This is a genomic window from Paenibacillus jepli, assembly GCF_047238105.1.
GTDB lineage: Bacteria > Bacillota > Bacilli > Paenibacillales > Paenibacillaceae > Paenibacillus_D.
Genome location: NZ_JBDFMD010000001.1, coordinates 2161374 through 2219044, shown reverse-complemented (window position 1 = coordinate 2219044; position 57671 = coordinate 2161374). Strand labels below are relative to the sequence as shown.

General features: G+C 58.2%; 49 protein-coding genes (2 of these 49 cut by a window edge). 39 read left to right on the top strand and 10 right to left on the bottom strand.

Annotated features, from left to right (window positions below; genetic code table 11):
* The 29 genes from ABC336_RS09875 to asd form a co-directional block, all read left to right on the top strand.
* Positions 1-367: the final stretch of an ABC transporter permease gene (locus ABC336_RS09875; RefSeq protein WP_413238508.1), read on the top strand. The gene continues 593 nt to the left of window position 1, outside the view; 367 of the gene's 960 nt are visible here — the last part of the coding sequence; the start codon falls outside the window, past its left edge; it ends in the stop codon at positions 365-367.
* Positions 368-411: 44 nt separating this feature from the next.
* Positions 412-1320, top strand: coding sequence for a carbohydrate ABC transporter permease (locus ABC336_RS09870; RefSeq protein WP_413238507.1), 909 nt, complete (start codon positions 412-414; stop codon positions 1318-1320).
* Between the two features lie 99 nt (positions 1321-1419).
* Positions 1420-3231 (top strand): family 43 glycosylhydrolase, encoded by a 1812-nt coding sequence (locus ABC336_RS09865; protein WP_413238506.1) that lies wholly within the window; start codon positions 1420-1422, stop codon positions 3229-3231.
* A 28-nt stretch (positions 3232-3259) separates the two neighbouring features.
* Positions 3260-4768 (top strand): glycoside hydrolase family 43 protein, encoded by a 1509-nt coding sequence (locus tag ABC336_RS09860; RefSeq protein ID WP_413242478.1) that lies wholly within the window; start codon positions 3260-3262, stop codon positions 4766-4768.
* Between the two features lie 364 nt (positions 4769-5132).
* Positions 5133-5597: a MarR family winged helix-turn-helix transcriptional regulator gene (locus ABC336_RS09855; RefSeq protein ID WP_413238505.1), complete on the top strand. Its 465-nt coding sequence runs from the start codon at positions 5133-5135 to the stop codon at positions 5595-5597.
* A complete protein-coding gene (locus ABC336_RS09850; protein ID WP_413238504.1) occupies positions 5594-7339 on the top strand; it encodes an ABC transporter ATP-binding protein in 1746 nt (581 codons plus the stop codon). Before ABC336_RS09855 ends, ABC336_RS09850 begins: the two co-directional genes overlap by 4 nt.
* Positions 7332-9179 (top strand): ABC transporter ATP-binding protein, encoded by a 1848-nt coding sequence (locus tag ABC336_RS09845; protein WP_413238503.1) that lies wholly within the window; start codon positions 7332-7334, stop codon positions 9177-9179. Before ABC336_RS09850 ends, ABC336_RS09845 begins: the two co-directional genes overlap by 8 nt.
* Before the next feature lie 53 nt (positions 9180-9232).
* Positions 9233-10210, top strand: a complete 978-nt coding sequence (locus ABC336_RS09840) for a VanZ family protein (RefSeq protein WP_413238502.1) — start codon at positions 9233-9235, stop codon at positions 10208-10210.
* Positions 10211-10715: 505 nt separating this feature from the next.
* Complete coding sequence (locus ABC336_RS09835; protein WP_413238501.1) at positions 10716-11774, top strand: SPFH domain-containing protein; 1059 nt, start codon at positions 10716-10718, stop codon at positions 11772-11774.
* Entirely contained in the window at positions 11771-12742 is a 972-nt protein-coding gene (locus ABC336_RS09830; protein ID WP_413238500.1) for a diacylglycerol kinase catalytic domain-containing protein, read from the top strand. The genes ABC336_RS09835 and ABC336_RS09830 overlap by 4 nt, the downstream gene beginning before the upstream one ends.
* Before the next feature lie 63 nt (positions 12743-12805).
* A complete protein-coding gene (locus ABC336_RS09825) occupies positions 12806-13174 on the top strand; it encodes a hypothetical protein (RefSeq protein WP_413238499.1) in 369 nt (122 codons plus the stop codon).
* Positions 13175-13219: 45 nt separating this feature from the next.
* Positions 13220-13510, top strand: a complete 291-nt coding sequence (locus ABC336_RS09820; RefSeq protein ID WP_413238498.1) for an RNA polymerase alpha subunit C-terminal domain-containing protein — start codon at positions 13220-13222, stop codon at positions 13508-13510.
* Between the two features lie 682 nt (positions 13511-14192).
* On the top strand, positions 14193-15662 hold the full coding sequence (abc-f, locus tag ABC336_RS09815; RefSeq protein ID WP_413238497.1) for a ribosomal protection-like ABC-F family protein: 1470 nt from the start codon (positions 14193-14195) through the stop codon (positions 15660-15662).
* Between the two features lie 60 nt (positions 15663-15722).
* Positions 15723-16682 carry an NAD(P)-dependent alcohol dehydrogenase gene (locus ABC336_RS09810; RefSeq protein WP_413238496.1) on the top strand — a complete coding sequence of 320 codons (960 nt, stop codon included), beginning with the start codon at positions 15723-15725 and terminating at the stop codon, positions 16680-16682.
* A gap of 656 nt (positions 16683-17338) precedes the next feature.
* The gene (locus ABC336_RS09805) at positions 17339-18658 is read left to right on the top strand and encodes an LLM class flavin-dependent oxidoreductase (RefSeq protein WP_413238495.1); all 1320 of its coding nucleotides are present in this window, start codon (positions 17339-17341) and stop codon (positions 18656-18658) included.
* Between the two features lie 330 nt (positions 18659-18988).
* Positions 18989-20056, top strand: coding sequence for a tripartite tricarboxylate transporter substrate binding protein (locus ABC336_RS09800; protein WP_413238494.1), 1068 nt, complete (start codon positions 18989-18991; stop codon positions 20054-20056).
* Entirely contained in the window at positions 20056-20526 is a 471-nt protein-coding gene (locus ABC336_RS09795) for a tripartite tricarboxylate transporter TctB family protein (RefSeq protein WP_413238493.1), read from the top strand. Before ABC336_RS09800 ends, ABC336_RS09795 begins: the two co-directional genes overlap by 1 nt.
* A gap of 37 nt (positions 20527-20563) precedes the next feature.
* Positions 20564-22063 (top strand): tripartite tricarboxylate transporter permease, encoded by a 1500-nt coding sequence (locus ABC336_RS09790; RefSeq protein WP_413238492.1) that lies wholly within the window; start codon positions 20564-20566, stop codon positions 22061-22063.
* A gap of 1052 nt (positions 22064-23115) precedes the next feature.
* Positions 23116-24801 (top strand): FAD-dependent oxidoreductase, encoded by a 1686-nt coding sequence (locus ABC336_RS09785; protein WP_413238491.1) that lies wholly within the window; start codon positions 23116-23118, stop codon positions 24799-24801.
* A 6-nt stretch (positions 24802-24807) separates the two neighbouring features.
* Positions 24808-25128 carry a 2Fe-2S iron-sulfur cluster-binding protein gene (locus ABC336_RS09780; RefSeq protein WP_413238490.1) on the top strand — a complete coding sequence of 107 codons (321 nt, stop codon included), beginning with the start codon at positions 24808-24810 and terminating at the stop codon, positions 25126-25128.
* Positions 25129-25199: 71 nt separating this feature from the next.
* The gene (locus ABC336_RS09775) at positions 25200-26369 is read left to right on the top strand and encodes an amidohydrolase (protein WP_413238489.1); all 1170 of its coding nucleotides are present in this window, start codon (positions 25200-25202) and stop codon (positions 26367-26369) included.
* A 29-nt stretch (positions 26370-26398) separates the two neighbouring features.
* Positions 26399-27784: an adenylosuccinate lyase gene (gene purB, locus ABC336_RS09770; RefSeq protein WP_413238488.1), complete on the top strand. Its 1386-nt coding sequence runs from the start codon at positions 26399-26401 to the stop codon at positions 27782-27784.
* Positions 27781-28809, top strand: a complete 1029-nt coding sequence (locus ABC336_RS09765; protein WP_413238487.1) for a M14 family metallopeptidase — start codon at positions 27781-27783, stop codon at positions 28807-28809. The genes purB and ABC336_RS09765 overlap by 4 nt, the downstream gene beginning before the upstream one ends.
* Positions 28809-29309, top strand: coding sequence for a GNAT family N-acetyltransferase (locus ABC336_RS09760; RefSeq protein WP_413238486.1), 501 nt, complete (start codon positions 28809-28811; stop codon positions 29307-29309). Before ABC336_RS09765 ends, ABC336_RS09760 begins: the two co-directional genes overlap by 1 nt.
* An 11-nt stretch (positions 29310-29320) precedes the next feature.
* A complete protein-coding gene (locus ABC336_RS09755; RefSeq protein WP_413238485.1) occupies positions 29321-30154 on the top strand; it encodes an NADPH-dependent oxidoreductase in 834 nt (277 codons plus the stop codon).
* A 30-nt stretch (positions 30155-30184) separates the two neighbouring features.
* A complete protein-coding gene (locus ABC336_RS09750; protein WP_413238484.1) occupies positions 30185-32071 on the top strand; it encodes a thiamine pyrophosphate-binding protein in 1887 nt (628 codons plus the stop codon).
* Between the two features lie 515 nt (positions 32072-32586).
* Entirely contained in the window at positions 32587-34005 is a 1419-nt protein-coding gene (locus tag ABC336_RS09745) for an NAD-dependent succinate-semialdehyde dehydrogenase (RefSeq protein WP_413238483.1), read from the top strand.
* Positions 33954-35261 (top strand): alpha/beta fold hydrolase, encoded by a 1308-nt coding sequence (locus ABC336_RS09740; protein ID WP_413238482.1) that lies wholly within the window; start codon positions 33954-33956, stop codon positions 35259-35261. Before ABC336_RS09745 ends, ABC336_RS09740 begins: the two co-directional genes overlap by 52 nt.
* 728 nt (positions 35262-35989) lie before the next feature.
* The gene (gene asd / locus ABC336_RS09735) at positions 35990-37078 is read left to right on the top strand and encodes an aspartate-semialdehyde dehydrogenase (protein WP_413238481.1); all 1089 of its coding nucleotides are present in this window, start codon (positions 35990-35992) and stop codon (positions 37076-37078) included.
* 595 nt (positions 37079-37673) lie between these two features.
* Here the strand turns inward: asd and ABC336_RS09730 are convergent.
* Positions 37674-37982, bottom strand: a complete 309-nt coding sequence (locus ABC336_RS09730) for a hypothetical protein (protein WP_413238480.1) — start codon at positions 37980-37982, stop codon at positions 37674-37676.
* 106 nt (positions 37983-38088) lie between these two features.
* On the opposite strand from ABC336_RS09730, the gene ABC336_RS09725 reads away from it, so the two are divergent.
* Entirely contained in the window at positions 38089-39321 is a 1233-nt protein-coding gene (locus ABC336_RS09725) for a hypothetical protein (protein ID WP_413238479.1), read from the top strand.
* A gap of 421 nt (positions 39322-39742) precedes the next feature.
* Here the strand turns inward: ABC336_RS09725 and ABC336_RS09720 are convergent, their stop codons facing one another.
* Positions 39743-40540, bottom strand: a complete 798-nt coding sequence (locus ABC336_RS09720) for a hypothetical protein (protein WP_413238478.1) — start codon at positions 40538-40540, stop codon at positions 39743-39745.
* A gap of 418 nt (positions 40541-40958) precedes the next feature.
* On the opposite strand from ABC336_RS09720, the gene ABC336_RS09715 reads away from it, so the two are divergent.
* Positions 40959-42221: a transposase gene (locus tag ABC336_RS09715; protein WP_413238477.1), complete on the top strand. Its 1263-nt coding sequence runs from the start codon at positions 40959-40961 to the stop codon at positions 42219-42221.
* 427 nt (positions 42222-42648) lie between these two features.
* Here ABC336_RS09715 and ABC336_RS09710 read toward each other — a convergent pair whose 3' ends face one another.
* From ABC336_RS09710 to ABC336_RS09675, 8 genes are all read right to left on the bottom strand, one after another.
* On the bottom strand, positions 42649-42900 hold the full coding sequence (locus tag ABC336_RS09710) for a hypothetical protein (protein WP_413242661.1): 252 nt from the start codon (positions 42898-42900) through the stop codon (positions 42649-42651).
* The gene (locus ABC336_RS09705; protein ID WP_413238476.1) at positions 42828-43103 is read right to left on the bottom strand and encodes an ABC-2 transporter permease; all 276 of its coding nucleotides are present in this window, start codon (positions 43101-43103) and stop codon (positions 42828-42830) included. The genes ABC336_RS09710 and ABC336_RS09705 overlap by 73 nt, the downstream gene beginning before the upstream one ends.
* Before the next feature lie 181 nt (positions 43104-43284).
* The gene (locus tag ABC336_RS09700; RefSeq protein WP_413238475.1) at positions 43285-44142 is read right to left on the bottom strand and encodes an ATP-binding cassette domain-containing protein; all 858 of its coding nucleotides are present in this window, start codon (positions 44140-44142) and stop codon (positions 43285-43287) included.
* A 22-nt stretch (positions 44143-44164) separates the two neighbouring features.
* Positions 44165-44476, bottom strand: a complete 312-nt coding sequence (locus ABC336_RS09695) for a YfzA family protein (RefSeq protein WP_413238474.1) — start codon at positions 44474-44476, stop codon at positions 44165-44167.
* Positions 44477-44756: 280 nt separating this feature from the next.
* Entirely contained in the window at positions 44757-45110 is a 354-nt protein-coding gene (locus ABC336_RS09690; protein ID WP_413238473.1) for a hypothetical protein, read from the bottom strand.
* 56 nt (positions 45111-45166) lie between these two features.
* Positions 45167-45451 carry a hypothetical protein gene (locus tag ABC336_RS09685; RefSeq protein WP_413238472.1) on the bottom strand — a complete coding sequence of 95 codons (285 nt, stop codon included), beginning with the start codon at positions 45449-45451 and terminating at the stop codon, positions 45167-45169.
* Between the two features lie 9 nt (positions 45452-45460).
* Positions 45461-46063: a LytTR family transcriptional regulator DNA-binding domain-containing protein gene (locus ABC336_RS09680; RefSeq protein ID WP_413238471.1), complete on the bottom strand. Its 603-nt coding sequence runs from the start codon at positions 46061-46063 to the stop codon at positions 45461-45463.
* Positions 46014-46436 carry a hypothetical protein gene (locus tag ABC336_RS09675; RefSeq protein ID WP_413238470.1) on the bottom strand — a complete coding sequence of 141 codons (423 nt, stop codon included), beginning with the start codon at positions 46434-46436 and terminating at the stop codon, positions 46014-46016. Before ABC336_RS09675 ends, ABC336_RS09680 begins: the two co-directional genes overlap by 50 nt.
* A gap of 170 nt (positions 46437-46606) precedes the next feature.
* Here ABC336_RS09675 and ABC336_RS09670 point away from each other — a divergent pair, with 170 nt between their 5' ends.
* The 8 genes from ABC336_RS09670 to ABC336_RS09635 all read left to right on the top strand — a co-directional run.
* Positions 46607-48802 (top strand): ATP-dependent helicase, encoded by a 2196-nt coding sequence (locus ABC336_RS09670; protein ID WP_413238469.1) that lies wholly within the window; start codon positions 46607-46609, stop codon positions 48800-48802.
* Between the two features lie 63 nt (positions 48803-48865).
* Positions 48866-49786, top strand: a complete 921-nt coding sequence (locus ABC336_RS09665) for a phosphotriesterase family protein (protein ID WP_413238468.1) — start codon at positions 48866-48868, stop codon at positions 49784-49786.
* A 35-nt stretch (positions 49787-49821) separates the two neighbouring features.
* Complete coding sequence (locus tag ABC336_RS09660; RefSeq protein ID WP_413238467.1) at positions 49822-50787, top strand: hypothetical protein; 966 nt, start codon at positions 49822-49824, stop codon at positions 50785-50787.
* An 898-nt stretch (positions 50788-51685) separates the two neighbouring features.
* On the top strand, positions 51686-52129 hold the full coding sequence (locus tag ABC336_RS09655) for a MarR family winged helix-turn-helix transcriptional regulator (protein WP_413238466.1): 444 nt from the start codon (positions 51686-51688) through the stop codon (positions 52127-52129).
* Between the two features lie 5 nt (positions 52130-52134).
* Positions 52135-53862: an ABC transporter ATP-binding protein gene (locus tag ABC336_RS09650; RefSeq protein ID WP_413238465.1), complete on the top strand. Its 1728-nt coding sequence runs from the start codon at positions 52135-52137 to the stop codon at positions 53860-53862.
* Positions 53859-55673 (top strand): ABC transporter ATP-binding protein, encoded by a 1815-nt coding sequence (locus ABC336_RS09645; RefSeq protein ID WP_413238464.1) that lies wholly within the window; start codon positions 53859-53861, stop codon positions 55671-55673. Before ABC336_RS09650 ends, ABC336_RS09645 begins: the two co-directional genes overlap by 4 nt.
* Before the next feature lie 280 nt (positions 55674-55953).
* Positions 55954-57045: a pentapeptide repeat-containing protein gene (locus tag ABC336_RS09640; protein WP_413238463.1), complete on the top strand. Its 1092-nt coding sequence runs from the start codon at positions 55954-55956 to the stop codon at positions 57043-57045.
* Positions 57046-57492: 447 nt separating this feature from the next.
* A protein-coding gene (locus tag ABC336_RS09635; protein WP_413238462.1) for an N-acetyltransferase crosses the window boundary here: on the top strand, positions 57493-57671 show its 5' portion. It continues 253 nt past the right edge of the window; 179 of the gene's 432 nt are visible here — the first part of the coding sequence; the start codon lies at positions 57493-57495; its stop codon lies beyond the right edge, outside the window.

Genomic DNA, 57671 nt, shown 5'->3' with positions numbered 1-57671 from the left:
TTATCTCGCTGCCATCACCTCCATCGACCCCGCGCAGTACGAAGCGGCTGAGATGGACGGCGCCTCAAGGCTCCAGCGGATGTGGCACATCACCTTGCCGGGCATGAAGCCGGTTATCGTATTGCTCTTGATTATGAACCTGGGTCACATTCTCGAGTCCGGTTTCGAAGCGCAGTACCTGCTCGGTAACGGCATGAACGTTGAATATTCGGAAAACCTTGACATATTTGTCCTCAAATACGGGATGCAGATGAACAATTTTGGTCTGGCAACCGCTGCGGGCATGTTCAAAACGGTGGTCAGCTTTATGTTCCTGATCGCTGCCAACAATCTCGCCAAACGACTGGGCGAAAGCAGACTATATTAGAGGTTGTTCAAAAAGAAGTACACTAGCAAAGGAGGCCAGGTGCTATGGCGAGAGCCAATACCTTTCGTACGTCCTCGATCGGCGACAAAATATTTGATATATGCAACGTCATTTTTATGATTTTGCTCGTATGCGTCACGTTGTATCCATTCCTGAATATGTTTGCCTTGTCCTTCAACGACGCCAACGACTCCATCCGCGGCGATATCTATATCTGGCCGCGCGAATGGACGCTTCGGAACTTCGAGTATGTATTCAGCGAATCGAACATTTTTCATGCCACCTTCATATCAGCTGCCCGTACCATCATCGGCACGGCTATCTCCGTGTTCTGCACAGCGATGCTGGCCTACACGATCAGCCGTCCCGAATATGCGCTGAAGAAGTTCGTCTCCATCACTTTTATCTTCACCATGTACTTCAGCGGCGGTCTGATTCCTAACTACCTGCTGATCAAAGAGCTGGGCATGCTGAACAGCTTCTGGGTGTACATTATCCCTGGAATTATCGGCGTCTTTAATATGATTGTCATCCGCTCGTTCATAGAAGGCCTGCCCGAGGGCATCATGGAATCCGCCAAGATGGACGGCGCCGGCGATTTCATCACATTTACGCGGATTGTCCTGCCGCTGACGGTACCGGCTCTGGCTACCGTATCGTTGTTCGTAGCGGTCTTCCAGTGGAACTCCTGGTTTGATGTCTTTCTGTACAATTCATCTCGGCAAAATCTCAGTACCTTGCAGTACGAGCTGATGAAGGTATTGTCGACATCGAATACGACTACCAGTTCAGCTGACGCTTTCGCCGATGCCCAATCGAGTGCCCAGATGGTGACGCCGACTTCGGTCCGCGCCACGATGACGATTGTTGCCAGTGTGCCGATCATCATGGTCTATCCATTCCTGCAGAAGTACTTCGTCAAAGGGATGGTCGTCGGTGGCGTGAAGGGCTAGCACTCGCCCCGCACACGAACATCTATCCATCAGCGGGTTGATTGGGTGACTGGCAATTGCTACACTCGAATTATGCTGGCCAAAGAAAGGGTGCGAGCCGTGTCTGATCGAAGTCATAATCCTACTTATGATGTGATGTGTTATACCCGGGAAGCTTTGGACGAGCAGGTCTATGCGCCGAAGCTGGCTTACAGTATGCATCTCGCATATAGCGAAGATGGCGCGGATTATCGTCCGCTCAATCACAATTCCGGCGTCCTGTTCGCTAAAGCGACGGAAAACGAGCATGGGCAGCTGCTAGCCAAAAGTCTGAAGAACCCCTATCTATTCGCCCGGCCCGACGGCACCTTTGGTGTCGTCGCCGTGCGTACGGAACCGGGAGGCGAACCGGACGCGTCGAGCTGCGGGTCCGTGCTGCTGTTCGTTACGGCGGATCTGCTGCAATATGAGGAGATCGGCCTGCTTGATCTGCAAGGCGGCACCGACGTCGACGACGTGATGTGCGTTTACGATGAGGCCCGCGAGGGCTATGTCATCCGCTGGCGCGATGCGTCCGGCGACTATTACGCAAGCTGCGTGGCGGAGCTCGGCGATCAGCGCGGGGCTTCGGCGCCGGAGCGTGCCGAGCCGTTCCGGGTCGAGTCCCCGGCGGCAGCGATCGAAGGCATCGTTGCCCGCAATACGCTGTCGCTGCCCTGCGAGGTGGCGGAGCGGCTGGTGCGCAAGCTGACGGTGCCTGTCAACATCCGCAACGAAGTGCCGTCCAGTGTTGCGGCTGGAGGCCAGGAAGAGCTGGATGCTGTCATGGCAACGGCTGTCTACAGCGATGGCACAACGGCCAAGAAGCCGGTGGACTGGCATACCGAGGCTGTCGACTGGTCGCGTCCGGGAACATACCGCATCACCGGAAGTGTCCGCCAGGAGCATTATGCTTTTCCGATGGCTTCCCACCGGGCAGATCCGAACATCTTCCAGTGGCAGGGGCGGTATTACTTCATCGCCACCAACGACAAGAACGGCAACAAGTCACTGGGGATCCGGGTGGCGGACCGCATCTCCGAGCTGGAGCATGCGGAAGAGGCGACGATCCTGGATACGGAGATGTACGACCATTTGAAAGCGTTCCTATGGGCGCCCGAGCTTCATGGGATCGGCGGGGACCTGTACATCTTCCATGCCGGTAGCACAGGAGAATTCGCGGCGATCCAGTCCCACGTGATGAAGCTCAGACGAGGCGGCGATCCGATGGCAGCCGCAGATTGGGAACGGCCAGTCAGGGTTGTCCGGCAGGACGGCGCCCCGCTGTGCGACAAGGGGATAACGCTGGACATGACGGTCCTCGCATGGAGAGACCGGCTGTATGTGCTGTGGGCTGAACGTATCTTGTCCCCGCACGATCTAGGTTCCTGGATCTACATCGCCGAAGCCGATAAAGGGGAGCCGTGGCGGCTAATTAGCGATCCGGTCATGTTGAGCAGACCGGATTACGGCTGGGCCAATAACAAGACATTTGTCGATGAAGGGCCGTTCGCGCTCCTTACGGACCACCGGATCTTCGTGACATTCGCCAGCGCGCTGGTCGATGCGACGTATTGCGTAGGTCTGTTGAGTGCGGATCCCGATGCGGATCTGCTGGACCCGCGCAGCTGGACCAAAGGCAACTATCCGATCCTGACCTCCCGCAGCGTACCGGGCGAATACGGACCCGGTCACAATTCATATGTGCAGGATGATCAAGGGCTGATCTGGAACGTCTATCACGCCAGAGCTGGCATCGATGCGCCCCGCAGTTCCGGTATTCGGCGGGTGCATTTTGATATCGATGACTATCCGGTGCTGGGTCTGACCGAAGAGAAGGATCTGGACCCGGCGCTGGCAGAAGTGTCGCTAGATGTGACTGTGAAGGGATAACCCAGATGATACGGGAGGTGCGCATATGATGAGTACAACGTTCGTGAACAATCCGGTATTGTGGTCGGATGTGCCGGATGTCGATGTAATCCGTTCAGGCAACGCCTACTACATGGTTAGCACGAGCATGCACTCGATGCCCGGCTGTCCGATTATGAAGTCCGTAGATCTGGCGCATTGGGAAATTGTCAGTTATGTATTCGAGCAGTTGGAGGATAATGACGGGCATAACTTAACTGGCGGTCGGCACATCTACGGCCAAGGCTCTTGGGCAGCCAGTCTGCGGGAGCATAACGGTATCTACTATGTCTGCTTCTCTTGCAACGATACGCGCCGGTTCTATGTCTTCAAGACCGATGATATCGAGCGCAGCAACTGGGAGCGGCATGTCATCGACGGCTTGCGCCACGATCCGGGTCTGTTGTTTGACGACGACCGTGTATTTGTGATGTACGGCAATGGAGCCATCCGCATCACTGAGCTGACGGCGGACGCGACGGCGCTTCAGCCTGGCGGGGTGGACCAGCTGCTGTTCGAGACGGAGCGCGAGGGCATCGGCTTGCGGTGCGAAGGCTGTCATGCCTACAAGATCGACGGCTATTATTATCTGTTCTTCATCGATTGGCCGCGTGTCGGTCATGGACGGCGGCGTCAGCTCTGCTATCGTGCAAAGGAGCTTCTGGGCCCGTATGAGCACCAGGTCGTGCTGGATGATGACATGGGCTACCATAACAAAGGCGTCGCCCAGGGCGGCATCTTCGATACACCGGATGGCGAATGGTACGCAATGCTGTTCCAGGATCATGATGCGGTGGGCCGGATTCCCTGCCTTGTCCCGGTGATCTGGGTTGACGGCTGGCCGGTCTTCGGCGAGGAAGGCAAGGTGCCTGCACAATTTGAGGTGCTGCTGCCGACCTCTGCTGTGAAGCCGCTGGTCATCAGCGACGAATTCGAATATGGCGAGAACCGGCTGGCCTTGAACTGGCAATGGAACCATAACCCGGATCCGGAGCGGTGGTCGGTGACAGAGCGGCCGGGGTATCTGCGGCTTGAGACAGGGGCGCTGGCGGAGAGCGTCCTTCAGGCCCGCAATACACTGACACAGCGTACGGAAGGTCCGGCCTGTACGGCCGAGACGCTGCTGGAGCTGTCCGGCATGCAGCCGGGAGATCACGCCGGACTGGTCGCGATGCAGAACCGGTTCGGCACGGTCGGCGTGAAGATCGCGGAGGATGGTGCGAGACAGGTCCAGATGGGCGTGAACCGCGGCGGCGGGGAAGAGGCAGTGGTGGAGCAGGTGCGTTACGAGGGGGAGCGGATTCATCTGAAGATCCACTTCAATTTCGAGGACAGCATCGATCAGGCCAGCTTTTATTACTCTTCCGACGGCGACATCTGGCACGAGATCGGCCGGCCCCTTGAGATGAAGTATACACTGGACCATTTTATGGGCTACCGCCTCGGTCTGTTCAACTACGCCACGTTACAGTCCGGCGGCATCGCTGATTTTGACTACCTCCGGTATGCCCGCTCATAGTTGCTGTAACCTGCGAGCCCGGTCTTTCGAGACCGGGTTTTTGGTAGGTTGAGGGAAGATTGGCCGGGTAGGGGCACAACGAACACGAAAATTTCGAGCTTAATTCGCGCGCCAGGCGGATTTGTGCCAAACGAGTATGAAATTTCGTGTTCGATTGGGCTGGGGGGCGGGAATTGGTGAAATGAACACGATATTTCGAGTTCGATGCGGCTGTAAGAGCGAATAGTGGCTGAACGAACATGAATTTTCGAGCTCATTAGGCTGTCGGCGTTAGGTTTGCATGGGGCTTCCCTCATTGACAGCCTCAGCAAGATCGATTAATGTAAATTTAGTTAGTCGACTAAACAAAAGGAGCGTCCTCCGATTGAACTCATACGAAGAAGAACCGTTAACGAGTCTCATGGCGCGGACGCAGAAGCTGTTCCGCCACCATGTGGATAGCCTGATCCGCGCCTATGACGTCTATCCCGGCCAGCCCCCGCTGCTGATGCGCCTGGCAGGGCAGGATGGTCAGAGCCAGAAAGAGCTGGCCCGCCATATGCAGGTGCAGCCGGCGACGCTCACCGTTATGATCAACCGCATGACCAGCAACGGCTTGCTGGAGCGCAGACCGGATGCCCGGGATCAGCGGGTATCGCGAGTCTACCTGACGGAGAAGGGCCGAACAGCAGCAGTGGCCGTCCAAGAAGCGCTCGGCACCCTGGAGGAGTGGAGCTTTGCGCGATTCAGCAGCACGGAGAAGCGGCTCTTCCGCGAACTGCTGGAGCGGATGCACAGCGACCTGCAGGGCTTCCGGGAGGCGCGCGGCGGAGAGGGGGGCGAGCCATGAAGGCGATCTGGAGACTGCGCAGCTTCCTGAAGCCCTATCGTCTGGCTGTCATCCTGGCGCCGCTGCTGATGGTGATGGAGGTGTGCATGGATCTGCTGCAGCCCCGGCTCATGGCCAGCATCATCGATCAAGGCGTCATGACGGGCGACCTTGGCCATATCTGGCGGACCGGCCTGTGGATGTCGCTGGTGGCGCTCGTCGGTCTGGTGGGCGGGATCGGCTGTACCGTCTATTCGACGCGGGCGGCGCAGGGCTTTGCGGCGGATCTGCGAGTCCGGCTGTTTGACAAAGTGCAGACGTTTTCCTTTGACAACCTCGATCGGTTCAGCTCCGGCTCGCTCGTCACCAGGCTGACCGGCGATGTCGTGCAGATGCAGAATATGGTGCAGATGGTGCTGCGAATGCTGGTACGCTCTCCTGGTCTGGCAATCGGCAGTATCATCATGGCGATCCTGATCAGCCCGCGTCTGGCTTTGATTTTTGCCGTCATTATCCCGATTGTGATCGTGATTCTGATCGTTATCAGCCGACGTGTCATCCCGATCTTCGGCGTTGTTCAGCAGAAGCTGGACGCTATAAATACGGTCCTTCAGGAGAACCTGTCGGGCATCCGGGTCGTCAAGGCGTTTGTCAGAGCCGCCTTCGAGAAGCTGCGCTTCGGCAAGGCCAATGACGATCATCTGGAGGTCGCCTTGAAGGCGGCACGGACGATCGCGATCAATATGCCGCTGATGATGCTTGTGCTGAATTTTAGCGTCGTCGCCGCGCTTTGGTATGGCGGTGCACAGACGAGAGAAGGCTCACTGCCGGTGGGCGATCTGATCGCTTTCGTCAATTATCTGACTCATCTGCTGTTCTCGCTCCTGTCCGTAGGGATGATGCTGGTGGCGATCTCGCGGGCTGCCGCCTCGGCGGTGCGCATCGAGGAAGTGATCGATACGCAGCCGGCCATTACCGGCCCTGCGGAGACCGGCAGACCCGCCATCGGAGAAGGCGGCATCATCTTCGAGGGCGTCTCGTTTGCCTATGGCGCCGCCTCTGATGAGTATGCGTTGCGTGACATCAGCTTCGCCGTCAAGCCGGGCCAGACCGTCGGGATCCTGGGCGCCACAGGCGCTGGCAAGTCATCGCTGGTCAGCCTGATCCCGCGTCTGTATGATCCGACAAGCGGCCGTGTCCTGCTGGACGGCACCGATGTCCGGGACATCACAACCAAGGAGCTGCGGACGCAGGTTGGCGTGGTGCTGCAGCAGGCGATCCTCTTCACGGGGTCGATCCGCGACAATATCCGGTACGGGATGCCAGCTGCCTCCGATGAAGAGGTGGAGGCTGCCGCGCGGGCGGCGCAGGCGCATGACTTCATCGCGGCGCTCCCCGAAGGTTACGATACCCAGCTCGGTCAGCGCGGCGTCAATCTCTCGGGCGGACAGAAGCAGCGGATCTCGATCGCGCGGGCGCTTCTGCTGCGGCCGGCGATCCTGATCATGGACGACAGCACGAGTGCGGTTGACCTCCAGACGGAGGCGCGTATCCAGCGCTCGCTGCGGGAGCTGATGGCGAAGAGTACCACTCTGGTCATTGCCCAGCGCATCGCCTCCGTCATCGATGCCGATCAGATCATCGTGCTCGAGCACGGCGCCGTCCATGCGATCGGTACGCATGACGAGCTGATGGCCAGTAGTAGCGTCTACCGGGAGATCTGCCAGTCCCAGCTGAGAAAGGAGGAGACCCTGCATGTCTAGGCCGGACCAAGGGGCGGCAAGCAAGAAGACGGAAGTGAGCCAGGCTGCGCTCGGCCTCGGCGGCGGCCGCGGAGCGAAGGTGGAGAAGGTCCGGGCCAAGCATACCGGGGCGACGCTGAAGCGCACCTGGCTCTATCTCGCCAGACAGCGGAGATCATTGATGACGGTATGCCTCCTGGTCCTGTGCAGTGCGGCGCTCGCGCTGGCCGGTCCCTATCTGCTGGGGCAAGCCATCGACGTGTTCATCGTGGAGCGGCGGCTGGACGGACTGGCGCAGCTCTGTCTGCTCCTGCTCGGCGTCTATGCTGCGGGCAGTCTTGTCTCTTGGCTGCAGACCTATGTGATGGCAGGCGTGGCCGGCCGCACGGTCTGGGAGATGCGGCACGATCTGTTTGCCCATCTTCAGCAGCTGCCGCTGCGTTTTTTCGACCGGACGACGCATGGCGAGCTGATGAGCCGCACGACCAATGATATGGACAACGTGTCCGCCACTTTGAACCAAAGCCTCGTACAGATGATGAACAGCGTCGTGATGCTGGTCGGCTCGCTGACACTGATGCTTATCCTCAATGTATGGCTGACGCTGGTGGCGGTCATTACGATCCCGGCAGTCATGCTGCTGACCAAACAGATCGCGAAGCGGACCAAACGGCACTTTCGCGAGCAACAGCAGCATCTCGGCCAACTAAACGGCTTCATCGAGGAGACGGTGTCCGGCCAGAAGGTCGTCAAGATCATGGGCCGCGAGCAGCGGGCCTCCGGCGAGTTCCGGTCGATCAGCACGCGGCTGATGCACGCAGGCACACGCGCCCAGATCCTCTCGGGGCTGGTCGGCCCAGTCATGAACATGATGAACCATTTCAACTTCATCCTGATCGCCGTCGCGGGCGGCTGGATGGTGCTGCAGGAATGGACGACGATCGGCGTCATCGTCAGCTTCCTGAACTACTCGCGCCTGTTCAGCGGTCCGGTCAACGAGCTCGCCAATCAGTACAATATGATTCAGGCCGGCGTCGCAGGGGCGGAGCGGGTGTTCGAGATTCTGGATACGGAGGCGGAATACGAAGAAGGGAATCATGACGCAGTTGAAGCGGATGTTCCCGTGCAGGGACAAGTGGAGTTCCGCGACGTCTCCTTCGGCTACGGCGAGCATCCCATCTTGCGGGACATTTCCTTTACGGCGCAGCCGGGCGACATGATCGCGCTGGTAGGACCGACGGGAGCGGGCAAGACGACGATCATCAATCTGCTGACCCGGTTCTATGATATCCGCGAAGGGGAGATCCTCATCGACGGCAGGGAGATCCGGACGCTCGACAAGCTCGGTCTGCGCCGCCGGCTCGGCATCGTGCTGCAGGACGGCTACCTGTTCACGGGCACGATCCGGGACAATATCCGCTATGGCCGGCTGGAGGCCAGTGATGCGGAAGTTCAGCGGGCGGCCGAGCTGGCGGGAGCGGATCCGTTCATCCGCAAGCTTCCGGGCGGCTACGACACGATGCTGTCCGCCGAGGGCGGCAATCTGAGCCAGGGCCAGCGGCAGCTGGTGACGATCGCCCGGGCGATCCTGGCCGATCCGGCGATCCTCATCCTCGACGAAGCGACGAGCAGCGTCGATACGCGGACCGAGATGCAGATCCAGGATGCGATGCGCGTCCTGATGAAGGGCCGGACCAGCTTCGTCATCGCCCATCGGCTGAGCACGATCCGGGAGGCGGCGCAGATCCTCGTCATCCAGGGCGGGGAAGTGACCGAGCGCGGCACCCACGAGGAGCTGCTGGCGCAAGGCGGCTTCTACGCCCGGCTGCAGGCGGGGCAGTTCCAGTACGAGGCCGGATAACGGAATAGAAGGGAGCACTTATGTTTCAAGACAGGCAGAGAAGGTTGATGTGGGTGGTTTTGGCTTTATATACGGGCTTGACGCTCTATTTCATGTTTGCGGGATTTGGGAGGCAGCGGGACTTCCCCGATTTCGGCTGGCGGTACAACTTTATTCCGCAGGGCATTCCGCTGCATTTTCCGTCCGGCAGAACGTTTGGACTATGGTTTTTTAACGTGGGCAATTTTGTTGCCTTTATCCCGTTCGGGATTCTCATCCCATTGTTGTTCCGCTTCCGGTTGATCCGTTTCCTCGGCTTGTTCGTTCTGGCCATTACACTGCTTGAGATGTTGCAGATGGTGACGGGTCGGGGCTCGTTTGATATCGACGACATCATGATCAATACGCTGGGCGCGGCGGTGGGGTATGCGGCTCAGCGAGTGATCCGGCAGGACCGGACATCGTTCCATGGACTCGTCAGGATCGGCTTGGCTGCAGTGGTGTTCTCCCTTCTTACGTTTACGGCTGTCGCCGGGGTTAATCATTATCTGGACCAGCCGGGCAGCCGCACGATGGCTCTGCATAACGTGCCTGTGACGGCAGGAGAAGTGACGTGGGATGAACAGCTGACCGCTTTTACAGTCGCAGGTGAACGTGTAGAGCCCAAGCTTAATTTGTATAGCAAGGATAATACGAGCAGCAGCACCTTCACGATCGCTCTGGACGGCCAATACTTGACGCTGGAGGGGTACGTCGCATTCCCTGACGATGCGCTCAGCGGAGAGGGACAAGCGGGAAGTGAAATGCTGTTGGTTGCGGACGGGACAGAGATCTACTCACTGGGGTTATCGCCTAATAAATACAAGGAGGAAAACCCCGTCTTGTCCTTTGAAGCTCCGGTTGGCGGGGTTCAGGAGCTCAGGATTTCGGTCATGAATGAGCACTCCGATCCCGACGTGAAAGCCGTGATGTGGGATATCCAGCTCAGGGAGGCCAATACCGGACAGAAGATCGTGCATCGGATCCAACGGTGGTTCCGTTCGCTGCTCTGACAGCAACGGTATCGCCACTGATAAGAGGTGAACGTAATGAAGGGGAGCCAGTTGGGCTTCCCTTCTTGTGTTGGCGCGACGGCGGTGATCGGGGGGACCCCCGCCAACCCCGATAACATTAATGCGACCGCTACTGCTACCGAGACAGAGCTAACTGTATGGACACAATAGCGCCTATTTCCTGCAGATCCGTAGATTGGGAGGTGCTCGTGGACACACGATCCTTTATTTGCAGCATTCGTGGTCATGTTGAGGCTATCTCGGGGAAATAACGGATCGTCTGTCCAGAAAGATCCCGAAAAGGTGTCATTTGATCGGAATAACGTCTGCTGTGTCCGTAACTGTAGGTAGAGACAGTCAACCTAGTTGTCGCACAGTCACATCTGCTTAGACAACAGGTGGTATACACGTTTTTGATAATGTCATATTGACAATTATAATTCTCTGTTTTATTATGTTGATAATATCAAATATACAATATCAAAAAGAAAGCGAGGCGTTGTCCATGTTTGGCATCCGTTATGCAAAGTTTCAACCGACGCAATATGTGATGAAGGTCAGGAACGGCAAGGTGGTCAGGGAAGGTGTCGGGCTCTCATTCTACTATTATGCCCCGGTGACTTCTGTGGTGGTCGTACCGGTCTCTTCGATCGATGTGCCGTTCATGTTCGAGGAGATGACGCAGGATTACCAGATGGTCACCGTGCAGGGGCAGCTGACATACCGGATCGCCGACTACCGGCGGATCACGGGCATCCTCAACTACACGTACGACCTGAAGAAACATGTCTACCTCTCCGACGATCCGGCCAAGCTGAACCAGCGCATCATCAATCTGGCGAAGGTGCACGCCAAGCACGATCTGTCCCGGCGTCCGCTGCGCGAGGCGGTGCAGTCCAGCGAACGGCTGGCGCAGCAGATCAAGACGGATGTCCGGGCCAGCGAGGAGCTGGATGCGCTCGGCGTCGAGCTGATGGGTGTGGCAGTGCTGGCGATCCTGCCTAACAAAGAGACGATGCGGGCGCTGGAGGCGCAGGCGAGGGAGGAGATCCTGGAGCATGCGGACGAGGCGCTCTACCGCCGCCGCAATGCGTCGATCGAGCAGGAGCGGCGGCTCAAGGAGAACGAGCTGAGCACGGAGATGGCCGTCGAGGCCAAGAAGCGCCAGATCCGGGAAGCCCAGCTCGACGCCGACCGTGCCGTCCGGCACAAGGAGCATACGATGCAGGAGGAGCAGCTGCAGTTCGAGACGCAGATGGAGGAGCATCGTCATCAACTGATCGACCTGGCCGCCGCCAACAAACGGGCAGAGGCCGATGCCAAGGCGTATGAGCTGGGTACGGTGATGAAGTCGCTGCACGGCGTCGAGCCGGGCGTCCTGCAGGCGTTGTCCAATCTGGGCATGAATCCCGACAAGCTGATCGCGATTGCCTTCCAGGACCTCGCAGACAAAGCCGAGCGGATCGGCCAGCTGAACATCTCGCCGGATCTGCTGCAAGGCCTGATGTCGGGCCGCCAGACAGCCGGAGGAGGGGCGCAGGCACGCGGCGCCGGCGGCCGATGAGCGGCCCCGCGACTGAACGCAAGCTCATCCTCGTCACCCGGCCGACCCGGCTGCAAGAGCTTGTGATGCGCTACAACACCGTACAGCAGGCCCGCTTCTACATCGAGCGGCTTGGCGCTGACTTCGGCGATTATGAAGCGGAGGACCGTCAGTACCAGGAGGTGCTGGCCCAGGTAACCGGCGAGCTGGAGGCGATCGGCCGGCTCCAGGTGATCGACCGGGCGTTCCTGCCGAGCTTCATATTCGGGCCGCAGGATACGGTGGTCGTGCTGGGGCAGGATGGCCTCGTCGCCAATACGCTCAAATACCTGGACGGCCAGCCGCTGGTCGGCGTCAACCCGGACCCGCTGCGCTGGGACGGCGTGCTGCTGCCGTTCCAGGCGGGAGATCTGCGGCTGATCATGCGGGATGTGCTGCGCGGACAGCGGCCGTATAAGGCTGTGACCCTGGCGCAGGCCGAGCTGAGTGACGGGCAGACGCTGCATGCCGTTAACGATCTGTTCATCGGCCGCAAGAGCCACGTCTCCGCCCGGTATGAGCTGGCCTTGGACGGCCGTACCGAACGGCAGTCCTCCAGCGGTATCATCGTCTCCACGGGCCTGGGCTCCACTGGCTGGTTCAAAAGCGTCCTGGCAGGCGCAGCCGGGATCGTCCGCGGCACCACGGGGCAGCCGCTCGCAATCGAACCGGGCATGCTCTATGCTGCCGGCGAGGACGGCGATCCGCGTGCGGCCTGGGACGCGCCGGAGCTTTATTTTGCCGTGCGCGAGCCGTTCCCCAGCCGGACAACGACGGCCGAGCTCGTCTTCGGCCGGATCGGAGCCGGGCGCCCGCTCCGGATCGTCTCCCAGATGCCGGAGGACGGGGTCATCTTCAGCGACGGCGTGGAGAGCGACTTTCTCGTGTTCCAGGCAGGCGTCGAGGCGACGATCAGTATCGCGGATCAGATGGGGTGTCTGGTTATCTAAAAAACGAAATGCATGTTCGTACGAAGTTATTATATGGTAGAATGGAGCAGGGAGGGGGTCAGTATGAGTGACAGGGAATGGCAGAGAGATAAAAGCCTATTTTGGGGACTGATTGACAGTGCTTGCAGGGACGGAGCAGATGCGTATGAAGTGCTGCACAAGCACCCGTCGCCGCACAATTACCGGTTGTCGCTGGGCTATCTGACGATGTCCCATGCGTCTTATACGGAGGCCTGGAAGTTCTATATCCTGCATGAGGATATCCAGCATTACGAGATTGATCCCGTGTTCAAGGCGTACGAGGATTTCAAGCAGCAGCTTAAGCGTGTCATCACGGGCAATGACAGGCCGACAGTTGCCCTCGTGGAAGCTTATGAAGCTTTGCTGGTTGCCTGTCAGAACGCCAGCGATTTCATCGAGAGCAGTGGGTAGCCATGGATCACGATGGTACATCTTGGAACAGGAGGCTGATGCGCAGTGACCACGAATAAAACTTTGCGGGTCTGCGTGCAGGGACACCGCTATTATAAGAGCAGCGATTGTCCGACATGTCCGGTCTGCGAGGGGGAGCGCAAGCCGGAGAGCGGCTGGCTGTCCCGGCTCTCGTCGCCGGCGCGAAGCGCCCTGGAGCATGAAGGGATTACGACGCTGCAGAAGCTGTCAAGCTTTAGTGAACGTGAGATTCTGAAGCTGCACGGCATGGGGCCGGCATCGCTGCCCAAGCTCCGGGAGGCGCTCCAGGAGGAGGGGCTCAGCTTCCGGCAGTGAGCCTGCTGTCTGCAAGCGCAAGCTTTTGCAGCCAGTATGCCAGTTTGACAGGACAAGATAGACGATGCTATGCTGTGACTATTCTAAATTAGGGGAGGCCCGCCGAAGATGATGCACTCGATTCGGATCTGGTAAGCAAGCTTGGACTAACGATGTTCACCTTATGAGGTGGGCTTGTTCGAGCTGCTGGAATTCTAAGATAATATATGTTGCACACGTATATTCAACTTAGAATTCTCCGGATGAAACTTGCTGCGCCGTGTGCTTACGAAGCTAGTTTTGCTTTGCAAAACTCTTAGGCGAAGCCGTTTCACCTGGTCTGAACGGGTGCAGATTATTTGTATGCTGTACATGGCTTTATTCTGGGCCGGATTAGGGATGCCCCTGGTTCTGCTTAGGAGTGGTGACAGGCTTTTCGGGGGCTCGAGAGAACCTCGGCAGGCGGTTGCCAGTTGTTCGCCATGTCCGCATCGGCGTGTCCCCGTTCGTGAACGCTAGCAGCTCCAGCCCCTTTTAAGGGAATGAGGAGCTGCTTTTTTGTTGTTATTTTCCCGTGTAAAGGAGCGATGACGATGACGATGCGGATGCATTGGTATTTCTTTATCTAAACCTTCCTTCTTGGATCGCAGGCCATCCTGCGACTGACGAGAAACTGCGATTTCATAGGAGGAGGACGACGATAATGATGCGATTAATCAAAGCCAAAGATATCTATGTGGAATATATGGGACGCGCCGTGCTGGATGTGGAAGAGCTGGAGCTCTATGCTTACGACCGGATCGGTCTGGTCGGCGCCAACGGAGCGGGCAAAAGCACCCTCGTCAAAGTACTGCTGGGCGAGCAGCGGCCGCTGGAAGGCGAGGTTGTCCGCGAAGGGGTGTTGGCCTACATCCCGCAGCTGGAGGACGCGCCGGCTGCCGGCGACATCGAAGACTATGCGCTGCGAGGCAAGCTCGGTCTGGCAGCTGGCGAGCTCGATCGCCCAAGCGGCGGGGAAGAGACGAGGCTCAAGATCGCGCAGGCGCTCGCAAGCGCCGCGGACGGCATCGTCGCCGATGAGCCGACCAGCCACCTGGACCGGGAAGGTACCGAGCTGCTGATCGGCCAGTTGAAGCATTATAGCGGGGCACTGCTCATCATCAGCCATGACCGTCATTTCCTCGACCAGACAGTCGACAAGATCTGGGAGCTGAAGGACGGACGCATCACCGAGTATTGGGGCGGCTATAGCGACTATCTGACCCGCAAGGAAGAAGAGCGTACGGCCCAGGCCGCCCAATACAAGCAGGTGGCCGCCGAGCGGGAGCGTCTGGAGAAGGCGATCGCCGAGAAGCAGGCCCAGGCCCGCAAGATGGAACAGAAGGAACGGGGGGCGGCCCGCAAGAACAGCTCGGATAGCGGAGGCCGGCTCAGTCATCAGAAGACGGTAGGCAGCAAGCAGAAAAAAATGCACAAAGCCGCCAAGCAAATGGAGCACCGCATCGAAGCGCTTGGCACGGTAGAGCTGCCTGAAGCGGAGCGCAAGGTGACCTTCCGCCAGAGCAAGGCGCTGGAGCTGCACAATCCCTTCCCCGTGACAGGGACGGAGATTAACAAGCGGTACGGCGACAAGGTGATCTTCGATAAAGCTTCCTTCCAATTCCCGCTGGGGGCCAAAATTGCCATCACAGGCGGCAACGGCACGGGCAAGACGACGCTGCTGCGCATGATTGCGGAGCGGGAGGCGGGCATCACCCTGGCGCCCAAGGCCGAGATCGGATATTTTGATCAGAAGGGCTACAAAACGGGCGGGGACCAGCAAGTGATGGCGTATATGCAGGAGCTTAGCGACTATCAGGTGCCGGAGATCCGCGCCGTGCTGGCGTCGATGGGTTTCACCGCGCAGGATGTGCGCAAACGGCTGTCGATGCTAAGCGGCGGCGAGCGGATGAAGCTGCAGCTGGCCAGACTCTTGCTCGGTCGCTACAACATCCTGCTGCTGGATGAGCCGGGCAACTTCCTGGATCTGCCCGCGATCGAGGCGCTGGAGACGCTCATGCAGGACTACAACGGCACGATCATCTTCATCTCGCATGATCAGCGCCTGCTGCAACACACTGCGGATCTCATCTATGAGATTAGGGATGGGAAGCTGGTCCAGACTGAGCTATAATGACAATAAAGGCTTGCCCTCCTCCGGGAGGGCAACGACAGCGTTAGGAGCCGATAGTGCATGAGAGCAGCGATCATCCGCCGGTACGGGAAGCCGGACGTGTTCAGCATTGAACAGGTAGAAGCGCCTCGACCATCCGCCGGAGAAGTGCAGATTGCAGTGATGGCCTCCTCTGTCAATCCGATCGATTACAAGACGCGTTCGGGCAGCATCTTCTTCCTCTCGGGCTTCCGCTTCCCCAAGATTCTCGGCGGCGATGTCGCCGGGCGCGTCTTGGCTTGCGGCGAAGGCGTACAGCATCTGCAGCCTGGAGACGAAGTGTACGGGTTCTCCTCTGCGCCTACGAGAGGCGGAGCTTATGCGGAGGTCATGTGTTGCGCAGCGGAACGGCTGGCGCACAAGCCCGCAGAGCTGAGCATGAGCGAAGCGGCGGCGATCCCGCTGGCGGGATTGACTGCGTATCAGGCGCTGCACAAGGAAGGCGAGCTGCAGCCGGGGATGCAGGTACTGGTCACAGGAGCTGCGGGTGGTGTCGGTCACTATGCCGTGCAACTGGCGCGGGCGGCTGGCTGTAAGGTAACGGGCGTCTGTCACTCCCGCAACCGGGAGCTGGCAGAGGAGCTGGGGTGCGATGAGGTGATGCCTTACGACCGGGAGGACTTCCGCGAGCGGCGCGGGGCATATGACCTGATCGTGGATGCGGCAGGTAAGTTCAGCTTTGCCGGGTGCCGGAGATCGCTGACGGATAATGGCATTTATGTCTCGACCATCCCCGCTCCGGGCATTATGCTGCGCCACCTGTGGTCGCGGTTCTCCGGCGGCCGGCGGGGCCGCTTCGTCTCGGCCCATGCCAACACGGCTGATCTGGAGATCATGAGCGCGTTGATCCGGGAAGGCCGGCTGAGGGCGCACATCGAGCATCGCTTCCCGCTGGCCGAGATCGCCGAGGCGCATCGCCTGAGCGAGACCGAGCGGGTGCGGGGCAAGATCATCATCGAGATCGGCGAAGCACGACAGTAGCGTTGCAGCGAACCGGCTTCGGCCGGGCAATAGCGGCAGAAAGGAACGCTGCAGCACCGCGAACCGGCCCCGGCCGGGCAGTAACGGCAGAAAGGGACGCTGCAGCGCCGCGAACCGGCCCCGGCCGGGCAGTAGCGGCAGAAAGGGACGCTGCAGCGCCGCGAACCGGCCCCGGCCGGGCAGTAGCGGCAGAAAGGGACGCTGCAGCGTAGCGAACCGGCCCCGGCCGGGCAATAGCGGCAGAAAGGGACGCTGCAGCGTAGCGAACCGGCCCCGGCCGGGCAGTAGCGGCAGAAAAGGACGCTGCAGCGTAGCGAACCGGCCCCGGCCGGGCAGTAGCGGCAGAAAGGGACGCTGCAGCACCGCGAACCGGCCCCGGCCGGGCAATAGCGGCAGAAAGGGACGCTGCAGCGCCGCGAACCGGCCCCGGCCGGGCAGTAGCGGCAGAAAGGGACGCTGCAGCGTAGCGAACCGGCCCCGGCCGGGCAGTAACGGCAGAAAGGGACGCTGCAGCACCGCGAACCGGCCCCGGCCGGGCAGTAGCGGCAGAAAGGGAAGCTGCAGCGTAGCGAACCGGCCCCGGCCGGGCAGTAGCGGCAGAAAGGGACGCTGCAGCGCCGCTCACTCGTGAGAAAGAGGAAGAAAGGAAGAGCATCATGACAACTACGAACGACAGACAGTTGAAAATGGGCGTATTCGTCCAGGGGGCGGGGCATCATATCGCCGGCTGGCGGATGCCGGAGGCCCAGTCGGGCAGCGAGAATCTGGAGCTGATCGTCGAGATTGCAAAAATTGCCGAGGCAGGCAAGTTCGATATGCTCTTCCTCGCCGACGGACTGACGACGGCAAGGGACGCGACGCCTTCAGTCATCGCCCGCTTCGAGCCGATTACGCTGCTGGCTGCCCTGGCGATGGCGACCAGCCGGATCGGTCTGGCGGTCACTGCTTCGACGACCTATTATGAGCCGTTCAACCTGGCGCGGCTGCTGGCCTCAGTCGATCTGATCAGCGGCGGCCGGGTCGCCTGGAACGTCGTCACGACCTCCTCGACCGGCGCGGCGGCCAACTTCTCGGCAGCCGAGCATCTCGAGCACGGAGTGCGGTACGAGCGAGCCGCCGAATTTGTCGAGGTCGTGCAGGGGCTGTGGGACAGCTGGGAGCCGGACCCCTATGTCCTCGACAAGGAGAAGGGCGTCTACATGGATACGTCCAAGCTCCATGAGCTGGGGCACGAAGGGCGATTCTTCTCCGTCAAAGGTCCGCTCAACGTCACCGGCAGCCCGCAGGGCCGCCCCGTTATCATCCAAGCCGGTTCCTCCGGCGTAGGGATGCAGCTTGCGGCCCGATACGGCGAGGTCGTCTTCACCGCGCAGCAGGCGCTCGAGGACGCGCAGACGTTCTACAAGGAGCTCAAAGGGCTGCTGCCGAACTACGGACGGACCGCCGATCAATGTCACATCCTGCCCGGCCTGCTGCCCGTGGTCGGGGCTACGGAGAAGGAAGCGCAGGAGAAATACGAGCATCTGCAAAGCCTGATCGACGATGACGGCGCTTATAGCCTGCTGTCGGAGAGGTTCCAGCTTGATATGAGCCGGTATGAGCTCGACCAGCCGGTGCCGGATGTGCCCCCGACGCCGGGCCACAAGAGCCGGCCGCAGCTGCTCCTCAAGCTGGCCCGGGAGAAAGGCTATACGCTGCGCGAGCTGTACCGGGAAGTCGCAGGCGCGCGCGGCCACCGGATCGTCGTCGGTACGCCCGTCCAGCTGGCGGATCATATCCAGCAGTGGTTTGACGGCCATGCCGCAGACGGCTTCAACATCATGCCGCCTTACATGCCGGGCGGGCTGCGGGATTTCACGCAGGGCGTCATCCCCGAGCTGCAGAGCCGTGGCCTGTTCCGCGAGGACTACGACGGTTCGACGCTGCGGCAGCATCTGGGTCTGCACACACCCGCGAATCGCAACGGCGAAAGATAATGGAGAGACCGCCATCGGGTATCGGATCGATGGCGGGATTTTCCATGTCATTTTTTTCTTCATTCCACCATTTTTCGACAAAATTCTTTTTTTATTGACACGATTCGAGTTGTGTAATAGAATCTTCAATACCAACCTAATTACTCGGCTTTTGACATGGCGTGGAAGGATTGCCCTTGGTATACAGGGTGATGGACGATATTTTGCCGCGTGTGCCGTTTGTTTGCATGAGGGACAGGATTTGGAAGGAAACTAAGGAGACAGGGGAGAACCGGCATGTCTAAGGAAAGGGAAGTCACAGCATCTACTACTTCGAAGAAGGAGGCCGCTATGAGAAAACAGAAACGGACAAGCTGGTCGGCGCTTGTCTTGTTCACCGTCATCCTTGCGCTGCTCACTGCTTGCGGCAGCAACGGCGGCGGAGCGACGAACAACCAGCCTAACAATACAAATGAAGGTGCCGGCAACGGCAATGCAGTAAACGAAACACCGACTGCCACCGATACCCCGTACCCGGAGAAGGGCATTGAGATGATCGTGCCATTCAACGCGGGCGGCGTGTCCGATATTCTGGCTCGTTCCTTTGCCGATGCGGCCAGCGACATCATCGGTCAGTCGATTACGATCAAAAATGTGGGCGGCGGCTCCGGAACTACCGGCAACTATGAGCTGGTACGAGCCAAGCCGGACGGCTATACCTGGCTGTGGGCGGCTACCGGCCACATCTCGTCAACCTTGCATATTACACCGGCCCAGTATACGCGCGATGACTTCACCATCGTCAACAAAGCCGGCGAGATGGCCGTAGTTGTCGTTGTACCGAAGAATTCGCCTTTTGAAAGCTTGAACGAGCTGATCGACGAAGCGAAAGCGAATCCTGGCAATCTTACCGTCGGCAATCCTGGCGAAGGAACTGTAGTCGCCTTGCTGGCGAACATCCTCGAAGACAGCCAGGACATCGAGCTGCAGCATGTCCCTTATCAGGGCAGCGGTCCGCTGCTGCCGTCCATCCTGGGCGGGCATATCGACGCCGCCTTCATGAACGTTCCGGAAGTACGCAGTCAGATCGAAGCCGGCGAATTGCGCGCCTTGGCCGTGTTGAGCGAGAGCCGCGTCGACGCGCTTCCGGATGTACCGACTAGCGGCGAGCTGGGGGTAGAGGGTGTAGCTGGCGGCGCCAGCCACTTTATCGTCATTCCGAACGATGTTCCGGAAGAAATCGTCCAAAAGATCGACGCGTTGACCAAGGAAGTTTACGAAACCGAGCGTTTCCAACAGCTGATGGACCAAGTGGGCTACCAGATCGCCTACAAAGACGGTGCAGATTCGAAAGCGGAAGTCGACGAATGGTTCGATCTGACACAAGGCGTCTATGAGCGTTTGGGGCTGCTGCAATAATGAGCATCGTAGCCTTCCGCGCGCGGGTGATTACCGCATCGTTGGCGCTTGTCCTGTCGATTTTGACGCTGTGGCAGACCTGGGAGCTGCCCATGGGTACAATGCGGGCTGTGAAAACCGGCTTCTTCCCAAAAGTATTCGGCGTATTGCTGCTCGCACTCAGCATTGGCATGCTATTTCAATTGTATCTGGCGAGACACGACAAACGTCAGGCGGCAGAGGGGGCAGACTCGGAAGAGTCTGTCAACCTCCGCGGCCTTGTTGGCTTTTCAACGCTTTTTGTGCTTTTTGTCATTCTCAGCTATACGGCTGGTTTTGTCGCGGCGGCGTTTGTTTCCGTTTTTGGCGGCGGCTTTTTGTTAGGGCTCAGAGGGTGGAAGCTGTTCCTGCTGGCAGGGGCCACAGGTTTGATCTCCTGGTTCCTGTTCGATCAGTGGCTTGGCATCTCTCTGCCCGGGGGCATGTGGTAAGCCCGACCCTGACACAACTTTGGAGGGAATAACAACAATGGAAGATATCTTATTGGGCGTCGCCAGCGCATTTTCATGGACGAACCTGCTGTTTTGCCTGATTGGGGTTGCGCTGGGAACGCTTGTCGGGGTTTTGCCCGGTCTGGGTCCGGTCGGCGCCATATCGATGCTTCTGCCCATTACCTTCGCTATGGAGCCGACGGCGGCTTTGATTCTGATTGCGGGCATTTATTTTGGCGGCTTGTATGGCGGTTCGACGACATCGATTCTGGTCAATGTACCGGGCTCCGCTTATTCTGTCGTGGCCGCATTCGACGGGTACAAGATGACCCAGCAAGGCCGTGCTGGCGCTGCGCTTGCCATGTCGGCGATCGCTTCTTTTTTTGCGGGGACGATCGGCATTATTTTGATGACCTTTCTGGCTCCGCCGATTGCAAGCGTGGCTCTAAGGTTCGGGCCGCCGGAATATTTTGCGATCATTCTCCTGGGGCTGCTGGTGCTCTCCCGCCTTACGGATACCTCATTGATTCGCAGTTATTTGATGATCGCCGGGGGGATTGTGCTTTCGATTATCGGCATTGATCAGATGAGCGGCTCGCTACGGCTGACCTTTGGCCAATCCTGGCTCATCGACGGGCTGGATTTCACGCCGATCCTGATGGGACTGTACGGGCTCTCCGAAGTTATCACCGCGATGGAGAAGAAGCATCTGAAACCGATCAACGTCGATCTGTCTTTTCGCAAGCTGATGCCCAGCAAGGATGAGCTTCGCAGGAGTACGGGGCCTATGACTAGAGGCAGCTTCCTTGGTTTTCTGATCGGACTGATCCCGGGTCCGGCGATGATCTTGAGCACATACGCGTCCTATGGCTTGGAGAAGCGACTATCCAAGCATCCCGAGAAATTCGGCAAAGGCGCGATCGAAGGGCTGGCAGGACCAGAGGCTGCCAATAACGGCGCAAGCGCAGGCGCGCTTGTCCCCTTGCTGTCGCTTGGTGTGCCGTTTTCTGCACTGCCTGCGATTTTGCTGAGTGCCTTTATCATCCAGGGCATCACACCGGGTCCGCTCATGATGACCGAGAATCCGACCGTATTTTGGGCACTGATAACCAGTATGTATATCGGCAATATTATGCTGCTTGTCTTGAATCTGCCGCTCGTCGGCATGTTCGCCAGCGTGGCCCGGATTCCGACCCGCGTGCTTATGCCGATCGTCATGATTTTTTGTTTCGTGGGAGCCTATTCGGTCCGCAGCAACATGTTTGATGTCATTGTCATGATCGTGTTCGGACTGGTGGGATACCTTTTCCGCAAAGCGAAGCTTGATCCGTCGCCGCTCGTATTGGGCATTATTCTCGGTCCGATGCTGGAGACATATCTGGTGCAGTCCACACTCATCTTCAAAGGCGACTTGACCATGTTCTTTACCCGTCCGATCTCCGGCACCATGCTGACGCTCGGCCTGCTCGTTACGATCATGCCTCCCGTGTACAGATGGGTCAAGCGAAAGCGGGCCGTCAAGAACTCGCAGCAATAAGGAGATTCAGATCTCGACGCTCGGTACGCTGTAAGGGAACTTTTGGTGCGTTGGAGCGCAGCAGGTGAGCGACCCCGACGCTGTAAGGGAAGAAAAGTGCGTTGGAGCAGACGGTTTGGGTGTGTGGCGTGCTGTAAGGGAACTTTTGTGCGTTGGAGCGCAGCAGGTGGACGACCCCGACGCTGTAAGGGAAGAAAAGTGCGCTGGAACAGACGGTTTGGACGCTAGGCGGGCTGTTTTCGGTGAGGATTGCTCGTTCACTCTTATGCTACTTATGATATAAATCCAACTATGGATTCCGAAAGTTTTTCGTCTGGCTCCAAACTCCGGCTCACCACCCGACAAGTGCAAAAGTGCATCTAAAAGCGCCAAAAACCTAATATTCACCTTGGCTAAGTGCAAAAGTAAAACTAACTTGCTTGAAATTGGAATAATTCGGATAATTCCCTTACATTAGATGCACTTTTCAGCTTGTTGAAAAAGCGCCGATGGGTACGGAATCGATTCTGGAGAAGCGTAGCGTTCGCCTTTGTTCCCAGATTTCCCCCCTTAAAAGGGGTCCAAAATTCAAGAAATCTGGGAACAACAGCGATCGGAAGAACGATCCGTTACCTTGAGGCTTTATTTTTCAACAGTCTGACTTTTGCATCTAGGGTCCGGGATTCGAGCCAATAGAGGGAAAACAGCTGCACTTTTGCCTTTATCAACCGTCCTGAGAGTGGGGATGAGCGACGTAGAGGAGCTGCGGCGAGGCGCAGCAAACAAACAAGTCTTCCCCAGTCGCCTTCCTGGTCTATTTCCGACAAGTTGTCGTACTGTCAAATGCAAATACTAGGCTACATTTGACATACCACTCTTTTTGGTCCTGCGAAAGTTGAGATGCGAATAAAGTTACCCGCAGTAACCAAGCATACGTTAACGAAGTACGCCTACGAAGATTGTTTCCCGTTGGGAAACTTAAGCTTATGCTTACGAAGATAGTTTTCCTTCGGAAAACTAAGCATATGCTTACGAAGTTAGTTTCCCGTTGGGAAACTTTTAGGAGGGACAACATGGAGCTGACGCGAGAACAGGTTGATGTCATCATCGTCGGCAGCGGCGGCGCCGGGCTGCGCGCTGCCCTGGCTGCCAGCGAGGAAGGCGCCAGCGTCGCCATCCTGACCAAGAGCGAGCCTCAACGGTCGGGGGGAACGCTCTCGGCGCATTATTCATTCTGCGCGGTCCTGCCGGAAGCGACGCCGGGCGACAGCCCCGAGGTGTTCGCGGACGATATCATCCGCTCCGGAGAAGGCATCTCGGACCGGGAGCTCGTGCGGATCCTCGCTGAGCAGGCGGGCGATGCCGTACAGTACGTTGCGGATCTGGGCGTATCCTTCGACAAGCAAGAGGACGACGCTTCCCTTCGGCATCTCGGCTGGCTCGCCGGGCACAGCTATGCCCGAGCCGCCCATGTCGGCAACCGTGTCGGCAGCGAGATGGTGCGGGTGCTGCTCAAGGCCATCCGCAAGCGGCAGATACCGATTCATGCCTTTACGCATGTGACGGATCTGCTGGTAGAGGACGGCCAGGCAAGGGGAGTGCTGGCGTATCATGCGCCCTCGGGCGAGGTGCGCCTCTACACGGCGCCATCGGTGATCATCGCGACGGGCGGCGGCAGCCAGGTGTATGCGCTCAACACCAATCCCTTCGAAGCGACGGGCGACGGCTACGGGCTTGCACTGCGGGCGGGCATCGAGCTGCTCGATATGGAGTTCGTGCAGCATTATCCGACCGTTCTCGTGGAGCCCGCTGGCGCAAGAGGGCTGATGTTCAACTCCGGGATCCTCATCCCCAAAGGCGCCCGGCTGCTCAACCGTCATGGCGTGGACTTCTGGGACAGCTATGAAGTCGGCGATCTCAAGCAGGCGACGCGAGACGTCATGTCTCGCGTGATGGCCCGCGAGCTGGCTGCCGGAGGCGGTACGGATGCCGGCGGCCTCTACATCAGTACGCAGGGCATGGATCCGGCCGAATTCCCGCAGATGCAGCAGCGGCTGCTGGAGGATCTGGGGATCGAGACCGATGCGGAGCTGCGGGAGGTGGCTCCTGGCGCCCATTACTTCATGGGCGGCATCCGCGTCGACAGCCGGACGCGCACCGGCGTAGCCGGCGTGTTTGCAGCTGGCGAATGCGTGGGCGGCATCCATGGCGCTAACCGCCTCGCAGGCAATGCCTTGTCGGAGAATCAGGTATTCGGCGCGATTGCGGGTCGCGAGGCGGCCCGTTATGCGCTGCAGACCCGGATAGAGGAGCCGAGCAACCGGATCGTGGAGAAGGCGCTCATGCCTGTACGGGGGCTGCTTGAGCGGGCTGGGACAGCCGGCAGCGGACTGACGCCGCTCCAGGGCTGGTCGCGGGTGCAGCAGCTCATGCAACAGCATGTCGGCGTTGTGCGGGAGCAGCAGGGATTGGAGCTGGCGGTAGCCGAGCTCGAAGGGCTGCGGGCTGAGCTGGACCAGGTCCGGGCGCGCGATGCTTCCAAAGTGTATAATAGAGATATTGCCAAAGCGCTGGAGCTCCGCAACATGGTCGATACCGGCTGGAGCGTCGCGGCAGCGGCGGCGGAGCGGCGGGAGAGCCGGGGCGCGCACGTGCGTCTGGACGCGCCTGAGCTTCGCGAGGAGTGGCAGCTGAGCGTCACGGTCCGCAAGGACGGGGAGCGGGCCGCGACAGGCAGGCTGCCGCGGCAGAAGGGGTGAGCGAGGATGACGAGAGATGCGATGGTACCGTGCAAGGTGGCGCGCAAGGCTTCGGCGGACAGCGAGCTGACCTATACAACCTATAACATACCATATCGCCCCGGCATGACAGTGCTGGACATGATGCGCTACATCGCCGACGAGCTCGATGGCAGCTTTGTGTATCATGACCACTCCTGCAAGCGGGGCTTTTGCGGCAGCTGTATGGTCAAAGTGGATGGCAAAAGCAAGCTCTCGTGCCGGACGCTGCTGGATCCCGAGGGGATCCGGCTGGAGCCGGCGCTCAAGACAGAGAGAGACTATTGGCAAGTGAGTGACTACAAGTAAAATGTTCAAAAAGTTTGGTGTTTGGCACTGAACGATGGGAACAACCTTTTACAACAGACAGGAGGTCCATCATGACTTTATCATCCCTATTGCGGGAGCAGAGCGCTGCCCTGCAGGAGCGATTGGTGTCGATGCGCAGAGAGCTTCACCGTCATCCCGAGCTTTCGGGGGAAGAGCACGAGACGACAGCGCGGATCCGGACCTGGCTTACCGCGACCGGTATTCCGCTGCGAGAATTGAACTTGCCGACAGGCGTCCTGGCGGAGATCCAGGGCAACCAGCCCGGACCGACGATCCTGCTGCGGGCCGATATCGACGCGTTGCCCGTCCGGGAAGAGACGGGCTTGCCTTTTGCCTCCGAGATCCCCGGGCGCATGCATGCGTGCGGTCATGATTTCCATACGTCATCCATGATCGGTGCGGCCGCTCTGCTCCAGCAGCAGGCCGACCAGCTTCACGGCAATGTGAGGATCTTGTTCCAGCCGGCTGAAGAGACGGCTTCGGGAGCCCGAACAGTCATCGATGCGGGAGCGCTCGAAGGCGTAGCGGCGGTCTTCGGCATGCACAACAAGCCAGAGCTGCCGGTCGGGACGGTGGGCCTCAAGACCGGTCCGCTCATGGCGTCGGTTGACCGGTTCATCATCCGGATCAAGGGGATCGGCGGTCATGCCGGCATCCCGGAAGCGACGATAGATCCGGTCGTTGTCAGCAGCGCCATCGTCAGCGCCCTGCAGACTCTGGTGAGCCGCAATACCAGTCCGCATCATGCGGCGGTCGTCAGCGTCTGCCGGCTCCAGGTCGGCTCGTCGTGGAACGTCATCCCCGAGAGCGGCGAGATGGAGGGGACCGTGCGGACGTTTCAGCGGGAAGCCAGAGCGAATCTGCCCGAGCAGATGAGGCGGGTGGTGGAGAATGTGGCTGCCGGCTTCGGCGCCGAGGCGGAGCTGGAGTGGATCGGCATGCTGCCGGCTGTTGACAATGATGCTGCGGCCATCGCGCTGGCGGGAGAGGTGGCGCGGTCGCAGCAGCTGCAGGTAGTGGAGGCTGTGCCGACGATGGGCGGCGAAGACTTCGCGCTTTATCAGGAGCTGGTGCCGGGCGCGTTCCTGTGGATGGGGACGGGCGGTACCGAGCAGTGGCATCACCCCAAGTTCACACTCAATGAAGAGGCTCTCGCCATCAGCGCGGCGTTGTTCGCCGGGATTGCCGTCGAGGCGCTGAAGGCTTACGGAGATCGATAAGATTGCTTTACAACTAGGAGGATCAGCTTATGCCGTCACATGTAATCGATATGATCTTGACACGCAACAACTTTGGTACCGAAGAGATGCGGTCCGTCTGGTCCGACGAGAACCGGCTGCAAAAGCATCTGGACGTCGAGGCGGCGCTCGCGCTGGCCGAGGGCGAGCTCGGCCTGATCCCGGCCGCTTCGGCGGAAGCGATCGCGGCCAGCGCTAAGGGCGGATCGATCAATATGGAGGAGGTTGCGGCCGAGGCTGCGGTGCTGAAGCACTCCTTTATGTCGACGCTCAAGGCGCTCCAGCGTCTGTGCGGCGAAGAGCACGGCGAGTGGGTGCACTACGGGGCGACGACGCAGGATATCGTCGATACAGGGATGATGCTGCAGTTGAAGGAAGCGCATCAGATCATCGTCCGCGATGCCCGGGGCGTCGCACGGGAACTGGCGCATCTGGCACGCGAATACCGCTTGACGCCGATGGCAGGGCGCTCCCACGGCATGCAGGGCTTGCCGACGACCTTCGGCTTCAAGATCGCCGTCGTGCTCGATGAGTTTGTCCGTCATCTGGACCGGCTGGGCGAGGCAGAGTCCCGCGTCTTCACCGGCGTACTGGGCGGCGGTGTCGGCACCTATGCTTCCTTCGGCCCGCAAGGCCCGGAGGTGGAGCGGCTGACGATGGACAAGCTGGGACTGCAGACGGCCAATATCTGCTGGCACTCCTCCCGGGACCGCTCGGCGGAGTATGCCGGGCTGCTCGGCCTGATCAGCGGCACGCTGGCCAAGCTCGGCAATGAGCTCTACAATCTGATGCGCACCGAGATCGACGAGGTCGAAGAGCCGTTCACGGCGGGGAAGATCGGCTCTTCGACGATGCCGCACAAACGCAACCCGGCGGCGCTCGAAGGCATGGTCTCGCTTACCAAGCCGGTCCGCTACAATGTGGCGCTGGTGCAGGAGTCGATGATCGTCGAGCATGAGCGCGACGCGATGTCGTGGCGCGGGGAATGGATCGCGCTGCCCGAGAGCTGCATCTACGTAGCGGCCCAGCTGGCGCTGGCCAAGAACATCCTGTCCGGCCTGATCGTCAAACCGGACCATATGCTGGCCAACCTCAACAAGCTCGGCGGACTGCTGCTCTCCGAGCGGGTCATGTTCGTGCTCGGCAAGTCGATGGGCAAGCAGACCGCTCACGAGCTGGTCTACGAGCATTGCATGCGGAGCGCCGAGGAGAACATCCCGTTCCGCGACATCCTGATGGCGGACAGCCGCGTCCAGGCGGTCATGAGCCGGGAGCAGCTGGAGGATCTGCTGGATCCGACCACTTATCTGGGCTCGGCCGGGGAGACGGTGGACCGGGTACTCGCAGCTGCTGAGCGTTCGGGCTGGCTGACAGAAGAAGGGAGCGACGCCTCATGAGCCGGACGATCGAGTGGGGCGGCATCATCGCCGAAGCCGGACAGCGGATAACGGGCGAGATCACGGTTGCCCAGCTGTCTCATGGCGGCCCGGTCCGTATGCCGGTGCTGATCGTCAATGGCGCCGAAGCCGGACCTTGCCTTTGGCTCAATGGCGCCGTTCACGGCGATGAGATCAACGGACCGATGGCGATCCGCAACCTGATGCACCGGCTGGATCCGGCACAGCTTAAGGGTGCGGTCATCGCCACCCCGATCTCCAATCCGCTCGCGCTGCAGGCACGGCAGAAAAACACGCCGCAGGACGGCCTGGATCTGGACATGCAGTTCCCCGGCAGCCCGGTTGGTACGATCTCGCAGCGGATGGCGGATGTGTTGTTCCAGGGCATCAAGCTGCATGCTACGCATCTGATTGATTTTCATACGTTGGGCTCGTACTTCGATGCCCTGCCCTATACGGTATTCAAACGGATCCCCGCAGCAGAGGCGAGCGTAAGCGACGAGGCCGAGACGCTGGCTCGTGTATTCGACGGCTCTGCCCACTGCCGGGTTGACCTGGGTGGTGCGGTTAGCGAGCTGCCGGGCAATGTCGCCGGCTTCCTCGATGTCCAGTGTCTGGTGCACGGCATCCCAGCCTTTATGGCGGAGATCGGAACAGGCGGCGTGCTGGAGCCGGAGATGGTCGAGTTTGGCGAGCGCGGCATCGAGGCCATTCTGTCTCATCTGGGCATGATGGACCGTACTGTACCGCCAGCCAAAGGGCTGCCGGAACGCAAACCGACTGTAACGGGACGCCGCTTCCTGTATGCGGATCACGGCGGACTGGCGATCGATATGGCCCCGAGCGGCAGCTTCCTGGAGCCGGGCGAGAGGCTGTGCCGGATCGTCGACATGTTCGGTACGGTGCAGGACGTCCGGGCGGAGCAGCCGATGTATGTCATCGCGACGCGCCGCAACCCGCCGGTCGATACCGGCGATCGGATTGCCTTTGTAGGCACCGTCTGGTCGGAAGGAGGAGAAGGGTAATGGCTGAGTTTAGACTGGCGACGCTGGCGGACGGTCCGCAGCTGCTGGATCTGTCTTTGCGCGCATATGAGCCGATCCGCCAGCTGGGCATTCATTTTGCCGCCGCTACCGCCGATCTGGCGCTGGTGGAGAAGAACCTCACCAACAACATGTGTCTTGTGATGGAGGAAGAGGGACGGATCGTCTCCACGATCTCGGTACGGATGCCATGGGGACCCCAGCCTGGACCGTATGGCGTGCCTCACCTGTGGTGGTTTGCCAGTGATCCGGATGCGACCAGGAAGGGCATCGGCCGCGAGATGATCACCTGGTGCGAGGAGACGATGCTGCGCGATACGCTGAAGACGCCGGCCGTTTCGCTCGGTACGGCAGACAAGCATCCATGGCTGATCGAGATGTACGCGCGCCGCGGCTACGAGATCCAGGGCTCCAAGGACCTGGGACGCGGACACATAACCATCTTTATGAAAAAAATACTCATCCCCGAGTTCAGAGCTTAGGAGGCTTCCCGATGGACCGTTACACGATTGATGCCTTACCTGTCTTCGAATCGCTGCGCAATCCCGTCATCGACCAGATGGTCACCCACTCCTCCGTTCGGTCGTTCGATCCGGAACGGGCGCTGCCCGAGGGCATCGTAGAGACGATGGTGACAGCCGCGCAGAGCGCCTCGACCTCCTCGAACTTCCAGTCGTGGAGCGTCATTGTTGTTCGCGATGCCGAGCGCAAGGCGCAGCTGCAGGAGCTGTGCGACAACCAGGCTTTCATCGGCCAGGCGCCGCTGTTCCTCGTATTCTGCGCGGATACGTACCGGCACCAGCATGTGACCCGCAAGCAGGGATATGACTTCGGTTCCAACTATCTGGAGCTGCTGCTCGTCTCGATGATGGATAGCGCCCTGGCGGTGCAAAATGCGTCGTTGGCCGCCGAGAGCGTTGGCTTGGGCTGCTGTATGGTCGGCGCGATCCGCAACCGGGCCCGTGAGGTCGCCGAGCTGCTGGAGCTGCCGCCGGGCGTATTTGCGACGGTCGGTCTGGCGGTTGGTCATCCGGCCAAGCCGCGCGGGGCAGTTCGGCCTCGCCTGCCGCAAGCGATCATAGCGCATGAAGAGAAATACTCGCTGGAGCAGCTGGAGGAAGGCCTCGCCGCCTACGATGAGCGGATGGCGGGTACAGGCGCTTATGAAGGCCGCCGCGTTCGTATCGAGGGCGTCACGCCGGACCCTGAGCAGGACACTGAATACTACAGCTGGCTGGAGCACACGGCGCGGCGGATGGCGCGGGGCAACGAGTTCCGCCGCGATCTGGCGCCGTTCCTCAAAGAGCATGGCTTTGTATTAGAGTAGAGTTTAGGAGAGAGAGAGGAGCGAGCAAGCATGACGACTTGGAGCCGGGATCTGCTGTTTCAACTGCTGCGCCACTATGACGTGCCTTTTGTGTTCGGCAATCCGGGGACCTCGGAGCTGCCCTTCATCGACGGCGTGCCCAAGCATGAAGGGTTCGAATATATCACTGCGCTTCACGAAGCCAATGCCGTAGGTATGGCGATGGGCTATGCCCGGCAATCGGGCAAGCCTGCGGTCGTCATCCTGCATGTCGCGCCTGGACTCGCTAACGGCATGGGCAATATCTACAACGCCTACCGGGCGGGGATCCCGCTGATCGTCATCGCGGGGCAGCATCATACCCGGCTGCTGCTGGACGAGCCGATCCTGGCTGGCGATCATGTCGGCCAGGTAAGGAGTATGACCAAGTGGGCGCATGAGGTGCGCCACGCCGAGGAATGGCCGCAGGCGCTCGTCCGTGCCTTCAAGGTCGCGATGACGCCGCCGCATGGCCCGGTGTTTCTCTCCGTGCCTTACGACATCTCGATGGCCGAAGCCGCTGTCGATACACTGCCAAAGCCGCTGCAGGTATCTTCGCGGTTTGCCGCGGATCCTGCGGCGCTGCGGGCGATTGCCGAGCGGCTGCTGACTGCCGGGCGGCCGCTGATCATCGCCGGCGACGGCGTCGGTGATGCGCACGCCAATCTGGCGCTGCAGCGGCTTGCAGAGCTGACGGGCATCGGCGTGCTGTCCGAGGGGATGCCGACGCGCCAGAGCTTCGACAATCGCCACCCGCACTACCTTGGCACGCTGCCGATGAACGGACCGGCGATCCGCCGGACTTACAGCAGCTACGACACGATCTTCTTCGTCGGTGTCAGCGTCCAGGCGCCGCTGGCGCTCTACGACGGAGGCGGCAGCCTGGTCGGGCCGGACACGACGGTGCTGTATCTGCATGACGATCCGTGGGAGATCGGCAAGAATCATGTCGCAGGCATCGGCGCCTGGGGCGATATCCGGGTCAGCCTGGAGGCGCTGGCCGCTGAGATTGCTGGCGGTGTGGCGGCACAGTCTGCCGATGTTGCAGGCGAGCGCGAGGCTGGGCCGGCGGACGGAGAAGCGGATCGGTTGTCAGGCTTGTCAGGCCTGGCTGGTGGATCAGAGACGAAGAACAATGACACGGCTAGTGGAGGTGCGGCTTCGGGCAGGGAGCAGACAAAAGGACAGGAGCCCGGGATCCCGCGTGAAAGCGAGATCTCGGACGTGAAGCGATCCGCATCTGCGGCGGCGCTGCAGACGCGGATCGCCGAGCGGACTGCCGCCGTGCAGTTGCAGTCGCAGTCGCGGCGGGAGCAGCTGGCCGCCGTACGCGAGGGCGACCGCAGCAAGGGCGTGCTGACGCCGGCGCTGATCGCCGAGGCGCTAGACCGTGCGCTGCCGGATGATGGGCGCTTCGTCATCGTCAACGAAGCGGTCTCCAACGCGCTGCCGTTCACGGACCACATCACGATGTGGGAGCCCAATCACTATACCGCGGGCAAGGGCGGCGGCCTCGGCCACGGCACCTCCCAGGCGGTCGGCGCAGCGCTGGCCGAGCCGGACCGCGCGGTCGTCAGCGTGGTTGGCGACGGCACCTTCCTGTATTACCCGCAGATTCTTTATAGCGCGGTCGTTACCAAGGCGCGGGTGCTGTTCCTGGTCGTCAACAACCGGGCGTATCACGTCCTGAAGACCGGCCTGCAGGCGATGGGCTCGCCGCTGGGCGGGGCGCATCTGCCGTCGCTGGACCTGGATGGCCCGGCCGATCTGGTGCAGATGTCGCAGTCGTTCGGCGTCTCCGCCGAGCGTGTCGCTTCACTGGCCGATCTGGACGCGGCGATCCGCCGCGGCTTGGATGCGAAAGGACCGTACCTGCTCGATGTGCATGTGACGAACTGAACCTGGTAATTTGTTTTTTTATGTTGCCGGAGCGCCAACCTGAGATTTTTTGCGCTGTCGGCGACCAATAGTGCTAGAGATTAGTGCTGCAGCGGACGAATTGGTGAATTTGCTGGCTGTAGATCTAAAAAGTAGCATTGCAGCGCCCAAATGAGCGAGTCTGCTGGCTGTAGATCTAAAAAGTAGCATTGCAGAGCCCAAATGGGCGAGTCTGCTGGCTGTAGATCTAAAAAGTAGCATTGCAGCAGCGAAGTCGGCGCTCCCGACAGCTCTAGATCTAAAAAGTAGCATTGCAGCGCCCAAACGGACGAGTCTGCTGGCTGTAGATCTAAAAGTTAGCACTGCAGCAGCCATTTCGGCGCTCCCGACAGCTGTAGATCTAAAAAGTAGCACTGCAGCAGACGCCTTTTCTGTAAACGCGAATCGAATGCTAACCAATCCAGTTTTCCTATAGAAAACTCAACATAAGCTTATAAAGTGAGTTTTCCTGCGGAAAACTTATAGGAGGATGGACAATGGATACGAATCTGTATATCAACGGCGAGTGGGTTGGCGCTGAGAAACGACAGCCGGTCGAGAACCCGGCAACACTTGAGGTTGTAGGCAGTATCGCGTATGCCGGCGCAGCAGAGGCGACGGCGGCTGTCGATGCGGCCTATGCGGCTGGTCCGGCTTGGCGCCGCAAGACGGCGAGCGAACGGGCAGCGCTGCTGCTGCGCTGGCACCAGTTGATCGAGCAGCACAAAGAAGAGGTGGGCCGCATCATGACCTTGGAGCAGGGCAAGCCTCTGCCCGAAGCCATCGGCGAGATGACGTATGCAGGCAGCTTTCTCACTTGGTTCGCCGAGGAGGGCAAGCGCGTCTATGGCCAATCGGTTCCCGCTTCCGCGCCGGACAAACGCATCCTCGTCACCAAGCAGCCGGTCGGTGTCGTGGCCGCTATCACGCCGTGGAATTTCCCGGCGGCGATGCTCACGCGCAAGGTGGCACCGGCATTGGCGGCAGGTTGTACAGTAGTCGTCAAGCCATCCGAGTTCACGCCGCTTACGGCTTACAAGCTGGTCGAGCTGGCGCATGAAGCGGGTATCCCGGCTGGTGTCCTGAATGTCATCGCCGGTGATGCGGCAGCTATCGGCGAGACGTGGATGGCGGATCCGCGTGTCAGCAAGCTGTCCTTTACCGGCTCGACCCGCGTCGGCAAGCTGCTGTACCGGCAAGCGGCCGATACGGTGAAGAAGCTGTCGCTGGAGCTGGGCGGCCACGCTCCGTATATCGTGACGGCAAACGCTGATCTGGCACAGGCGGCCAGAGACCTGATGGCTCCGAAGTTCCGCAATGCAGGCCAGACCTGTATTTGCCCGAACCGCGTCTATGTGCACGAGTCGGTACATGAGGCGTTCGTGGCCGAGCTGACACAGGCGATGTCTACCATCAAGGTCGGCAACGGCCTGGAGGAAGGTTCGACGGTCGGCCCGCTTATCAACAAGGCTGCGGTAGAGAAAATGAATCGGCATGTGGGCGACGCAGTGGAACATGGCGCGACTGTAGCGGCACGAGTACAAGCGCCGGAAGGCCCGGGCTACTTCGTCGAACCGGCCGTCCTGACCGGAGTCACGGACGAGATGCTGTGTATGCGCGAAGAGACGTTCGGCCCGCTGCTGCCGGTGACGACGTACCAGACGACGGAAGAAGTGCTCCGCAGAGCCAACGATTCCCGCTATGGCCTCTCGGCCTATGTCTTCACGCAGGACTTGAAGGAAGCGTTCGAGATCTCCGAAGGGTTGGAGTACGGCATCGTGGGCCTCAATGACGGCCTGCCAGCGACTGCCCAGGCGCCGTTTGGCGGCATGAAGGAGAGCGGTCTCGGACGTGAGGGCGGCCATTGGGGCATCGAGGAGTTCCTGGAAGTAAAATACGTGTCGCTGAAGCTATAATCTCATGGAAATGCAGTCGTCCCGGCCTCAGCCAGGGCGGCTTTTTTCGTCTCATCCTGCGAGCGAATTCTGCGCCAGTAGCGGCAAAAAGTGCCGCTGCCGCTCGCGGCCTAGCGCGTGCCGCGCCAGTAGCGGCAGAAAGTGCCGCTGCCGCTCGCGGCCGAGCGCGTGCCGCGCCAGTAGCGGCAGAAAGTGCCCCTGCCGCTCGCGGCCTAGCGCGTATCGCGCCAGTAGCGGCAAAAAGTCCCCCTGCCGCCCGCGGCCTAGCGCGTGCCGCGCCAGTAGCGGCAGAAAGTGCCGCTGCCGCTCGCGGCCGAGCGCGCGCCGCGCCAGTAGCGGCAGAAAGTGCCGCTGCCGCTCGCGGCCGAGCGCGTATCGCGCCAGTAGCGGCAGAAAGTGCCGCTGCCGCTCGCGGCCGAGCGCGTGCCGCACCAGTAGCGGCAGAAAGTGCCGCTGCCGCTCGCGGCCTAGCGCGTATCGCGCCAGTAGCGGCAAAAAGTGCCGCTGCCGCTCGCAGCCTAGCGCGTATCGCGCCAGTAGCGGCAGAAAGTGCCGCTGCCGCTCGCGGCCGAGCGCGTGCCGTGCCAGTAGCGGCAGAAAGTGCCGCTGCCGCCCGCGGCCTAGCGCGTGCCGCGCCAGTAGCGGCAAAAAGTGCCGCTGCCGCTCGCGGCCTAGCGCGTGCCGCACCAGTAGCGGCAAAAAGTGCCGCTGCCGCTCGCGGCCGAGCGCGTGCCGCGCCAGTAGCGGCAGAAAGTGCCGCTGCCGCTCGCGGCCGAGCGCGTGCCGCGCCAGTAGCGGCAGAAAGTGCCGCTGCCGCCCGCGGCCGAGCGCATGCCGCACCAGTAGCGGCAGAAAGTGCCGCTGCCGCCCGCGGCCTAGCGCGTGCCGCGCCAGTAGCGGCAAAAAGTGCCGCTGCCGCTCGCGGCCGAGCGCGTGCCGCGCCAGTAGCGGCAGAAAGTGCCGCTCGCGGCCTCCGCCCCGCATTTCCGCCTCAGCTTCCGACTTTGACAGCCGGGCCTCATGCTCTGATTACAGGAGTCGAGCCATATCTGCTGCGGACGGCAGAGATCACTGTCCCCTCGCTGTTCATCCACGGCACATTGGACCCGATCATCCCCTATGTCCATGGCGAGCATCTGGTGAAGACGATTACTGGCGCCCGTCTGTTGAGATTGGAAGGCGCGGGGCATGAGCTCCACACCTCGGATTGGGATGCGATTGTAGAGGCGATTACAGAACATACCGCCTGGAGCTAACCCGCTTGCCTCAGCTTGGGGCCTTGGGGATTTGAAATTTAATTGAAAATCTGCTATTATAGACCCAACATGCAAACGCAATGACGGGACGAGTAGACAGGCACACGCATGATCAGAGAGCTCCGGTAGCTGAGAAGGAGTATGGCGCGCCTGATTGAACAAAGACCCCGAGCGGCACATTGGAATCCGCAGCAGGCGGAGGATGGTGTGACAGGAGCTCCTGTTACAGAGCTAGAGTATACGCTGCGCTTGGCGAGGCCGTACTTGAAGAGGCGGATATGGCAACATATCGGCGAATCCGGGTGGTACCGCGAGGAATCTAATCTCGTCCCTGAGACAGTTGTCTTAGGGATGGGATTTTTTATTTTGTCATCAGGCAAGGGACTTGGGCTGCAGGGTGTAGAGCATGATCGTTCCCGGGCATACGGTACATCAAGCGGAGCAACAAGTAGAGGGAGCCAGAAATAAACGAACAACGAGGAGTGGAGAGGAGGGGGAGGCTGGAGAAAAGCCTATGCTTCCGAAGTCGCTTTCTTGCAGAAAGCGTTAAAATGTTCGCCTTTGTCCCCAGATTTCTACCGCTTGCGCGGTAAAATAATCAAGAAATCTGGGGACAACAGCGATCGTAAGCCCCCTCTCCTCGGAGCTACCATAGTAACGTTATTTCAGGTCCGATCTACCAGGGTAAGAGAGCAGCAGGCGATTACAGGAAAGGATGGGAGAGCAAAATGACAGCAAAATTGAAAGCAGGCATCGTCGGAGGTACAGGAATGGTAGGGCAGCGGTTCGTCCAGCTGCTGGATGGGCATCCGTGGTTTGAAGTAACCGCCATCGCGGCCAGCCGCAATTCGGCGGGCAAAACGTATGAACAATCGGTACAGGGCCGCTGGAAGCTCGACACCCCGATCCCTGATGCCGTGAAAGGGATTGTCGTTCAGGATGCTGCGGAAGTGGAAGCCGTAGCGGGCGGCGTGGACTTTATTCTTTGTGCGGTAGATATGAAGAAGGATGAGATCAAGGCGCTGGAGGAGGCCTATGCCAAAACCGGTACGCCGGTCGTCTCCAACAATTCGGCGCACCGCTGGACGGCAGATGTGCCGATGGTGATCCCGGAGATCAACCCGGGCCATCTGGACATCATCGAGTCGCAGCGCAAGCGGCTGGGGACGTCCACCGGCTTCATCGCCGTCAAGCCGAACTGCTCGATCCAGAGCTATGTGCCGGCGCTGCATGCCTTGCAGGAGTTCAAGCCGACCACCGTCGTCGCATCGACGTACCAGGCCATCTCCGGCGCAGGCAAGAACTTCACCGACTGGCCGGAGATGCTCGACAACGTCATCCCGTACATCGGCGGCGAAGAGGAGAAAAGCGAGCAGGAGCCGCTGCGCATCTGGGGCAGCATCGACGGCGGCCAGATCGTCAAGGCGAGCTCGCCGCAGATTACGACCCAGTGTATCCGGGTGCCGGTAACAGACGGCCATCTGGCGACCGTATTCGTGAATTTCGAGAACAAGCCGTCCAAGGAAGAGATCCTGGATCGCTGGAAGTCGTACCGCGGGCGTCCGCAGGAGCTGGGACTGCCTAGCGCGCCCAAGCAGTTCATCACCTACTTTGAGGAAGAGAATCGTCCGCAGACCAAGCTGGACCGTGATATCGAGGGCGGCATGGGCGTCTCGGCAGGCCGCCTGCGCGAAGATTCGCTCTATGACTTCAAGTTCGTCGGTCTTTCGCACAACACGTTGCGCGGCGCTGCCGGCGGCGCGGTGCTGATCGCTGAGCTGCTGAAGGCGGAAGGATATATCACAGCCAAGAAGTAATCATAATGCAAAAAAAGCGGGTAGCCCAATGGGCGGCCACTGAAAAAGTTCTTACTCAATCGAAGAAGGTACTGCAACCGAAATAATAAGGGAGCAGTACCTTTTTTGTTTGTAAAATAAGGGTAACGCGAAAAATTGTGTATGTGCCAAGGCGTGGTCGCTGTGGGAAGAGAGGGCTTCCGATCGCTGTTGTCCCCAGATTTCTTGTTCATACCGCTTCAGCGGATGAAATCCGAGCGCTCCGCTTCTCCAGACCTCCCTTTTCCCCTCCGCTCCTGTACCGTTGGATACCCTTGCAACAAAACATATCTCGAATCTAGGCCTCGAAAGGATGGAAGCCTATTGTTCCAGAATCAACCTTCGTTTTCATTCAGCCCGTGCGCGTCAACAACTCATTGAAGCAACAGAAACCAAGCTGGCCATCGCTCACACCGAAGATAACAGAGCCTCTAAAGGTGTTGAAAGAATGCGTCGATGATGACGTAGACGGTTGAAAAAGGACTGCCCGCAAATGGACAGTCCTCATTTGGTCTACAGCATAGGCTTTTCTGTACGCAGCAGTAAGTATCTCGCCCTTAATTGAACCAACTAGTAATTACTCTATTCTTCCCTTATACCCTTCGGGATAGATACTAGTTAATACATTTTCATGATTATAACTAATAGTATAATTTTCACCTACCTCTATATCGCTCCATATTTCATATTTATCAACTGTGATATTTAGAGTTTCTCCACTTTGGTTATTTAATGTTATTACATAATTGTCATTTTCATTACTCTTATCTACTACTCTAATAAATTCTGTCATAGAAGATTGATTGTTTTGGTTCATTAAAAGTGCAATTGCTATTAGTATAATAACACTTACTAATACAATTAGTGTATACATTCTTTTTTTCACAATAAGCCCCCTAACTGTTAATATCTACCTCGGTGAATGCCGAGAGGCTACCGACTACCAAGCCTTCGTTCTCCAGCAATTACATGCCCACTATGGCAGCGGTGTCGTGCTCATTTCCAAGGACTGGCACCTGGCCGTGAAGCTTTGGATGACCGATTTGTCTGCCCTGACGACGTTGCTTCGGGATGACTCGCTTCGCGGTCCCCAGCCTCGAGATCCGGCGGCTCTTTTTCGATCCTATCTACTTCTCCTCATGACCAACCCGACCATGGGACTCACGGAATGGATTCATGAAATGCGGCGAACGCCGATCTATGCGGTGCTCAGTGGCTTTGAACCCAGCGATCTCCCGGGCGTTGGCACCTTCTACGACTTTTTCAAGCGTCTTTGGCCAAGGGCACGTAAGCATTTTAAACCGAAGCGGTTACCTAAGCGCAAGAGTAAAACCAAGAAAGGCAAGAAAGGTGAAAAAGCACCGATGACCAAACCAAACCGCGTGGGGCGCTTGGTCCAGTGGATGATGCGCCATGCCGATCATTCGACCACCTTGCCTGGGGATCGGTTGTTTCAGTTCTTCCAGGATCACATCCTGCGTGTGTCGGCAAGCTTAGGCTTGCTCGGGGATTGTTCGGCTCTCCGTGTGGCCGGTGATGGGACCCCGGTCGTCACGGCCGCGTATCCCCGAAGCAAACCGACTTGCCAGTGTCGTGCCCGCGGTATAGCTGATTGCAACCATCCTCGTCTTTACTCCCAGCCCGATTGCGACTCCGGCTGGGACAGCGCCAGAGAAACCTACTTTAGCGGCTACCACCTGTACATGATCTCTGCGGCGGACAGCAAATACGATTTGCCTCTGTATCCCAGACTACATCCTGCCTCGCGGCACGATGCGGTTAGCCTGGTCCTCAGCACGGTTGAATTGCAGCAACGATTCACCTTGGGCACGGTCAATGCGATGTTGCTTGATGCCGCTCATGATGCAGAAGTGATTTATTCGCTGCTTCACCACCAGCGCATCGAGCCCTTCATCGATCTCAACAACCGGAGCAAGACGAACACGGCGACCACGAGCGACATCCAGATTTCACCGACCGGCATTCCGATCTGCCCCAAGGGCAAGGAGATGAAACCTAACGGGTTCGACAATCCCAGAACCGTCGCAAGTGGCGGTGTTCCCCAGCCTGTGGCTGCTCGGATGCCGCCTATGGCCGAACGTACCATACGCATAGCAGCGACAATCTGCGGCTCTTCCCCAAGACGCCTCGAGACTCGGAGAAGTGGAAGCAGACCTACAAACGACGCACCTCCATCGAACGCTCCAACAAGCGTGAAAAGGTAGACTACAAGCTCGAATCCGGGCGGCATCGCTCCTCCCTGATGTGGTATATCCGCCTCTATGGCATTATGACTTGCCAGCATGCGGACGCTTGGTATGTGAGCCAAAAGAAGGAATGGGATCAATTAAAGTGCGTCATTTGCCCTTCTATCGCTTAAATTTTTAAAATTACCATTCGCAAATTAGCGACGTCTACTCTTTTCTGAAAATGGCTTTCATCTTCCGCTTTTTCCAGATGTACAAGCCCTTCAACTTAGTTTTCGCCCCTTCAGACCGACTTTAATTCCGAGAGACTATTTAAAATTCAAAAAAGAAAAGATATAAGGGGTATTTAGGTCATGAGTTGGTATTGAGGTTAAAATACCAAACTTCTTATGACCAAGTTCCCCATATATCCCCATATAATACTACATAATGATACTACTTAAAAGTTCCAAGAGTCTTGCCCAGATGCTTCATCAAAAGACCCTGAACTTGAATATCCCAATTGTGCCCAACCGATTTGAACACCGATAGTTCCATTAAGTGAGGTGTCATGAACAACTTTCCCAAGTATTATCGCAGTGCCGCTTGTGACTTTTGCTTTAATGTTCATAGCTACATAGCCACTATCAAATCCAGATGCTTGCTTATCATAGTTCCATGAAGCTCCACCGTAAGTAATATCGCCCGTTCTTCCGCCACAATTACCAACATAACTTTCAGGACCTGATGGCGTCTGCCTGTGGTAAGTAGCGCACGCATATTCTCCGTTTGTTGTAACATCTGTTTCAAAATTATTATTATAGGATAAGCCGGCTTTATCAGTCAGTCCAAACCAAGTCCATGTTAACCAATTCCAAGAATTATAGATTCGGTATCTCTTTTTACCACCTTCGGAAGATAAGTCTACTCTAAACACATTCATAGTCATGTCCGTATCCGGTATCGTACCCATTATGGACATTTCACCAGTGTTTTGTATCTTTTCAACTAACTTCCCGTTCTCATCTACATAAAATTCCGTCTTTTCATTCCCTGCAAATTTCAACCCTTCGTTGTCAATAACATCTCTTTTAGCTCCTAGTGGTAGATCATTCAATAGCTCGTCAGGAAACCCCATTTTTTTCAGTTTGGCATCGAGTATTTCCTCCGAATAGTTTTCATTTTCTGCAAAAGCAGATAAACTAAAACAAGTAAAGATAAGTGTAAAAATAACTAGTGCTGTTGTTAGTTTTTTCATTTGGATTCTCCTCGTCTAATGGTATTTGCGTGAAAAAATCGGGCACCTTTTTTACACCCACCTCACTTTCTTGTTTGGTATATTTATCATATTTATAACTAATAAATTAAAATGTATTGATTCTTCGGAACTAACTTTAAGTAATTAAATGTCGAAAATTGTAGAATGTTTCCTCCATTTATATAAATATCCTCTCGGTATTCACCGAGGTAGATGGGCAAGGGTTTCCTTGATCCATCCAAATCCGCATCCTCTAACGTTGTAGGGGGATTTTTACATGTCCTGCCTTATTTCATTCTGGGAAATCTTCTGGTTTTCTTTGGTGGTTTCTTTCAAAAAAGCTTGACATTTTATCATTTTCGCCAAAATCGCGAGAAGGGGTTGACCTTTTACTTCTCTCGATGGGAGCGTGTTTGTTTTGAAACCTACGCTTGTTCCTCATGCCACCTACCAAGCCTTTGTTCTCCAACAATTGCTGGCCCACTATGGCAGCGGTGTCGTGCTCATTTCCAAGGACTGGCACCTGGCCGTGAAGCTTTGGATGACCGATTTGTCTGCCCTGACGACGTTGCTTCGGGATGACTCGCTTCGCGGTCCCCAGCCTCGAGATCCGGCGGCTCTTTTTCGATCCTATCTACTTCTCCTCATGACCAACCCGACCATGGGACTCACGGAATGGATTCATGAAATGCGGCGAACGCCGATCTATGCGGTGCTCAGTGGCTTTGAACCCAGCGATCTCCCGGGCGTTGGCACCTTCTACGACTTTTTCAAGCGTCTTTGGCCAAGGGCACGTAAGCATTTTAAACCGAAGCGGTTACCTAAGCGCAAGAGTAAAACCAAGAAAGGCAAGAAAGGTGAAAAAGCACCGATGACCAAACCAAACCGCGTGGGGCGCTTGGTCCAGTGGATGATGCGCCATGCCGATCATTCGACCACCTTGCCTGGGGATCGGTTGTTTCAGTTCTTCCAGGATCACATCCTGCGTGTGTCGGCAAGCTTAGGCTTGCTCGGGGATTGTTCGGCTCTCCGTGTGGCCGGTGATGGGACCCCGGTCGTCACGGCCGCGTATCCCCGAAGCAAACCGACTTGCCAGTGTCGTGCCCGCGGTATAGCTGATTGCAACCATCCTCGTCTTTACTCCCAGCCCGATTGCGACTCCGGCTGGGACAGCGCCAGAGAAACCTACTTTAGCGGCTACCACCTGTACATGATCTCTGCGGCGGACAGCAAATACGATTTGCCTCTGTATCCCAGACTACATCCTGCCTCGCGGCACGATGCGGTTAGCCTGGTCCTCAGCACGGTTGAATTGCAGCAACGATTCACCTTGGGCACGGTCAATGCGATGTTGCTTGATGCCGCTCATGATGCAGAAGTGATTTATTCGCTGCTTCACCACCAGCGCATCGAGCCCTTCATCGATCTCAACAACCGGAGCAAGACGAACACGGCGACCACGAGCGACATCCAGATTTCACCGACCGGCATTCCGATCTGCCCCAAGGGCAAGGAGATGAAACCTAACGGGTTCGACAATCCCAGAACCGTCGCAAGTGGCGCTGTTCCCCGGCCTGTGGCTGCTCCGATGCCGCCTATGGACGAACGTACCATACGCACAGCAGCGATAATCTTCGTCTGTTTCCCAAGACGCCTCGCGGATCTGAAAAGTGGAAGCTGATCTACAAACGTCGTTCATCCATCGAACGTTCCAATAAACGCGAGAAGATCGACTACAAACTCGAATCCGGCAGGCATCGCTCCACGATGATGTGGTACATACGCATCTACGGCATTATGACTTGCCAACACCTGGATGCCTGGTACGTGAACTAGAGAGAAGAGTGGGACCGCTTTAAGCGTGTCATCTGTCCTTCTATCGGCTAGTTTCAAAAAAGTCCCATCCCTAAATTGGCGGCGTCTGTCCTTTTTTGAAATTGGCTTTCATCTTCCATGTTTTCCAGCTTCATTTGCCATACCATTTGGATTTCGACCTTTCAGAGAGTCTTTAATTCCGAGAGGCTATTACGTGAAAGTTGTTGCCGAAGTATGAATGAGCATGCACAGGGCTGGAGCAGCCTGATACTCCAGGTGCTCTACACCAAGCCCTAAAGCTCCTTCTTGTTGTAGATCAGCACAGACACCGCATACGAGATGAGATAAGCCAGCAAAGAAACCGCCACGAACACAACGGAGAAGATCCGGTCATAACCCGCTGCATTCGAGCCAATGGTGAACATCAGCAAGGTCGAGACCAGGAAGAACATCCCGAAGCCAAAACCGACGCTCAGCAGGGTGATCTGGTCGGATTTCTCCGTCCCCAGGCAAAAGTTAGAGGACAGGAGAGGGTCGCCATGCACAGGACGATCTCGATCCCGCGTAGGGTGAAATTATAGAAAACATCTGTGGCGGAGGGGCCGATCAGCCATGCCGCACCATAAAACAACCCCATGGCCAGAAGAACGCCAGCAGCAACGAGCAGCAGCAGCAACACGTAATGACTCTGCACCAGCTTGTTTCGTGTTAACGGCAAAGTGAAGACAAACTTGTTCCATCCGGACATGGCATCATGCTTTAACACTTCAATGCGGGTTGGACCATAAAGATAAAGGGCAGAAATGCAGCAACCCGCACCGCGATCGGCTGCTTAGCGAGATGAAGCACGATGCTGATAAAAACTGTGAGCAGGATCGAGTTCCGGATACTCTTTTCAGTGGAGTAGTAATGATTCAATAGCAATCCCTTCATTTCATATCACCTCTCATCAGAAGCAGGGTAATATCGTCCACCGAAAATGGTTTACGTTGGAGCACTGCCGGAATATTGTCTGCTGAAGATACCAGGACATCCAAACCGTCGGTATGCTTCCGATAGGCGACCACATGATCTTGAGGGATGGATGCGATCTCATCTGCAGAGCAGGTAAGAACGGCATACTCGTGCAATAACGCCTCTTTGGTGACGTTTAACAGGATGGTGCCGTTTTTGATGAAGATCAGATGATCCGCCACTTTCTCAATGTCACTGGTGATATGTGAGGATAGCAGGACACCACGATGTTTGTCCTTGGCCACGTTCAACAAGACCTCCAAGATCTCTTCCCTCCCTACGGGGTCCAGGCCGGCTGTCGCCTCGTCAAGGATCAGGACCTTCGCGTCGTGCGAGAGCGCGACGGCGAGCGATAGCTTCATCGCCATCCCTCGTGAGAAATGCTCGATGTTTTTGTCGACCGGCAGGTTGAACCGGGAGAGATACTGCGTATATTGCTTCGCATCCCACCTTGTATAGATATGGCTCAACACGCGGCCCAATTGCCCCGCATGCAAGATTTTGGAGAAATGCATGTTATCCAGCACCACACCCAAATTCTCTCGCAAGGAAACATTCGCGGGATCGATCTCTGTGCCAAGCATGCGAATCACGCCATCGTCTTTTTTCAGCGTGCCGATGATGGTGCCCATGGTCGTTGTTTTTCCGGCGCCGTTTTCGCCTATGAAACCTACGATGGACCCGTAGGGAATGGAAAACGAAATGCCTTTCAGCGAGAAAGTAGAGTTGGCATAACGTTTCGTTACATCTTCAAGTTCAAGGATAGCTGACATGATTTCCGCCTCCTGCTTCCATTTATTTTTTGAATAAGATAGCCGACACAAAGTCCGTCAGAGCCGCAAGCACGACCGCAAGGAGCATGATCGCCGTAACAAAGTTGAAAAACAGAAAATCATAGGGCGCAAACCAGGTGGTAAAAAGCTCATCAGGCAAAGAATCCATGATCGTTTTGGCAAAGTTGCCTTGCTCCCTCAAATTCGGATAGAGCGAGAAGAAGTCCATTGTCAAAAAAATGAGCTGTACGAGAAAAAACACCAGGAGGGTGGTCGCCCAGGATTTCAACCGATGGGATCGCGGCTTAGATCCAGAATCTTTCATATTATCCATTTACTTTCCAATTGATCTTGCGTTAACTTGAAATATAAAGTATATGACTCTCACATCTACTTAGCTTATATTTCTTGGAATGAGACTTGCTGCGCCTCATGCTTTCGAAGCTAGTTTTGCTTTGCAAAACTCTTAGGCGAAGCCGTTTCACCTTGGTTGGGATAGTCTTCATTGTAGGAGAGAATGCCGGAGCTTGCCTTAGAATCGCAGCCAAAAGAGGGAGAATACCGATGAATGGAGGTATAGAGGAATAAAAAAGAGCCCTGCTCGAAGGCAAGGCTCAAAAGGTATGTTTTCGTTTGTCCAGCATGAAAAGAGCCAGTAGAACAAAGACGCCTGCCAGGAGTATAAAGTATAAGAAAGGGTAGGCAAATGCCCGAGCAGGCTGAACGGCAATCAGTTCCAGGCCTTCAGCAAACACATGATTGGGAAGCAGTTTCCTAAGCAGAGCTGCATCCTGATTCGACAGGAAGCGATTGATTATTTCCAAGGAAATAAAAAATATGATGACAGGTGTTCCCCAAAAACTGACCTCCACGGTGTTCTTCGACAGACAGGCCAGGATCGTGCCGGTGGAAAGCATCAGCAGAATACATGGGATGCTATATAGACTTATCAGAATTCCAGTGAACATACTGACTCCGCCTAACCACGCAATGACGAAGCATAGCCCAACTGAGATGAGGAAGGTCAGCGTAGCTTTGACGAGCACGAGAGTGCCAAGCTTGTAGCTTGCTGCTCAAAGATCCGCCACGTCCGCTGTTCCTTTTCCTCGACAAGCAGGAACCCCAGCATAAACAAAGGCAAGAACATGAGCGTGAATATAATGAGAAAGGACCAGGAAGGCGCTCGATCTTGAAAAATCAGCGAGGCGAGTCCTGAAAATGGAATTAAAAGTAAAATAAGGACTTGAACGTTCGTTCGCAAACCGTGGACTTCTTTATACAGCAATGCGCTGAATTGTTTTCGTGTCATCGTAGCCCCCTACAACTGCAGCATATCTTTTAATGCAGCATAGTTACCTTTGGATAAAGGAACCGTACTGTGCTTGCGGTCATCCAGACTTAAGCTGTAACTGTTCTTGCTCCACACGATGATCTCCCGCACCCGCTGCAGGTTGACCAGATAAGACCGGTGGCAGCGAAAGAAACCAAATGGACGTAACCGCTGCTCCAGCTCCTTCAGTGGAATGGGCGTATCAAAGGTCTCGCTGTTTACATACAGACGGGACTGGCCTTCACTGCTCTCGACATAATCAATCTCAAGCGGGTCGAACAGGATAATTTTGTCCTCAGCCTTGGCTGTAATTTTTTGCAGTTTGAACGGCTGGGCTGTCAATTGGCGACTGCTGCTATCCGGCTGATCTTCCGCATCGCCCAGCTCATGCAGCCCTCTTTCGTTCAAGCGGTAGGGCTTGCCGAGTTGAATAGCTTCTTCGAGCGAGGTGCTCGTCATCACAACATAACGGTCGGAGATCTGTTCCAGCACAGCGAAGAATGCCTGCTTGGTCTGCCGGTCGGCGTGGAGCAGCGGCTGGTCAAACAGACAGATGCGGCTGGAGATGACCAGGCAGCGGGCATAATGCAACCGCCTCTGTTCCTGCACCGTCAGATGCCTGATGCTTTTTCGGCGATCTGGACAAGATCGCAGACGGCGAGCACGTTATTTTATCAGTCGACTGATTATACAGCTTGTTCCAGAGCCGAATATGCTGTCTAGGCGTTAGTCTCGGGGACAGGCCATCCGACTGGAGGTACACGAATCGCTCCTGTGGTCCACAGCTGCCATGTGACCCGGTGAACACAGGAGAGGGCGACAGATACAAGGCGTGAAAAGGTTCGAGCCATTCGATATCGCTTTGGACGGCGACAGGCTTGCCCTCCTCGACAGTCAGACTAATATCAGGCAGCAGCATCGTATTTCCTTTAATGGTGGATGCAGCTTGAAGCGTTAGTGTCATGCTTGTGACTCCTTGCTTTCATAGTAGGGCGATCCCGGGTGCTCTCATGCTAAAGACTAGTGTAGCGGGATTTTGGCCGATAGACAAATCTTTCAATCGGAACGAGCCGCAAATCAAGCTATAATAGAACAACATAACTAGAGAGCTTTTCGAAGGAAAGGAATGGAGGCATGGCAGGGGAACAGTTGTTTTTTGAACGGATGAAGCAAGAGGCGGGCGTACAATTAAACGAGATCCAGCGGCAGGCCGTGACGACAACGGCCGGGCCGCTGCTGCTGCTCGCGGTGCCGGGCTCTGGCAAGACGACGACGATCATCATGCGGATCGGGTATCTCATCCGGGTGCTGGGCACCGATCCGTCCCGGATCAAGGCGGTCACCTTCAGCCGGGCCTCGGCGAGGGATATGAAGGAGCGATACCGGAGTCTGTTCCCTGAGCTGTCGCCGCCCGCCTTCTCGACCATCCACAGTCTGACCTTCGAGGTGGTGCGGGAGCATCTGCGGCGGCTGGGGCAGCCGTACCAGCTCATCGAGGGCGAAGCGGCGGACGGCGAGAGTCAGGTGTCGGCTGACGGGGTGCCGCTGCAGAAGCGGGCGCTGCTGCGGGAGCTCTACCGGCGCCTGACGGGGAACACGCTGGCCGAAGACCAGATGGAGGAGCTGACAGCCTACATCAGTGCCGTCAAGAACCGGATGCTGCCCCGGGAGCAGTGGGATCAGGCGGACATCGAGGTGCCGCAAGCGGCGGAGCTGCTGGAGGCTTACGAGACGTTCAAGCAGTCCGGCCACAACAAGCGTCTGGTCGACTACGACGATATGCTGACGATCGGCGAGCAGGCGCTGGCGGAAGACGCGGAGCTGCTGCGCCGCTACCAGCAGCGGTACGACTATATCCTGACTGACGAGAGTCAGGATACGTCGCTGGTGCAGCATGCGATCATCGCCAGGCTGGCGGCCGTGCACCGCAACCTGTGCGTCGTCGGCGACGACGATCAGAGCATCTACAGCTGGCGGGGAGCGGAGCCGTCGTATCTGCTGCGGTTTCGGGATGTCTACCCCGAAGCAGAGATCCTGTATATGGAGCAGAATTACCGCTCCTCCAGGGAGATCGTCGAGACGGCGGCCCGGTTTATCGAGCGCAACCGGGAGCGTTATCCCAAACGGATGCATACGGCCAACCCTGCAGCGGAGCCGATCCGCATCCATACGCTGGGCGACCCGTATGAGCAGGCGCGTTATGTCGTGCAGCAAGTACAGCAGGCAGAGGACCTGTCGGAAACTGCTGTGCTGTATCGCAACAACAGCTCCTCCATCCTGCTGATGCATGAGCTGGATCTGGCCGGCGTGCCCTTCTATATGAAGGATACGGACAACCGCTTCTTCTCCCATTGGGTCACTCAGGACATCCTGAACTTCATGCGCATGACGTATACGGACCGGCGGCCAGAGCTGCTGGAGCGCATCCATCTGCGGATGAGCGGCTATATCAGCAAGCATCAGATGGCGGTGCTGCGGCAGATCGACAACGGCGAGTCTGTCTTCGACAACCTGCTGACGCATGTGCAGCTCAAGGATTATCAGCCCAAGCTGCTGGAGGAGGCCAGGGATACCTTCCGTGAGATGAAGGGGATGCCGCCGCTGGCGGCAATCCGGGTGATCCGGGGCCGTCTCGGCTACGACAAGGCATTGGACAATATGGTCAAACGATTGGGATACCGCAAGGACCATCTGCTCGGCATGCTGGGCACGCTGGAGGAAATCGCCGGCACCCAGGAGACGATGGAGGCCTTTGCGGCCCGGCTGCAGCATCTCCAGGCGTCGCTTCGCAAGTCGCAGACCAGAAGAGACGGCAAGGCCGTGACGCTCTCCACCTTCCACAGCGCCAAAGGGCTGGAGTTCGAGCGGGTATACATGATCGATCTCATCGAGGGCGTCGTACCCTCCAGCGCCGACCGGGAGCGCGAGGCGCTTATGGAAGAGGCGGCGCGGCTCTTCTACGTCGGCATGACCCGGGCCAAACGCCGCTTGGAGCTGCTGCTGTACAGGCGCAACGAGGAGACCAAGACGGAAGAGTCGGCATTCGTCTCGCGGGTGCGGGGGATCCAGCATCCCCGGACCGAATCTCTGGAGAAGGTACGGGTGTCCGGCGGGCGGCGCACGTCTGGGGAGCCGCCGCCGATCAGTCCGCAGACCATCACGGATGCAGCGGAGCTCTCCGTCGGGACGGAGCTGAAGCACCGGCTGATCGGCCGCGGCGAGGTGCTGGAGCTGGCGGGCGATACGATCGAGATCGGCTTCTCCGGCGGCCCCCGCCGGCTGTCCATCCAGATCTGTCTGGAGAAGCGGCTGCTGGAGCGGCAGATTTGAACCTTGGGGACGGCAGCATCGTCCTATCATTTAGAGACCACTTGCAGAGGAGATGAACTGGCTTTGACATTACAAACGGTTCTGGGGCCAATAGACGCGGAGCAAGCGGGACGAATCCTGGAGCACGAGCATGTGCTGGTTGGGTTCGTGGAAGACGGTCGGCTTACGCCGGATGATTATGACCGCGAGGACGTGGTCTCGCGCGTGGCGCCGCTGCTGCTCCAGTTAAAGGCAGCCGGTTGCAGCACGATGGTCGACTGCGCGCCGGAGTATCTGGGGCGGGACCCCTACATTCTCCGCCAGCTGGCCAAACGAACGGGCCTTCATCTCATAACGAATACGGGGCTGTATAAAAAACCGTTTCTGCCTGCCTTTGTCTATAGCGCAGACGAGCGGGAATTGGCTGCTCAGTGGACAGGGGAGGCTGTGAGCGGAATCGGCGAGAGCGGCGTATACCCCGGCTTTATCAAAATCGCCTTTAACGATGGCCCCGCCATCGACGAGACACAGCTCAAGCTGCTCCGCGCTGCGATGCGCACCTCGCTCGACACGGGCTTGCCGATTCAATGTCATACGATCGGGGCAGAGGTTGCGGTGCATGCGTACGAGGTGATGAAGCAAGCGCAGTTTGACCAGGAGCGGTTTATCTGGGTGCATGCCCAGACCTTCCAGGACGACGAGCTGTATCGCAGGCTTGCAGACGAGGGCGGCTGGCTGTCTGTCGATTCGATCCGCATGGACAACTACCGGGAGCAGGTCGACCTGCTGCACAGGCTGATCGCTATCGGCACCGGTCATCGGGTTCTGCTGTCCCAGGACACAGGCTGGTACACAGTCGGTGAGCCCGGCGGCGGCGACATTGCGCCTTATCACCTGATGTTTCAGGATTTTTTCCCGGCTGCGGCGGCGGATGGTTTGGATGCGTCATGGCTTGAACGGTGCGTGACAAGTCAGGCGTTCGAGGCGATGAGCCTAAGGGACTGATGACGGATAACGATAGAAAAGAAGGTGTCTACTCCATGAACAAATGGATCGGCAAACGGCTGGGCTCCAGAACATTTGGCATCACGATCAGCGCTGCGCTGCTGGCCTCTGTGCTGGCCGTGTCCGCCGATGCTGCTCCGGCAGCAGCGACGCAGACTGCTCCAGCAGCGAAGCAGACGGCTGCGGTGACGGCTGCGGCCGCTTCGGAGCAAATCTACAACCGCTTCTTGACGCTCGTGCAGCAACCTGGTCAACAGGCATCCGCGCTTGCCTACCTGCGAGCCCATATCGGTAAGGTGACGCGGTATCAGGCCTCGCTCATGGTGCTGCGTCTGGAGAATGCGATGCATGACGGATTGCCCGCGCTGGGGAGCCGCTTCTCCGACTCGGCCGTGCAGCAGGCGATCGGAGAGGTGTACAAGCCTGGCGACACTCTGGCGGTTGTTCGCGACAGGATGACCGATATATCTGTGCAGACGCTGGTGAATGAAGCGTCGGTTCGGGGGTACAAGCTGGAGACGTCGGAGGGGCTGTTCTATCCTGTCGTCAACTACTCGATCTTCCACGAGTTCCGCGAGCATGTGAGTGAAGATATCGACAGCTACATCCTGATCATGGCCGAGGAATCGCGCGAGGCGGCAGTCAAAGACGCAGCGATCGTCATCGGCTATCAGCAGCTGGTACGGCGCACGTTGACGATGGAACGGTTCCTGGACGATTATCCGCGCTCGAACCGGACGGCCAAAGTAAAGGGGCTGTTCGAGCGCTACAAAGCGATGACGTTCTACGGGACGAGCAATACCGAGCTATTTGGCCATGATGGCGAGGAGATGCGTCCGAATGCGCGGATCGGCTACGCCAACATTTTGAAATGGGTGTCCGCTGACAACAGCAGGTACCTGTCGGAGCTAAGGGACTTCATGGCGCTGGCTGAGAAGTACGAGTATCACAACTCGGCGGAGCTGCGGGATTTTGTGAAGGATATCTTTGCTGAAGCATGAACGGCAACAGGCCCCGGACGAAAGCATTCTCACATCCCCTTGGCCCACGAGCGGACACAGCAGGCGTTAATTCGAGCAGGGACGTGTTTTTAGCTCGACTTACGGACAGAGGATACGTTATCGTTGTCAGAACGGGGCTTAACGACCACAAAACCAGCATATAGCGGATCGTGTGTCCGTAGGGCTTGCTCCGGATAGGGTTTTGATCGAAATAGGAGCTATTGTGTCCGTGTCGGCAGTACTAGCCGGCGTGCGCAGGTTTTGTTTTTGTTTAGGCGTTTAGGAAATTATGATTCTTTCTCGGATAAGTTGTGCTGCGGCTGGGTTGGATGCTGCGCTCCGCAACCAGGGGGAAAAAGTCACTTGAATTCCGCCGTTTGGCGGAGAACCGCCCAACCAGGTGCAAAAAGCAGACTGTTGAAAAATAAAGCCTCAAGGTAACGGATCGTTCTTCCGATCGCTGTTGTTCCCAGATTTCTTGAATTTTGGACCCCTTTTAAGGGGGGGGGGATCCGGGACAGCGTATGCTTCCGAAGCTAGCTTTTCTGCGAAAAGCTCTCGGGCGAACGCTACGCAGCTTATGCTCCCGAAGTCGCTTTCTTATAGAAAGCGTTGACCAGATTCGATTCCGCACCCATCGGCGCTTTTTCAACAAGCTGAAAAAGTCACTTGAATCCGACTGTTTGGCGGAGATCCGCCCAACCAGATGCAAAGTTACTTGAATTCCGCCGTTTGGCGGAGAACCGTCCTTTGCGCCGGCGGGTTCACTGTTTCCAGTCTTCGGCATGGGTTGATTTCGCGGATTACCGGCTTTATAATAGATAAGTAATTTACTTATCTAAATAGCTCGAAGGAATGACGCTGCCTCGGCAGCTACATAACAGAAGGAGGTACAGGAATGTCTGAGAGCGTCAACGAGTTGATCGGGGCTTTCGTCCGGATGCATCGGAGAGAGCTGGAGAACAAGGCTCATGCCGCGACGGAGTACAAGATGAATGAAGGCCGGGTACTGATGCAGCTCAAGAGCGTTCATCCCGAAGGGATGAAGGTCAGCGAGCTGAGCCGGGCCTTGTTCGTCACCTCGCCTTTCGTGACGCAGTTGCTCAATCAGATGGAAGAAAGCGGGCTGATCGTGCGCAAGCGAGACGCGCAAGATCGCAGGATCGTCCGGATCGGGCTGACCGATCAAGGGTTGGAGGCGGCCAGAGCAGTGTATGAGCATTTCCGCAAGCTGTTCGTTGGCCTGGCCGGGCATCTGGGCGAAGCAGACAGCCGCAAGCTGGCTGAGCTGCTGAACCGTACGATGGATTATATGGAAAAGACTTTGCCGAAGAAGGGGTGAGGGACTTGCTTCAGCTGTTCCGTTATTTAAGGCCGTATACACGGCAGATATTGTTGATTATTGTATGTATCTTTGCTGCGATTATGCTGGAGCTCTATCTGCCTACCCTGATGGCCAATCTGGTCGATATCGGGATCGTCCAGGACGATATGCCCTACATCTACCGCACGGGCGGATGGATGCTCGTCTGCGCGCTGCTGGCAGCTGCGCTGACCGTCACGGTCTCCTATCTGACCTCGCGGGTGTCGGCGAGCTTTGGCCGCGATGTGCGCCGGGGGCTGTTCACGCAAGTGGAGAGCCTGTCGATGCAGGAGTTCGAGAAGTTCGGGCCGGCTTCGCTGATCACGCGGACGACCAACGATATCCGTCAGGTGCAGGACGTCGTCAACATGATGCTCGGGATGATGACCCGGGCGCCGATCATGATGATCGGCGGTCTCATCCTCGCGGTCTCGCGGGATGCGCAGCTGTCGCTGATCTTCCTGGCGTCGCTGCCGGTCCTGGCGGGTGCGATCCTGCTGATCGTCCGCTTCGCGGTACCGCTGTTCGGCGCGCTGCAGAAGAAGACCGACCGGCTCAATCTGGTGCTGCGGGAATCGCTGATCGGCGTGCGTGTGATCCGCGCCTTCAATCGCGTAGACGACGAGAAACACCGGTTCAACGAGGCCAATGAGGATTATCGCGACACCGGCATCAAGGTCAACCGCCTCCTGGCCTTCATGTTCCCTGTCATGCTGATCGTCATGAACTTCACGAGCATCGCGATCATCTACTTCGGCGCCTTCCGGGTGCAGGAAGGCTCGCTGCAGATCGGCAATATGATGGCGTTCCTGCAGTATGCGATGATGATCCTGATGTCGCTGATCATGCTGTCGATGGCGCTGGTCATGATCCCGCGGGCGCAGGCATCGGCGAAGCGGATCAACGAAGTGCTGCAGCTGCAGTCCTCGATTCGCGATAACCTGGCGGCCGGCAAGACGGTCCGGCAGAGCGCTTCGCTCGTGTTCGAGGATGTGACTTTCCGTTATGAGGGGGCGGCGCGGCCGGTGCTGGATGCGATCTCCTTCGAGGCGAAGCCCGGGCAGACGACGGCGATCATCGGCAGTACAGGCGCAGGCAAGACGACGCTCCTGCAGATGATCCCGCGATTCTATGACCCGGAGTCGGGCAGCGTCAGGATCGGCGGCGTCGATGTGCGCGAGCTGCCGCTGAAGCAGCTCCGCGAGTCGATCGGCTATGTGTCGCAGAAGGCCTCGCTGTTCCGCGGTACGATCGAGGACAATGTCCGTTTCGGCAACGAGGGGATCACCGATGCTCAGGTGAGACACGCGCTGAACATCGCGCAGGCCGCCGATTTTGTCGACACCAGAGAGGAGGGCATCGCCAGCGAGGTAAGCCAGGGCGGCGGCAATCTCTCGGGCGGCCAGAAGCAGCGGCTCTCGATCGCCCGGGCGCTGGCCCGTAAGGCGGATCTATATCTGTTCGATGACAGCTTCTCGGCGCTGGATTACAAGACAGACGCCCGGCTGCGGGCGGCGCTCAAGGACGAGCTCCGGGACGCCGTCGTGCTCATCGTCGCGCAGCGGATCAGCACAGTCGTCGATGCGGATCAGATCATCGTGCTCAATGAAGGCAAGCTGGCCGGTATCGGCACCCATGACGAGCTGCTGGCGACCAACGAGGTCTACCAGGAGATCGTCGCATCACAACAGACGAAGGAGGAGAGCGCATGAGTGCAGGCAGAGGACCTGGAGCCGCGGCGATGATGCCGGGGGAGAAGCCGAAGGATGCCAAGAAGACGCTGCGGCGTCTGCTCAGCTACTTGAAGCCGATGCGCGTGCGACTGCTGACGATTGCTTTTTTGGCGCTGCTCGGCACGCTCTTCAATGTTATCAGTCCCAAGCTGCTCGGCGATGCGACGACGTCGCTTTACAACAGCTTTATTACAGGCGGCGGCGTTGACTTTGATTTTCTTAACCGGATTCTCCTTTTGCTGGCTGTGCTGTACCTTGCTTCGGCTTTGTTCACCTTTCTGCAGCAGTACATCATGGCCGGCGTGGCACAGACGACGATCGCGGGACTGCGCAAGGAGGTCAACGAGAAGCTCTCGCGCATGCCCCTGCGTTATTTCGACCGTCACTCGCATGGCGACCTGCTGAGCCGGGCCGTCAACGATATCGACAACATCAACAACTCCCTGCAGCAGGCGCTGATGCAGATCATCACCTCCGTCATCACGGTGGTCGGCATCATCGTCATGATGCTCTGGATCAGTCCATGGCTGACGCTGGTGACGCTGCTGACCCTGCCGCTCAGTGCGATCATTATCCGTTTCATTGCTTCACGATCGCAGAAGCAATTTATCCGGCAGCAGACCGAGCTCGGCACCGTCAACGGCCATATCGAAGAGATGTACAGCGGTCATCAGGTGGTCAAGGCGTACGGCTACGAGGAGCGTTCGGTCGCGTCGTTTGATGCGATGAATGACCGGCTGTACCAGGCCAACTGGCGGGCGCAATTTTTCTCCGGGCTGATGATGCCGCTCATGATGTTCGTCAGTAATCTCGGTTATGTCGTCGTGACGATCGTCGGCGCCATCCTGGTGCTGAGCCAGAGCCTCGCGATCGGCAATGTCCAGGCGTTCATCCAATATACGCAGCAGCTCAACCAGCCGCTGGTGCAGGCGGCGGGGATCGCCAACATGATCCAGACGGCGCTGGCTTCGGCAGAGCGGGTATTCACCCTGCTCGATGAGGAGGAGGAGCCGCGCGAGACGCCGGCCAGCCTGCAGCCGGGCAGCCTCGCCGGAAGGGTCACATTCAAGGACGTCAGCTTCGGCTACGAGGCGGGCAAGCCGATCATCCGCGGGCTCGATCTGGCGGCGGAGGAAGGACAGACGATCGCGATCGTCGGCCCGACCGGGGCCGGCAAGACGACGATGATCAATCTGCTGATGCGGTTCTATGAGATCGATGGCGGCAGCCTCCAGCTCGGCGAGACGGATTATCGCCAGATGAGCCGGGAGCAGGTGCGCGGCCAGTATGCGATGGTGATCCAGGATACGTGGCTGTTCAACGGCACGATCCGCGACAACATTGCTTACGGCAAGGAGGGTGCGACCGAGGAGGAGGTCGTTCGCGCGGCACAGGCGGCTTATGCGGACGACTTTATCCGCAAGCTGCCGGATGGCTACGACACCGTGCTGGGCGAGGATGCGACCAACATCTCGCAGGGCCAGCGTCAGCTGCTGACGATCGCCCGGGCGATCATCTCCGATCCGCGCATCCTCATCCTCGATGAAGCGACGAGCAGCGTCGACACGCGCACGGAGATGAATATCCAGCGGGCGATGAAGGCGATCATGAAAGGCCGCACGAGCTTCGTCATCGCGCACCGGCTGTCGACGATCAAGGATGCCGACCTGATCCTCGTCATGAACCAAGGCGAGATCATCGAGCAGGGGACGCATCAGGAGCTGTTGGCGCAGGAAGGCTTCTATGCCGATCTGTACAACAGCCAGTTCTCGGAGCCGGATACGGCATAAGCTGCGCTTGCGCTTGCGCCTGCAGCCGGTGCGGCAGGGCGCTGCCGGGGAAGCGGGTCCGCGATCCAGTGGTGGCAGCCGGATAAGACCGGCGATGAGGAAGTCCGGCTATGCTGTACCCGGACTAGGGAAGCTGCATCTTGCGAGCAGCCGGATCCACGCTGCCGTACCCAGGACACTTCCAAGCGAACGGTGTGCAGGTAAAGCCAGAACAAGCACGACCGCCTCCATACCGGATGACCGGTGTGGAGGCGGTTGGGTTGTGGGAAGGAGAAGAAGAATGGACGTTACGAGGGGAGAGGACTATAGAGAGCGGCTGCGCGGCGATTGTGAACGTTGCTTCGGGCTGTGCTGCATTGCGCTGCCGTTTGCGAAATCGGCGGATTTTGCGATGGACAAAGCTTCCGGCTCGCCCTGCAAGAACCTGCGTGCCGACCATCGCTGCGGGATCCATACCGAGCTTCGAGAGCGCGGGTTTCGGGGGTGTACGGTGTACGATTGCTATGGCGCAGGACAGCAGCTCTCGCAGGTGACCTACGCTGGCAGCGCTCCGCTGGCGCACCCGGAACAGGCAGCGCAGATGTATGAGCTGCTGCCGGTGATGCAGCAGCTGCATGAGATGCTGCTGTATCTGGAGGAGGCGCTGAGGCAGCCTGCGGCGGCTGAGCTCGAGGGTCAGCTGCGCGAGGCGTTGACTACAGTGGAGGCGCTGACGCAGCTGCCGGCGGAGGAGCTGCTGACGCTGGACATTCCCGCGCACCGCGCAGTCGTCGGCGGGCTGCTGCTCGGTGTAAGCGAGCGGGTGCGCGCCGCTGCGCCGCGCGATGCAGGGGCGAGCGGCGGCTCCCGGGACGCTGGGGAAAGCGGCAGAGCCGGCAGCGGGCACGTAGCCGCAGAAGGACGAGAGACTGCCGGGCCAGGCAGTGTCGGGAAGCGCGCCGAAGATGGCCCTCCAGTTGAGAGAGTAACGGAAGGCCGTGACGAGGGCAGTGCGAACAGGCACCGACAAGCGCACCAGTCCGGCGGCGACAGCGGCGGAGCTGCGAAGGGCCGGCCGCGCGGGCAGCAGAAACGTCGCAGCCAGCGGCGACAGGAACCGAGCCGGCGGACCGGTGATTACATCGGCGCTGACCTGCGTGGTGCAGATCTGCGCGGTGCCAGCCTGCGGGGCGCGCTGATGATCGCAGCCGACCTGCGGGACGCCGATCTGCGGGCGGCCGATCTGATCGGCGCGGATCTGCGCGACGCCGACCTGCGGGGGGCGGACCTGACGGGAAGCATCTTCCTGACGCGGATGCAGGTCCGCTCCGCCAAGGGCGACGCCCGCACGCGTCTGCCCGCAGGGCTGGAGCGCCCCGCGCATTGGAGCTGAACGCAGACGGCTAACATTTTCCGGGGGCCGCTTAGTCGGGTGCCCGGAGAAGACGGTATTCTTCGCCATATTGGATGGAGCAAGCCTGGAAACGATGTCGAAGTGCTGCCAGGGCGGCGCATCGTAACCAACTTTATTGCACACAGGGGACTTTAGATAGTGCATTCAACTGCAAAGACCCTTTTTGCCGCTGCAGTGACGAAATCGCTGGTCCCCCTTGGGCCGCGTTCTAGCTGAAGCACTTCGGCGTTGTGTGCCTCCGGGGGGTTAAACCGAAACGGGAGCAGCAGATCTAAAAGTTAGCACTACAGGAGCGCCAGACGCCGAGGCAGGGCGCCTTGCGCATCCTGGGGCTGTCCGTCAGCCCCGCAGGGGGTTGCCAAACGCGGAACGATCCGATATTGTTGGATGATAACCGTTCACTACGACGCTCGGAGGAATCAGATCATGCGCATCAGACCGGTCCTGCCGGCCGATATCCCCCGGCTCGTCGAGCTCTGGGAGCTCTGCTCGCAAGCCGCCCATGCTTTCATCCCGGCCTCATATTGGCACAGTCAACGAGAGGCGATGGCAGAGCAGTATCTGCCCGCAGCAGAGACTTATGTGCTGGAGCTGGATGGCGTGCC

Bases quoted from the DNA above. Each gene is read 5' to 3' on its own strand.
- ABC336_RS09870 (WP_413238507.1), top strand. From the start codon at position 412: ATGGCGAGAGCCAATACCTTTCGTACGTCCTCGATCGGCGACAAAATA.
- ABC336_RS09860 (WP_413242478.1), top strand. From the start codon at position 3,260: ATGAGTACAACGTTCGTGAACAATCCGGTATTGTGGTCGGATGTGCCG.
- ABC336_RS09850 (WP_413238504.1), top strand. From the start codon at position 5,594: ATGAAGGCGATCTGGAGACTGCGCAGCTTCCTGAAGCCCTATCGTCTG.
- ABC336_RS09845 (WP_413238503.1), top strand. From the start codon at position 7,332: ATGTCTAGGCCGGACCAAGGGGCGGCAAGCAAGAAGACGGAAGTGAGC.
- ABC336_RS09835 (WP_413238501.1), top strand. From the start codon at position 10,716: ATGTTTGGCATCCGTTATGCAAAGTTTCAACCGACGCAATATGTGATG.
- ABC336_RS09830 (WP_413238500.1), top strand. From the start codon at position 11,771: ATGAGCGGCCCCGCGACTGAACGCAAGCTCATCCTCGTCACCCGGCCG.
- ABC336_RS09825 (WP_413238499.1), top strand. From the start codon at position 12,806: ATGAGTGACAGGGAATGGCAGAGAGATAAAAGCCTATTTTGGGGACTG.
- abc-f (WP_413238497.1), top strand. From the start codon at position 14,193: ATGATGCGATTAATCAAAGCCAAAGATATCTATGTGGAATATATGGGA.
- ABC336_RS09810 (WP_413238496.1), top strand. From the start codon at position 15,723: ATGAGAGCAGCGATCATCCGCCGGTACGGGAAGCCGGACGTGTTCAGC.
- ABC336_RS09805 (WP_413238495.1), top strand. From the start codon at position 17,339: ATGACAACTACGAACGACAGACAGTTGAAAATGGGCGTATTCGTCCAG.
- ABC336_RS09800 (WP_413238494.1), top strand. From the start codon at position 18,989: ATGAGAAAACAGAAACGGACAAGCTGGTCGGCGCTTGTCTTGTTCACC.
- ABC336_RS09795 (WP_413238493.1), top strand. From the start codon at position 20,056: ATGAGCATCGTAGCCTTCCGCGCGCGGGTGATTACCGCATCGTTGGCG.
- ABC336_RS09790 (WP_413238492.1), top strand. From the start codon at position 20,564: ATGGAAGATATCTTATTGGGCGTCGCCAGCGCATTTTCATGGACGAAC.
- ABC336_RS09785 (WP_413238491.1), top strand. From the start codon at position 23,116: ATGGAGCTGACGCGAGAACAGGTTGATGTCATCATCGTCGGCAGCGGC.
- ABC336_RS09780 (WP_413238490.1), top strand. From the start codon at position 24,808: ATGACGAGAGATGCGATGGTACCGTGCAAGGTGGCGCGCAAGGCTTCG.
- ABC336_RS09775 (WP_413238489.1), top strand. From the start codon at position 25,200: ATGACTTTATCATCCCTATTGCGGGAGCAGAGCGCTGCCCTGCAGGAG.
- purB (WP_413238488.1), top strand. From the start codon at position 26,399: ATGCCGTCACATGTAATCGATATGATCTTGACACGCAACAACTTTGGT.
- ABC336_RS09765 (WP_413238487.1), top strand. From the start codon at position 27,781: ATGAGCCGGACGATCGAGTGGGGCGGCATCATCGCCGAAGCCGGACAG.
- ABC336_RS09760 (WP_413238486.1), top strand. From the start codon at position 28,809: ATGGCTGAGTTTAGACTGGCGACGCTGGCGGACGGTCCGCAGCTGCTG.
- ABC336_RS09755 (WP_413238485.1), top strand. From the start codon at position 29,321: ATGGACCGTTACACGATTGATGCCTTACCTGTCTTCGAATCGCTGCGC.
- ABC336_RS09750 (WP_413238484.1), top strand. From the start codon at position 30,185: ATGACGACTTGGAGCCGGGATCTGCTGTTTCAACTGCTGCGCCACTAT.
- ABC336_RS09745 (WP_413238483.1), top strand. From the start codon at position 32,587: ATGGATACGAATCTGTATATCAACGGCGAGTGGGTTGGCGCTGAGAAA.
- asd (WP_413238481.1), top strand. From the start codon at position 35,990: ATGACAGCAAAATTGAAAGCAGGCATCGTCGGAGGTACAGGAATGGTA.
- ABC336_RS09720 (WP_413238478.1), bottom strand. From the start codon at position 40,540: ATGAAAAAACTAACAACAGCACTAGTTATTTTTACACTTATCTTTACT.
- ABC336_RS09705 (WP_413238476.1), bottom strand. From the start codon at position 43,103: ATGTCCGGATGGAACAAGTTTGTCTTCACTTTGCCGTTAACACGAAAC.
- ABC336_RS09700 (WP_413238475.1), bottom strand. From the start codon at position 44,142: ATGTCAGCTATCCTTGAACTTGAAGATGTAACGAAACGTTATGCCAAC.
- ABC336_RS09695 (WP_413238474.1), bottom strand. From the start codon at position 44,476: ATGGATAATATGAAAGATTCTGGATCTAAGCCGCGATCCCATCGGTTG.
- ABC336_RS09690 (WP_413238473.1), bottom strand. From the start codon at position 45,110: ATGTTCACTGGAATTCTGATAAGTCTATATAGCATCCCATGTATTCTG.
- ABC336_RS09685 (WP_413238472.1), bottom strand. From the start codon at position 45,451: ATGACACGAAAACAATTCAGCGCATTGCTGTATAAAGAAGTCCACGGT.
- ABC336_RS09675 (WP_413238470.1), bottom strand. From the start codon at position 46,436: ATGACACTAACGCTTCAAGCTGCATCCACCATTAAAGGAAATACGATG.
- ABC336_RS09670 (WP_413238469.1), top strand. From the start codon at position 46,607: ATGGCAGGGGAACAGTTGTTTTTTGAACGGATGAAGCAAGAGGCGGGC.
- ABC336_RS09660 (WP_413238467.1), top strand. From the start codon at position 49,822: ATGAACAAATGGATCGGCAAACGGCTGGGCTCCAGAACATTTGGCATC.
- ABC336_RS09655 (WP_413238466.1), top strand. From the start codon at position 51,686: ATGTCTGAGAGCGTCAACGAGTTGATCGGGGCTTTCGTCCGGATGCAT.
- ABC336_RS09645 (WP_413238464.1), top strand. From the start codon at position 53,859: ATGAGTGCAGGCAGAGGACCTGGAGCCGCGGCGATGATGCCGGGGGAG.
- ABC336_RS09640 (WP_413238463.1), top strand. From the start codon at position 55,954: ATGGACGTTACGAGGGGAGAGGACTATAGAGAGCGGCTGCGCGGCGAT.